Consider the following 57,671-nt stretch of genomic DNA (forward strand, 5'->3'; position numbering starts at 1 on the left):
TTAATTTCAGCCTTTTTAGAAATTAAATCTCCTGCAGAGATTACTGATGAACCTTTTTTTGTTTCCATTTCAAACTCTTCAGTAATTCCTGATAAGTTTGTAGTTGATGATGCATCTGTATGTAATTTTACATCTTTTGTATCAATTTCTGTAAAATCTGCATGCGTACTATTACCTTTTAAATCCAAATGAATTTCGTCATAAAGAGAGTGTAAATTTTGTCCATAAATTTCTCCATCATCATAAACATCAGCATGGAATTTACCATCTTTTGAGTGAATATCATTCAAGTAAACTTTCGCATCTCTATGAATATCTACTTTCTCTAAATTTGGAGTAATAATATGAATATAAACATCATAATCATCATATTCATGACTTAATTTAATATCCCAAGTATCCTTATCTACTTTTCTTGATAATGCATCTTGTACATCATCAGGAGCATCAATATAAACTACTTGTTCAGAACCATATTCAACATAAACTTCACCGTTGATATCAACATCAATCTTCTTAAAATCCTTGATATTTACTTCATCATTGGCATTTGGTTCATAATCGTTATTAGGGTTATAATTTTCATCCTCTGAATCAGAACAAGAAAATGTTAATCCCATAAGTAATACTAAAAGGGAGAAATTAATTAGGTTTTTCATATTTGTAAGTTTAAAAATAAAGTGCAAAAGTAGACTAATTTAATTTAGACGACAAATATGAATAATATATATTGACAACTCTATTTTTCTATTATTCAGTCAAGTAGGGATTTAATATATAACCTGCTTCACCCGTTATCAATTCGTAATTTACTTTTCTCATTCCTCCTGAAGGATTTGCATTACTATCATTCTCCTTATATAATGGAAATGTTCTTTCTATACCGTCTGAGTTAAAAACTATCTCATCATGCCCCATATATCCTTTAGATAAATCATCATTATCAGTGATCGATTGAATATAAATTTTACCATAGCTTTCATCTTCAAATGAAGCTATGCCTAGTAACTTCAAATATCCTCCTGATCCTGCAGATCTCACTGCTATATAACACTCTTCAAATCCATCATCATTAAGATCAATGACATAGAATTGTTCAATAGGATCTACTCCTTGGAAGTTTAGTATCTCATTTGAGTTGGGAAAATTCGTTCCTTGGATAGTAATGTTACTCACACTGTTGGATAACTTTTCTTCAGTTAATGTGAATAACATTCCACTCTTGGTTTCAATGTTATGGTTCACAATTTCTGTAATAGTTCCCTGTTTTGAGTTATCAACATTGCTTTGTTTGTCATTCTTATTTTCAAGATCACAACTCATTGAAATCATGAAAATAATAGGTATTATCAACAGCCTGTACATATATTTTGGAATTGTGGATAAATCGTTTTTCGGTTATTCTATACAATAATAAGAAATTATATGAATTACTACTTATCAACATCTAGTTTATAAACAAAAAAAGAAAGTTACCAACAGTAACTGTTGATAACTTTCTTTATTTTTATTGTCAAATGAATAAATTCTAATCAAGTTGTTCACATTACCAACATCTCTAAATAGAAAAGTGAAATACCACCTAAATAGCCAATAGCTGCAATCCAAGCAATATTCTTTAGATACCAAACAAAACTAATTCTTTCCATACCCATTGCTGCGACACCTGCTGCAGAACCGATGATAAGAATACTACCACCCGTACCAGAACAATATGCTAGCATTTCCCAGAATTTACCATCTACCACAAAATTAGCCATCTCACCTTGTGCTCCAGTTTCGGCAATAGGATACATTCCCATAAATGCGGCAACAATTGGAACGTTATCAACAACTGCTGATAAAATACCGATTAATGTATTTTGTAAATAAATATCAGTGAAATGTTCTTGCATAAAACCAGCCATTACATTTAAATGCCCAGCTGAACTTAATGCACCAACTGCTAATAAAATACCCATTAAAAAGAGTACAGTCGGCATATCAATTTTTGTCAAAATACGCCCTACATTCAATCGTCTTTTATCTTCCATTGTTTTAGAATGCAATTTGAAATCCGTTAGGAACCACATTGCACCTAAACCTAATAACATACCGATAAATGGAGGTAAATGCGTATAAGATTTTATTACTGGTACCGCTAAAAGAGCGACGATACCCATCACTAATACAATAATTCTATCCTTTAATGGAATAAATGCTTTGTGCTCATCCTCTTCCAATTGAGGAGGATCAATTTCTCCTTTTAATCTAAATGAGAGAACAATTAATGGTAAAATCATAGCAACTAATGAAGGCATAAAGATTTCTTCTATAATCTTCAAGGCTGTAATCTGACCACCAATCCATAACATAATTGTTGTTACATCACCAATAGGAGACCATGCTCCTCCAGCATTTGCAGCAATCACTACCATACTTGCAAAATACCATCTTGTTTCATCGTCCTTTATCAGTTTATTTAAAACTGCAACGATTACGATTGTTGTTGTTAGATTGTCTAAAGCCGCAGATAAAAAGAAGGTCAAAAATGACATAATCACTAATAACTTGGCTTTATGAGTTACCGTGATTCTATTGGTAATAATTCGGAAACCTTGGTATTCATCAATTACTTCCACAATTGTCATTGCCCCCATAAGGAAAAAGACGATGGATGCTATTTCTGAAAGATGCTCAGTTAATTCATGATGCACCAAAAAATGGATCATTGATTCTTGTGAACCATCATGATTGTGAGCAATTAACCATTCTTTCCAGGTTTCACTATAACCTAGTGCAAGTATATCTTGGGCTCCAATCGCATAAAGTGCCCAAAGTCCAGCTCCAATTATTAAGGCTGTCGCTGCTTTGTTGATATGAGTATTATGCTCAAGTACGATGAGAAGATAACCGAAGATAAAAACTTCGATCATAAGATAGTACATCATTTGTAATGTCGTTTTAGGTAATGATAGCAACCGTGAAATTAGAGTAAGATTTCAGATTGCTGAAGTTTCACACACAAAAAAATTAATAAATGTAAAAATACAATTAAATAATGCAGATCAATATATTTTTAGTCCAAATTTAAAATTTAGTATTACTCAATTAAGTATAAATAAAGGTATGTATCCTTATTAATCGTTAGACATAAAAAAAACTACAATTAGAAAAATCCAATTGTAGTTTTATGAAATCGTAATCGACAAAAAATTAAACTTCAAAGCCTATTACTAATATATCATCGATCTGATTTACTTTTTTAGAGGAGACATTCATCCAATCATCCAAATTTTCTTTTAGGATTGCTTCCTGTGTTTCCATTGAATTGCCGAATGAAGAATATTTGATTAAATCTCTAAACTTTTTCACCATAAATTTTTTATTTTCTTCACCTCCAATTTGATCTTGATAACCATCTGAAAATAAATAGAACTTCGTATCTACTGTTGATAAAGTATGAGATGTGAAACGAGTATCTGTAATCAAATAATTACCTCCAATTGAAAATTTATCTCCTCTAATTTTATATACTTCTTCATCTCGAACATAAACCAAAGGATTCTTTGCTCCTGCATAAGTCAATTCTTTTTTCTCTGGATCAATACAAACCAATGACAAATCCATACCATCCATATTGGCATTCATTTTTTGATTCAATACATTGGTTATTTTTTCATCAGCTCTTTTTAATATCTCCTTGGGATCCGTAATATTTTCCATGCTGACTATCTCAGTCAATACTTCATTGGCCAACATACTTAAAAATCCACCTGGAACACCATGACCTGTACAATCGCAAGCGGCAAGAAAGAGTAATTCTCCCTTTTGATGAGACCAATAGAAATCACCACTTACAATATCTCTCGGTTGATAGAAAATAAAAATATCTTTCAGCTTATTCCTTAAATTATCTATAGTTGGTAACATCGCATCTTGAATACGCCTAGCATAATTAATACTTGCTTTTGTATTTTCATGTGCTTTCTCAATAATATCAGATTGTAGCTTTACTGTTTCAAGAGTAGTCGATAATTCCTCCGTTAGAGAAGTAAGTTCCGCATTTGTTTCTGATAATTCAATGGTACGTTTGGCAACTCTTCTTTCCAACATAACATTTTGCTCTCTGACTAATTTTTCATTTTTTTGAAGAGCATCCAAGGCTGAAATTTGAGCAACTTCCTTTTCCTCTTTGAGTGTATTTAATTTATCCGCCAAAGCGAAAGAAAGAAACATTACTTCAATCCCAGAACCAATCTGCATTGGATTTAAGAACATACTCACCTCAAGAACATTGACACTTTCTAAAATAGCCGTAATAAAACCTGCATTTAAAGCACCCCATGCTATTAAGTAATACTTTGCAGGTTTATATCCTTTTCGATAAGATATAATTCCTGATGCAAGAAGTAAAAAGCCTAATGTCAATAAACCCACTTGAGAAAGCATTAATGCTTCCACTTTAAAGTCAAAGAGAATTAGTCCGATAATTGCAATTCCCCAATAAATATAGACATTGAGTCCCTTTTGAATAATACGAGGAAGGATATTTACCTTTAAAAAATACTTAGTAAAGTATACTGCAAAAATTTGAGTCAAGGCTGAACTAATCACTACATATTCATTAAGAATAGGTGTATTAGGCCATATATATTCAAAGATATAACCAAAAACTGCCGACATAAAGACAGTAATACTTATCACATAGCTGACATAAATCAAATAGATTTTCTCACGTGTTGAAAACCATACAAAGAAATTATAAAAGAACATCAGTAGCATAAAGCCAAAATAGATTCCCTGTATAAAATCAAAGTCATGTTCAAAAGCGATAAAGTCCGTCAGCGTTCCAGATCTCAATGGAAAAAATAGAGGTTGTAATGCTGAAACTTTTAGATAAACTATTGAATTATGTGGATCAGACATTCGAAAAACAAAATTTCCAATATCTATTTCTCTTGTATCAAAAGGATAAGCATCTCCTGTTTTAATCGTTTTGAGTAATAACCCATTTTTACTTACCTCATAGTAATGTAATGTATCTAAAAAGGCACTTCCAAGTTCTAAGTACTTATGATTGTGATCTAAGTTTTTTGTATTGATCTTAATCCAAATCGCTGATTTCGTCGATTGAAAATTAGGAATCTTTTGATGGTATTTTTTGAACATATGATCCATATTCCCCGAAATAATATCCATTTCAGAGAATAAATGCTCCTCATCTTCTAGATAGTATACTTTGTCACCAATACTTTCAAATGCAAACTGTTTTGCAAAAGTAGACGGAGAGTAAAGTAAATGAGCAAAGCACAAAAAAAGTAAAACTTGAATTGTTTGATTCATGTGTTTATTAAAAAATTAATCTTCAATCATTCCCAATTGAGGGAGTTTTCTTTCTGAAGATTTATTTAGACTATTGCTTAAGATTTTATTAGCTGCTTGAATACCTGAAATTACAGTCCCTTCCATGTAGCCTACATTTAACCCAAAATTAATCCAATCACCTGCAAAGTATAGATTCGAATACTCTGTTTCATCTGTTTTTAATCTAAACTTGTTCGTACCTGGTTGAGCTAAAATATAATGCATCGATGGATCTATATTAGTAACGAAGCATTGGTTATTATATTTTTCAAGTGGTGAAGTTTCTGGATTTTTATCACATAACAATGAGTAATCAAACTTATTATCTTTTCTAGCCAAAGGCCAAAACCAACCCATATAATCATCCATCCAATTCTCTGCAACTTTCTTCAAAAGAGAGATTTGTTCTTTAGGGTATTGAGTGTTATCTCTTGGTGGTTCAGGATAATTTGTAGGCCAAGTTCCACACCAATAACTAATCTGTTTAGCTTCACTTTCTTTTTTCCATTCTTCAAAAGGAGCAATATATGTCATTGAAGTCCAAGAGTATAAAGGATCCTCATAAATTACTGTATTTGCATATGATCCATCTTTCATCCCCCATTCTCCTAAATCCATTCCTAATTCTTCAATATCTTTGTTCATCCAAAATTGAACATTTAAGGTAGCAGTAGCTTTCACTTTTTCTACCATATCTTTCCATTTTGGTTTATGCTCTAAGATCTCTGAAGCAATATATTTTAAAGGTTTTAAAGAAGTAGCAAGGACAACTACATCAAAATCAGCACCTTTTGTCATGGTAATATTTTCTACATTTTTCCAACCTGACCAATGAGATTCTAAATCGATGTTGTTTTCTTTGATTTTTTGAGCTTGCTCCTCATTAATTTGATTTAAATCAGGATGTAATGTCCATTGGAATAAACCTTTCTGTTTTACCAAAGGACTATAATGCGTCAATCCTTCTTTTAGATCTACTTGTTTTCCTACAATAACAGCTTCTATTTCATCTGTTGATGAATATTTTACTTTGTCTAAATGATGGAAAAAATGGAATTTTACTCCTCTATGCTGTAATGCAACATACATTGGCGCTGTAAAAGAACCTCCAGTTCCTCCTCTCAAATTCCAAACAAAACTCCCTTTATAACTTGGTATCATTAACATCATTCGAAGAGAAATATCAGCAGCTACTGTTCCTTTTTCATTATTATATTTATTGGCAAAAGTTCCTTTGTATAAAAACCTTACTATTGCTGAATTTACAACTTGAGAAGTGGCTCCATGTATAGTTAACCAATCTGAAAAATCGTAGATATTTATATTTTCCCAGTCATAGTTACCTGTTTTCACATTATAAACATCAGTAAAAACACCTTTTAAACTTACTAGACCTAGCTGAACAATTTCAGACATTCTTCTCAAATGATTTCCTCCAAAAATCCTTTTGATAATCCATGAGTTTAAAGCTATAAGAATTGCATCAATCACTTTAATCAAATCCTCAATAAACTCTTCTCTATCTTCTTGTTTCTCTAAATTTTCAATCTTCTGCTCAAGCTTTTTGAATTTTCGAGTATAGCTTAATCTTCCTTCCTTTTTACTATTTTCTAAGACTTTTGTAGATGAAATAATCCATTTCTGGAACCATGAATATTTTTTTAATTTCTCATCAGCAATAGGTTGATCAAAAAATATTTTCGCTAATAAATCATTAAAAAATCCTACTTTTCCTGATGTGTTTTCTTGATATGGTGACCCAATAAGAACTTCCAATCCTAGAGCAATAAATTCTTTGATTAATGTAGAAGTATTAATAGGATTACTCTCTCCCGGCTCTCTATCATTGTCAGGAAAAACAAAGGGCCAATCAATCCAATTTCCTTTTTTATCCTGTTCAACCATAGAAGTCACAGGATTGGGAATAAAGGCATCTCTCCAAGTTTGAAATGCACCGTCAGGATTTAAATTGTGATCAGCAATGTATTGATAAGCTTCTTTTACCATTCGAAAAGCATTATCATACCAGCCTTGAAACATGTGAATTCCTCTTTCTTCCACTCTTCCTTCTTCACCTAAACCTGTTGTTGCTTTTCCTCCACATCTCCATCCTGATTGATAAAGATGAATTTCATATTGGTCTTGCCAATTTTCAATACTAGATAGTTCCCAAGCAGTCGTTAATCCAGAGATTCCTCCCCCGAAAATAGCAATTTTCTTTTTTTTCATGATGATTTAATTTGTGGGTAAACCACTGTGTTGTTGTCTAAAAAATTTTCTAGTTCCTCAATTTCTAATAGCTCTGAGATATAAGCGTATATATATTTAATTCTCCTCTTGATAATTAATTTATCCAAGACATAGGAGAGCAATGTTCCAAAGTCAAAACCTATATCCAACACATTTAATATATCCTTAAATTTGAGTGGATAATTATCTGGATACAAGTCTTTTATCTTTACCAAAATATCAACAGCAGGTAATTTTGGATTGGCTAAAATTTTACCCCAAAAACCAAATAGTTGACTTTGTCCCTCAACCATCACTTCAGCATAAAGTAATCTGTCTAATACTTCATTAATAAAATACTGTTCAATGAGAGATTCCTCAAAAGCCAACGCTCTACAATTCATGTAACCATGAATAATACTTGTATTATGAGCTTTATACCAAGTACTTGAAGAAGGGTTTTGCAAATAATTGACCCACCTCTGAACGGGTTGAGGTAGAGGAATATCCTTTAATTTTTCTTCAAAAACATATGCTCCTAAAACGGAATAATAGATAAATTCTAAGTTGACATTATACCACCATTTATCAGCATATTGTTCTGCTAAAACACCTCTTTCGACTTCCCATTTCAAAAAATTAATTTCAGAGTTACCAAATCCATATTCAGTATCCACTCTAAAACCATATTTCAAATAATATTTTTCTCGAGATGCTAATCGTGCTTCCGGTGATTTTTTTATGCTTTCAATATATTCCTTTGCTTTTTGTTCAAGCGCTTCATAGGTAGTTTGATTCTTAACAGTAGCTTTCATTGAGAGTCAGTGTTCATAGTTGGAATTAGTGACAAAATAAGAAAAAAAAATAATATTACAGTTTTTAAAGACGAAGAGTTAAACACTCAAAAACAATTAATTATTAATAGAATTAAAAATGAATACTTGTATCTGTAATAGGGGATAGATCTTCGAAGAAAAAGTTCGTAAATTTGTTTAACTTGTAATGAAATAATAATTAAACCAGAGTCATAGAAATGTTTACAGGAATTATTGAAGCGTTAGGTACAATCATAGATATTGAGAAAGACCAAGAAAACACAATTTTTACTGTTGAATCATCTATATCTCATGAATTAAAAATAGATCAAAGTCTTGCACATAATGGTGTATGTTTAACGGTCACTTCAATTGTTGACAATAAACATCAAGTTGTTGCAATTCATGAGACTTTGCAAAAAACAAATTTAGGAGACTGGAAAGTAGGTGATGTTGTAAATTTGGAGAGAAGTATGCCGTCTCATGGTCGTTTTGATGGTCATATTGTCCAAGGACATGTGGATCAAATCGGTGAATGTATCAGTGTAATTGACGAAAAAGGAAGTTGGAGATTTACTTTCCAATATGATCCTTCTACAAAAAACTTTACTGTTGAAAAAGGTTCTGTTTGCGTAAATGGAGCAAGTTTAACGGTAGTTGATGATGCAAAAGGACAGTTTAGTGTTTGTATTATTCCTTATACATATGAGCATACAAACTTCCATAAAATTGAAAAAGGTACAAAAATCAACTTAGAATTTGATATATTAGGAAAATACATTCAAAAGTTAAAAACATTAGAGCTATAAAATGACCGAACTTAAATGTGTCATAGTGGATGATGAGGAAGTATCTCGTATGGTCGTGAGAGACTTTATCAAAAGAACGAACGGGCTTCAACTTGTTGGTGAATTTGATAATGCTGTTTCTGCCTATGATATGCTAAAAGATACTGCCGTAGATCTTTTATTCTTGGATATTGAAATGCCTCAAATGACAGGAATCGAGTTAGTCCAATCATTGGAAAAGCTGCCTGAGGTAATTCTTATTACAGGAAGGAGGGATTTTGGTGCAGAAGCATATGAGTACAACCTTACCGACTACTTGATTAAACCAATCACCTATCCTCGATTCTTGAAAGCTATCGAAAAAGGAAAAGCTTCCATGGAGGAGAGTGATCAACAATTGGTAGAGAGTAGTAGTGATGATTCATTATATGTAAAGGCAGATAACAAAATCGTAAAATTATCACTCAATGATATTTATTTTGTTGAAGCTTTATCGGATTATATGCTTATTAATACGAAAGACAAAAAGTATGTAGTGCATTCTACTATGAAAGCTTTAGAAAAGAAGTTTCCTGATAATTTTATTCGGGTACACCGATCATATATCGTTAACCTCACCAAAGTAGAAACAATAGAAGATCTTCAAATAGAAATGCCTCAAAAAAGTATTCCTATTGGTAATTCCTATAAGAATAACTTTTTATCAAAATTAAACTTCTTATAAGATTCCTTTTTCAATAGAAAAGCCATCTAAAAATGAAAATTAAGTCATTTTAGGTGGCTTTTTTCTTTATACAATGATTTACACTCAACAGGTAATAACTTTAATAGCAAACAGATTGAGATATAAAAAACGACATCATTTACCTGAATGATGTCGTTTTTTAGTTACAGAATGAATGACTTAATAAGTCACATTAAACTTGTATACTACTTTATCTGTTTGTCCTCTAATATCTGTAGCAACTATCGTAAGTGTGTACAATACATCACCTGACACATCCGCTACAGAAGCTTCAATAGGGAAAGAAGTATCCAAAGTAGTTCCTAAATCAACTGGATAAGAGGTAAATGCTTCCGCTTGGTCTAATCCTCCTCCAAAAGTTGGAATAGCATCATTATCACTTTCAAAAGTATACATAATAGAAGCCAAGCCTACATTTTCTTGTACTTTTCCTTCTACTCTAATTTCTATTCTTGACTGACCTGAAAAACGATTTGTAAAATCTTGTACTTCATTTTCAGGAATATATTCTTTTACACCGTTAATTACTAAATCTGCAACTCGAATATCCGGCGCTAAGTCTTCTCTTGCAACAAGTGAAAATCTAAAGAAAGATGCATTATCCCATGTCTGTTCAGCATCTTTTACTTTAATATTAATAAAAATTGTTTCACCCGCTTGAGTATCTAATAAATCAAATTCAAAACTTAAATGTTCACTCAATAGACTAGCAACATCTGCTTCAGAAACTCCATTAAGAGGTATTGTAATTGGTACCTCTTCAGTTCTTGGTGCTTGACCACCCATTTCTGTAGGAACACCAATACGAGTCACTTCTAATCTAGCAGAATCTAATCCACCATTATCAGAAAATTTTAAACTCGATAATTGGAAAACTTCACCTGGATGTAGCTGAACAATTCTATTGGAAGGGATTTCTATTCCTGATGCTTCTTCATAAGAAACGAATTGAGCTGGTAAATCATCACAATTTACATTGATTCTAACCGTCTCTTGCGTAATATTTCTATATCTGTCTTCAACAAAGATATTAAGATCATATTCACCATTTGCTAAACTATCAGGAATAAACAGTTGCTGTTGTACAATTGATTCTAAAGTCAAAGATGTACCTTCAACATTAAAATATCGTGGTGTTTGATTACCTATTGAAACTCCAATTCTTTTTAAAGCTACATTATCAGTTACAGCTCCATTAACTACAATAATTTCACCTCGGCATAATGCGTCATTTTCCTGATTAGCAGCAATCGCTGAAACTACATTTAAATTATCAATAACAGGTCCTGTAGTATCTGTACTAATATAAAAGTAGGTAGTATCTGTCACTTGATTTTCTCCAGCATCAGTATTACTTACTTCTAAGAAATATTGACCTGTTCTCACAAATGCAGGGATTAAAAATGTGGAATCAAAGTTAATTAATCTTGCATCAACATTTGTATACGTTGTATCGAAACCAAAAACGATTGTATCATTTAAGGTACTTTGGTTATCAACAATTTGAATTTTTACTCTTCCCTCATCGATGAGAACATTATCTCTAAAAGTAACATTGACATGAAGTGAATCTTTATAAAAATAGACGTTCTGCGTTTCTTCATCTAAAGAAACCGTAGGGCTAAATTCATCTTCTAATGTTATACATGAAATAAAAGCTGAAAAAGCAAAAAGATATAAGGTCAGATTCTGAAGTTTCATAAATTTTTCCGTTAGTCAATTGGCAATTTAATAAATGTTAATCACAGATAATAGGTTTTTACGCAAAGAATTAATAAAAGTTCGATAGGTATCTATAAGGTAACACCTCTACATATTTTAAATAATTTTTATATATAAATCTTAAAAAAGTTATAAACTGAGACGTATAAAATTAAAAAGCATAAATACTTACAGATTCTTTATTAGAATCTTCATATTTGTAATGTTCAATAAAGACATTAATGAAGTCGTTGAGCTACTAGAGTAGTTTCAACAAATCATTTAAAGAAAAACTATGTTAAGCAGCATAGAAGTCAGATGAATAGATTGAAGAGAGAGCTTGGAGAACGCTAGTTTTTTTAAAACTAGCGTTCTTTTTTTATAGACACTTCTGAATATTACGATTTGTAAAATTACTCTTCATAATCATAATTTGAATACTCAAAAACAGGAAGAGCATTGAAATTAAAATCAAAATAAGTACAATTTTCCCATGATGATCCGGTACCCCATAAAGTAGGTATTGGTACAGCAACCCAATCAGGCTCCCAATAAGCTACTCCAATAGCTCCTGCATTTTTCATTTTCTGTGTAAGGCTAACCATATAATCATACTGACCTTGTTGTGTATATGGATAACCATTTAATGGAGTTTGATCACCAAATAAATTATTCATATCATCTGCATGTTCAGTAGTCCAAGGGTAAGCTGTTTCAACTATAAAAATATCTTTATTAAATTCTGATTTTAAAGTAGATATCGTGCCTTCTAAGTTATCAAATGAAACAGTTGTATGCCATAATGGATAATAGGAGATTCCAATGATATCAAAATCAACAGAAGGAGAGTTTTGTTGTAAATTAGAAAACCACCAATCTATATTGGCTGGATCGGCAACATGCAAAATCGTTTCTATAGGTTCATTTACTTCAATTAATGCATTAATATCTTTTATAGCTTGTGAAGCACTATTTAATACTTTATTTAATCTATCCCAATGACCATTACACACATTACAATTGGGAAAGTTTTCATTTACTTCTGTATAAAACATACCACAATTGATTTCATTTCCTAATTGAATATACTTTGGAGTCAATCCTTTAGAAACCAATTGAAACAAAGTGTTATAGGTATAATGATAAACAGAGTCTACCAATACATCTATATCGTCAATATTTTCCCAAGCTTCTGGTACATATTGATGCTCAGGGTCTGCCCAAGTATCAGAATAATGTAAATCTAGGAGAATTTCCATTCCATTTGCCTGTCTAATCGAACGCTCAACATCTATAATATCATTGTACATTGTAGTACCAGAAAGATCCTGTGTCCAAGTTGGATTGTGCCAAAGACGTAATCTCATGACGTTTGTTCCCTTCTCTGCAAAAATTTGATAGGGATCTTTTGAAGTATTATCGACCTTAAAGTTTCCACCATTATCAACAATCTGATTTAAGTATGATAAATCAGCACCGTATAGAAAGTTTGTTGTTTCTTCTTCCTCTACTTCTTTTACTTCATCGTCTTTACAACCAAATAATAAAGTAGCGACGACAAATAGGTAAAAGGCTTTTACTATTCTATTTTTTTCTAATTTCATATTTACTTTTTCTCTAAATAATTCTTACCCCAATTATCCATCAATTCTAAGATTCCTTTTAAGGATAAACCTAATTCTGTCAGTTCATTTTCTACCTTTGGTGGAACTTCTGGAAATACTGTTCTTTTAATCAACTGGCACTCTTCTAATTCTCTAACTGTTTGAGCAAACATTTTATTTGAGATCTCAGGTATAGTTTTTTGTAACTCTCCAGAACGCATTTTTCCTTCTAATAAATGAAAAAGAACTAACAGCTTCCATTTACTTCCTATAAAATCCATTGTCAGATGGAGTGAACATTCATAATTTTTATTAATCATTGAATTTTTAATTGACTTAAAATCAGTAATTCTAACCTTTTGGTAACTGTAGAACTAATTTGTAAGATATTGATATACAGATTACTTATCTTTAATATTGTGCAAAATAAATCAAAATAACATGAGTAAAAAACAAAGTTACCCAAGATCTTTTTCCCACATTGGTATTACAGTTCCTGATATACACAAAGCAGTAGAATTTTATGAAAATGTAATGGGTTGGTATGTCATTATGCAACCTTCTGATGTGAAAGAAGAAAATGAAACAGCGATTGGTCAAATGTGTATAGACGTATTTGGTTCAGGTTGGGGATCATTCAAAATTGCACACATGTCAACTTCAGATGGAATTGGTATTGAGTTATTCTCTTTCCCAACTACAAAAGCTGAAAAACCTGCCTTTAATCCATTCAATGCTGGTTTATTCCATTTCTGTGTTCAAGATCCAAATATTGAAGAACTGACTCAAAAAATTGTAGAGGCAGGAGGAAAACAAAGAATGCCTATCCGTGAATATTACCCAGATTCAAAACCTTATAAAATGGTTTATGTTGAAGATCCATTTGGTGTTGTATTCGAAATTTATACACATAGTTATGAGCTTACCTATTCTTCAGGTGCTTATGAAGAATAATACAAAAAGGTCAGTTCTTTTCAGGAACTGACCTTTTGTTTTTATATCTATTCTTTAGATTAGAATCCGATTGCTGCTTCTAACATGAAACCATCAAATTCACCACCTGCATAAGTTGAGTTAGGTGAGATTGTGTTTTCATAAGGCTCATAGTCAAGGTATGTTTGCTTAACATATGAAGCTTTGATTGAAACATTTTTTGTCATAAACCATCCTGCAGAAATTTCGTAACGATTTTGACGAACATCTTGTTCTCCGATGATTAAAGCACCGTCAGTTCCATATTCAGCTGCATTAGTACCCCAAGCTGTGTTGTAACGACCACCAACATTGAATTGCTCCTTACCACCGAAACGGTAGATTAATTCACCTGATAATTGTTCCCAAACTCTGTTATCATAACCTGAGTTATATTCTACATCTGATAAACCTCTTGAGTTTTCATAAGTACCAAAGAACTCTAAACCATGGTATTTGATAAATGTGTTGGCCATAACCGCATCGATATTGTGTGTGAAATTAGGATTCACACGACCTGATCTGAAGTCATCACCTTCTGGAGACATCACATTGTAGAATCTTGAACCAGCTCGATCACCTGCATAAAGGTTTGAGTTATTCAAGTTTGAGTTGTGATAAACTGAACCTGTAACACGAACTCTTAACTCATCATTTACTTGTTTGTCTACACCTAGTTTACCGTATACTGACCAGTTACCTGTAGAAGTTACTGATTGGTTTAAAGCACCATTTGACATACCGAACATACCAATGAATCCATTTTTCTGAGCATAAAATTCCATTGCCATCTCAGTTGCGAATGCATCCATGATTGTGTTACCAATAAATGCATTACCCATAGTGTAAGCATTATTTGTACGACGGAAATGTTGATCACCGTAGTTTACTTCCATTTGACCTACTTTAATAGTCACAACATCCATAACGTTGTCTAACATTTGGTTGTCAAGACCTAAGAAGTTCAAATTATCAATTTGTAAGTAACCACCCATTACCCAAGTATCATTATGGTGACGAGATGAAAGGTATGTGTTTAAGTTAACTCTCACACCATCTGCTAATTGAGCATCGATGTTCAAATTCGCTGTAGGTAAGTTGAAGTTTGTATGTAACTCCGGTAAGTTGTTTAAGTTATTACTTTGACTCAAACTTTGCATTTGAAGTGCGAAATCTGCACCAATACGTACTTTAATTCCGTCAAATCCTACAGTATCAATTTTTGATGTTTCGAATACATTCAATCCGCGTTGATCATTATAGCGGTAGTACTGCATGTCTCTGTTAAAGATACCATGATCACTCTGAGCAAATGCATTGAATGAGAAAATTGTAAGAAGTAAAGCAATTGAAATTTAGTATAAATTTTTCATTTGTAAGAAAGTAACAATATATGATGATAATAAATTAGGTAAGTTCTCAAGAGGAATTAGAGGTAGCAAATCTCTAATTCCTCTTGAAAATATCTTAGTTGAAAGAGGCTTTGTACACGATAGATACTTCATCCCCCGTTGTAATCGTCCCGAACATTGCTGTTGGAGGCTCTACATTGTAAGATGACATATTGAAAGTTGTTTTACCCTCGAAAGTCACTATTCCACCTGAAACAGTTGATTTAGCTACTAAAGTCACATCTTTTGTTGTACCCGCGATAGTCAATTGACCTTTTGCTGTCACTGTACCATCTGCTGCTACTGTAGCTGAAGAAGCTTTGAATGTTATGTTTGGAAATTTCTTTTCATTTAATGCAGAATAAATATTTTTATCCATTGCACTTTTTCCTGAATTAATACCTTTAACAATAAATGTTAGACCTAAAGCATTCACTCCAGTCACCTTATTTCCATCTAATGTAACATCTGCATTTCCTGAAATTTCTTTGACATCACAGTGCCAATCATGAAGAGAAGATGTTCCTTCAATTTTAATTGTACTATTGTCCGCTGAATAATTTTTCGTTTGTGCTATTGATGTTAATGAAGCGAAAATTGAAAGGAATAAAATAAGTAATGATTTTTTCATTTTCCTGATGTATAAAATTAGATAATTAATTAACTGTTAGGTGTTTATCTCTTTATTATAAAGTAGATGATTGTATCAATTTCTCTTTGATTACACTTCAAATGTAGCAGGGTAATTTAGATTTTTTATAAGTATTTTAGTTAGCAACAGTAAATAAAAAACAATAAAATTTAATGAAACTTGCTTTTTTCAAAAGTCTCTTTTCACCGATGACTTACGTCACTTTCTTACAATGACCGCTATTATTAATACCAAATCAAAAGGTGACTTCCATCAAAATTAGATCAATATTAAACATAAAAAATAGTACATAAAAAAAGAGCAGTAATTGTATATTACTGCTCTTTTCATATATATGTAACCTAATTAGTTACTCTCTACTACTGAATCTTCTTCATGAGCTTTCTCAAACTCTGTAAATGTATTCTGAAAAATCAATATGAAAACAACTCCTAGGAAAATTGCTGAATCCGCAATATTAAATACAGGGCTGAAAAATAAGAAATGATCTCCACCTACCATCGGTAACCAAGAGGGGAAATTTCCTTCTACCATCGGGAAATATAACATGTCAATTACCTGACCATGAAACCAAGGTGTCGATGATCCTGGAATTGCATTTCCTTCAATCAATACGCCATAGAAAATACTATCAATTGCATTACCAATAGCACCTCCTAATATCATTGCGATACAAATCAAGAATCCAGGATGAGTGGGTTTCTTGTATAAACTATAAATTGCGTAAACAATACCTCCTGAAGCTATAATTCTGAATAATGTCAATAGTAACTTGCCATATTCATTTCCGAATTGCATTCCAAATGCCATTCCCGGGTTTAATAAGTAATGTAAACGGAACCAATCACCCAAGACATGAACCTCTCCCAAGGTTCCCATTTCCATGTAGTTATGGACAAGAATCTTACTGATTTGATCAATTATAATGACTAATATAGCTACGCCGTAAATGGCGGATAAACTTATTTTCTTTTTATTTTCTTTCACTACTTCAAACTCCACGTTGTATGATAAAAAAATTGTATATGTTGCTAGAATCTACTCCAGAAATATGGTGTGAAGATAATCATTACTGTAAACAATTCTAACCTTCCTAACAACATTAAGAAAGATAATACCCATTTTACAGCATCTGGAAGGTGTGCAAAGTTGTCGACAGGTCCAACAGAACCAATACCAGGGCCAATATTACCAATTGAAGTGGCTACTGCTCCTAGAGATGACATTAAATCTACACCTAATGCAGATAAGACTAAAATTCCAAGGCCATAAATTAATAAATAGGCCATAATAAATGCAAGAACATTGAAAGTAATCCCTTCTTTGATCGCTTTATTATTAAATCTTACTGGAATAATTGCCGTAGGGTGTAACTGTCTTTTTAATTCTAAAAATGTATTTTTAAATAAAATGATATGACGAACGATCTTTACTCCACCTGCAGTTGACCCTGCCATACCTCCACAAAACATCAAAATAAAGATGATCATGGTAGCAAAAGGAGCCCAAGCAGTATAATCCGCTGAAACATATCCGGTAGTTGTTATGATAGAAACGACCTGGAATAAAGCATCTCTAAAGGATTTTTCGACACCTAAATCTGTTGTAAAAGCAACAACACTACCAATTGCTAATGATGCTCCAAAGATAATAATGATATAATAACGATACTCTTCATTAGTCCAGATAGACTTAAACATTCTTTTGAATAGAAAATAATTCAGAGTAAAGTTTGTACCCGCCAAAATCATGAAGAAGATCAATATATATTGGATATAAGGCGTCATTGAAGCGGCACTATCATTATAGGTAGAAAAACCACCTGTAGCCATAGTTGTTAGTGCATGATTTATTGCATCATAAAAACTCATCCCGCCTGTCATTAATAACACAAGCTCGATTAAAGTCAATCCTGCATATACCCACCAAAGTCTTTTGGCTGTTTCTTTGATTCTAGGTTGTAATTTATCTGGAGAAATACCTGGTGCTTCAGCCACAAATAACTGCATTCCGCCAATTCCTAAGAAGGGTAGGACAGCCACAGCCAAAACAATAATACCCATTCCTCCAATCCATTGTGTTAATGATCTCCAGAATAAAATTCCTTTACCAACACTTTCGATATCTGTAAGAATAGATGCTCCTGTCGTAGAATAACCAGAAATTGTTTCAAAATAAGCATCCGCTAATGAAGGAACCTCATGACTAAAGAGATAAGGAAGACTCCCAAAAAATGCCATTACAGCCCATCCAAAGGTCACAATGATGTATCCATCTTTCTTCTTAATCTCTCTTTTATATCCTCTATGTTCTCCATAAAGAACAGTTAGTCCTCCTGCTAAAATACTGACACCACCAGCTTGAATTAATGCCCACCAGTCACCATCTCCAAAATAAAAAGAAAAGGGAAGGCAGGTTAACATGAAAACCCCATTGATAATAATAAGGATTCCCATAATTCTTGAAATAAGTCCAATATTGAATTGACTCTTTCTTTGTCGTAGTTGTTCTCCCATGTTGCTGTTAGTAATTAACGGAAAAAGGCTTCGACTTTTGAGATGCATTCAGGACGAGTAAGTACCACAACACGATCATATGGTTCGAATTGGAAGTCCCCTTTAGGAATATAAGCTTTTCCTTTACGAATAGCTCCTCCAATAATAGCAGATTTAGGAAAACCTAATGCTCTTAATTCCTTTTTCGTCACTGGTGAATTTTCATTGACAACAAATTCCAATACTTCTGCGTCCACACCATGAACGTTGGTCAATGAAATAATTTCACCTCTACGGATATATCTAAAAATAAAACTTGCTGCAATTAGTTTTTTATTGATCAAAGTATCCACGCCCATGTTTTGTGACAAGTGGATGTAATCCATATTCTCTACTAATGCAATTGTTTTTTGAACACCATGTTTTTTAGCCACTAGAGAAGTAATGATGTTTGTTTCAGAATCTCCTGTTACAGCAATAAAAGCATCAGCAGTATCAATTCCTTCTTCTTCTAGTAAATCCACATTACGTCCATCACCATTAATCACCAAAGTATTCGGTAATTCTTCAGCCATTTCAATTGCTTTATCACGATCTTTTTCGATCAAAACAACATTATATTTATGACTCAATGAACGTGCTGCATAAAATCCTACTTTACCACCTCCAAGAATAATAATTCGCTTAATTTTCTTAGAAAGTTTTTTCCTTGTAAGCTGAAGAACACTTTCTACACCTTCAGGTTTAGCAATATAGTAAACGTGGTCTCCTAATTGGAATTTTGTATTACCTCTCGGAATGATGGTTTCATCATTACGTAAAATGGCAACCGTCAAAAATTTAAAATCAGGATTTAGATAGGCTGTTTCCTCTAATGTTTTTCCACACAGAGGCTTTTCTTCATCGATAGTAATACCAATAAGCGATAATAATCCTTTCTCGAATTCAAAAGTATCTGTAATTGCAGCCTCTTTTAATAGACGTTTGATCTCTTTTGTTGCCAAAAGTTGAGGTGAAATCATTTCATCCACACCCATTCTTCTCATGTCTAAAACATCTCGGTTGTGCAAATACTCACTATTGTTTACTCTAGCAATAGTCCTTTTTGTACCTAATCGTTTAGCCACCATAGCGGTAATTAGGTTGGTTTCTTCCGAAGAAGTTACCGCTATTAACATATCCGATTTACTAACTCTTGCATCTTGCAAAGTCTCGAATGATGTTGATGAACCCTTGATTGTGGCCACATCAATATGATTAGCCGCATGATTCAAGCTTTCCTCATCGGTATCGATAAGGGTAATATCGTGATCTTCGTGTGCCAGTAGTTTTCCTAAATGAAATCCTACATCTCCAGCACCTGCGATAATGATTTTCACAAGTTAAATCTCTTTATTGATAGTACTATTTCTATAAACATAGAAACCTAAGACAAATATAAGTTGATTTTTTGGATAGCTGTAATTTTTAAGATTTAATGAAACAAAAGAGAAAAAGGAGATTTCTAACCTTCTGCCCAACTTTCTCTATCCAAACTTCTATATTGAATGGCTTCTGCTATATGTTCTGCTTTAATATTTTCACTTTCTGCTAAGTCCGCAATCGTTCTACTTACCTTAAGAATACGATCATAAGCACGTGCAGAAAGGCCTAATCTATCCATGGCCGCTTTTAATAGGTTTTTACCTAAAGCATCCAAAGTACAAACTCTTTTCACCAATTGAGAAGGCATCATTGCATTACAATGTACTGCTTCTGAAAATTCTTTAAACCTCTCTTTCTGAAGTTCTCTTGCTGCAAGTACACGTTTTCTTATCTCTTCACTACTTTCTGCGGGTTTTACTTCTGTCATTTCTTCAAAAGAAACTGGCGTTACTTCAACATGAAGATCTATTCGGTCCAATAATGGTCCACTCACTTTATTTAAGTAACGTTGTACAGCCCCTGGAGGACAAGAACAATCCTTTTCTGGATGATTATGATATCCACACGGGCAAGGATTCATACTTGCTATAAGCATAAAATTAGCAGGGAAATCTACGGACATTTTTGCCCTAGAGATTGTCACTCTTCTTTCTTCTAAAGGCTGACGCATTACTTCCAGAACTGTTCTTTTATATTCTGGTAATTCATCCAAAAACAAAACACCATTGTGAGATAAAGAAATTTCACCAGGTTGTGGAATTCCGCCACCTCCCACTAAAGCAGCATCACTAATAGTATGATGTGGAGCTCTAAATGGACGAGTTGAAATTAATTGTCCATTTGCACCCAATTTCCCGGCAACTGAATGAATTTTAGTGGTTTCTAATGCTTCAGGAAGGCTCAATGATGGTAAAATAGTGGGTAATCTTTTTGCGAGCATCGTTTTCCCTGCACCAGGAGGGCCTACCATAATCACATTATGACCGCCAGCTGCAGCAATTTCCATTGCTCTTTTCATATTTTCCTGCCCTTGTACTTGAGAAAAATCCACCTCATATTCATCAAGCGTATCCGTAAATAATTCTCTAGTATCAATTTTAAGGGGTAGGATCGCTTTATCACCTTGAATAAATTCTATAGCTTCCAATAAATTAGATACTCCAATGACATCTAGATTATTCACTATAGCGGCTTCTTTTGCATTTTCTTTTGGTAAAATAAAACCTTTGAACCCCATTTTACGAGCTTCAATTGCAATAGGTAAAGCACCTTTAATAGGTCTAAGGTTTCCATCCAATGATAATTCACCAAGAATTACATATTGATCAAAGTCTCTCGCTCCAATTTGACCAGAAGCTTGTAAAATTGAAAGTGCAATAGGCAAATCAAATGCTGCTCCTTCTTTTTTTGCAGCAGCAGGAGCAAGGTTTACCAATACTTTTTGACGAGGAATAGCATAGCCAAAATGCTTTACAGCAGACTCTACACGGTGTTCACTTTCTTTGATTGCACTATCAGGAAGACCTACAACGTAAAGATTTTTTCCATTGAGTACATTTACCTCCACTTCAATCAAAGTAGCATCTACGCCATAGACAGAACTGCCAAAAGTTTTTGAAATCATAGTTTACTATTAGTTTATGAATCGTTGAAAATATAGTTAGATTTTATGATTGTGTCTCCTCACTGCTTGTTGTTGTTTCTTCCGTTTCAACAGGAGGAGCATATAATTGTCTTAATGTTGCTCTTAATTTACGTAAAGCTAATCGAGCATCTTGATAAGTTGGGTCTAATTGTAATGCTTTATCATAATTAGTTCTTGCTTCTGCATAATTTCTTAGTACATAATGGTTCGTCAGTCCTAATTCATACCAAAGTTCTTTTCGATCAGGATCAAACTTTAAACCTTCCAAAAATACTTTATTTGCTTCTAATGGCTGTCTTTTCCTTCTATAAAGTTTTCCTAATTGTCTGGATGATTTCCAATGTGTAGGATTTTCTTCAAGTACTTTGGCAAATACAACTATTGCACTATCATAATTATCTTGCTCATTGAGAATTAAACCTTGAGCATATTTCAATTCACTTGAAGAAATTCTTGCATCTCTTGCATTCTGATATGTTAAAATTGCATTATCTAAGTCTCCTAGAATAATATAACTATCGATTAAGCCTGCATATGCTATTGTATCCAAGGGATAAAAATCTATCGCTTTTTGATAGTTCGGAATAGCAAGATCATATTTATTCATTAATGAATAAGTATTTCCTAGAGCTAAAAAGGTTTTACTATTTTGAGGTACTTCAGTTAATGAATTTTCTAAAAATAGTAAAGCACTATCATATTGATTTAGTGAAGAATAAGCAGAGCCAATAAAAGTTTTTAGTTGTGGGTGTCTAAAACCTAATCCTAAAGCTTTTTTTCCATTAGTGATAGCTTCTCTCATATTACCTAAGAAATAATGACTTGTTGCAATTGAAAAAAAGTATTCCCCATTTGTAGAATCCAATTTAATTGCGATTTCTAAATCATCCATCGCTCCAGCATAATCTTTTTTTCTAAGTTTTGCTACTCCTCGTTTGGAATATAAAGTGGCATCTGAAGATTTTTTTGCAATAACATTATCCAAAAAAGAAATTTGCTTGTCATAAAATTCTTTTTCATGTGAAGAAGCGTCTACTAGTCCCTCTAAAGTGTCCTGCTTTTCTTGACAACTTATTAGACCTATAAAAAGAAGTAATACAACTATATATTTATTACTAAACATCATTAATCTGCTATTCGTAAAGGCGAACTTTTATTTCAGATTGCAAAATGCAAAAAAAAAGCTCACTTTGAGGGAAAGTGAGCTTTAAATATATTTTTTAGGTAACTAAACTACTATAATTTATTCTCTCTTTTACGAAGAGAGCTTAATTCTTTCTGTAATTCTTCACCTTTATTTCTTTCTGTAACTAATTCTCTACGTACTTGCATTTCTCTTTCTTGAGCTCTAGTTCTGAACTCATTAAATTCTGCTTGTAGTGAATCATGATCTTTTTTAATAATGCTTACCGCTTGATTATTCGATTTAAAACGAATCAATAGTACTACAACAATAATGACTAAAACACCTACAATTGTAAATGCTGTATACATTACTGAATACTTAGGCATATCAATTCCCATCAGGTTAATGTAATCACCCAAATCAATTAACCTATCTTTCTCTCCAAGGCGTGATTGCATTTCTTTCACTTCTTGTTGAGCTAATACTGTTTCTTTACGTGCATCAATTGCATCTGAATAGGCTGTTTGAAGGGAATCTTCTACTCTCAACCAATATTGGTCTAACCAATTTTGTTTGATCATTCTATATTCTTTCCAACGACCACCTCTTTTTGACATATATTTGTAACCTGACAATAATGTGTCATCAGCCGGACCTGTAGGTTTAGCAGGTTTTGGCTTAACAGTTGTTGTTGATTTTTTAGCTGTACTAGTAGAAGTACTTGAACCTGCAGTCTCTTGCGCGTAAACACTTGATAAACTGACTGTTAACGCAAGTGTTGTTACTAATTTTACAATTCTTTTTAACATGCTAGTAATTTTTTTATCTATCTATATTACAAATATAGAAATAGCGGGGAAAAAAAAAGCCTTACAGTGTAAAACTATAAGGCTTTTTGTTGTCCGACCAGGTCTCGAACCTGGACTCTTCTGAACCAAAATCAGACGTGTTGCCAATTACACCATCGGACAGTTTTCAAAGAAAGGATTCTGAATAATTCGGTTGTTGTCCGACCAGGTCTCGAACCTGGACTCTTCTGAACCAAAATCAGACGTGTTGCCAATTACACCATCGGACAATCTTTGAATCCGTTTCTCTGAAATGCGATGCAAAAGTAGAAGAATAGTTCTTACTATCCAAATTATTTATTAAAATAATCTACAAATAAATGTAAATTTAAAATTTTAAAATCTTGAATTACTCCTATTTCCCATATATACTTCTGCTTGCACTTGATCAATAAAATATTGTATATCAGAACTTTCCACATCAATAAAGAATTGATTTTCTGTTCCGTTAAAAAATTTTACTTGGAGTTGAAAATTTCCAATAAATCCAAAATAAAATAAGAGAGATGAACCTACAAATAAGGACAAACCAGTAAACATTGAGATATTCCCAAGATTAGCTGCTACCAATGATAATGGGCCTAATATTCCTCCAACTAATAAAGGAAGAATTAATTTTTTCTTTTGTAAAGAAATAGACTGTATCGTTTTTCTTTCAAACTTTCTATGAGTAGATGGTAGATTTATTTCAAAAAACATAGTCGTAAGTTTTAAAAAAAAGCTTTCATCCAACTGATAGACCTGACCTTCGTTATCTTCCATATTAATCCATTTATATAGATAACTATAAGAATAATAATATTTATCCTTTTTTGAAGGTAAGGTACTTTGAGTATACTCTTTCTCGACTGAAAAATATTTTTTCTTATCTGGCAAACTATTCATTTTTAAAATTCTACTCTAAAATAAGATCTTTCTTTTTATTTTTACTTTAAATTAGATTCAATGCAAGATTTAAACTTACCAAAGTATAATGTCCGACTTGAAAAGAAAGATGGAAAGACTTACATTTTTGATCCTATACGAAAAAAAATGCTTCAGCTTACACCGGAAGAATGGGTAAGGCAGCAATTCTTACAAATGCTTTTATCAATGGGAGTATCCAAAGGGTTAATAGGAATTGAAAATGGTTTAAAGGTAAATAAAAAAGCAAAGCGTTCTGATCTTCTTTTATACGATAGAAGTGGAGCTCCACATTTATTGATTGAATGCAAAGCACCTACTGTAAAACTTACAAATGAGACTTTTAAGCAAGTCGCTGCTTATAATGCGACCATTAAGGCTCCTTATATTGGTATCACCAATGGTTTACAGCATTATTTTTGTCAAATTGATTTTAAAAATGCATCCTATACTTTTTTAAAAGAAATTCCACTTCCTCCATATGTCAAAAAATAAGTTATTCATGCGAAAGAAATATCTAAAATATATACTTTTACTTTTTATCTCTGTAGGTTGTGTAGATGAAATTACCGGGCCAAGATTAGAAGTTACAATTGTTTCTCCTGAAATAAACCCCGTTTCGGCACAAGCAATTATAATAAGCGGCGATGAAGTGGTATATGAAGCTAAAGCGCTTAATGCAGATACTAGTTCTTATGAATGGTTGATTGATGGTACTGTTGTTTCCAACACTTTAAAAACAGCACCTATTAATTATCCTATAGGTGGACAACATATCGCACGTTTTTCAGCTTCAAATGAGGATTATGATTCTTATGCTCAAATTATAGTTAACGTGGTAGATTTTGCTTCTACTTTTGAAGATTTGACACTTGAAAACAATTCTTTTTGGATAGGAGAGGATGGTTCTGGATTTTTTGAGTCAGGTAGTATTACTTTTCCGAATACTCCTCCTACGGAAGATGAAGATTATTCAAATTTTGGCTATTCAAATATAAACTCAGTTATCAATGAGGCTACAACCGTGGAGTCTACAAATTATGAGAACTATGGAGCTTACATATTAACACCTTCTAATAATCAGTTTGGAATCGCTAGAATGAATCTTGATCAAGAAGCAATTAGAATGACTTTTGATACTTTATTATACCCAATGAGTATTTCATTTGCTAATAATCCAGGTGTTCTACAACATGCAAGAGGTGATAATGATATTACGGATGCTTTTGGTTCAGGAGACTTTTACGATGTAGAAGTCAGAGGTATTAATGAAGATGGAAGTCTTACCGAAACATTTGTTAGCCTAAGATTGTTAGAAGGGTCGGCCACATCTTTCTATGCTTTAGAAGAATGGACTTCTCTAGATCTTTCACCATTAGGACAAGTATTAGGTCTTCAATATTCTATCAATACAACTGCAAAAGATCCAGATACTGACATACTAACAATTGAAAAACGCTTTTGTATTGATAATTTAATATTAGTCCGTGATGCAGAAGCATTTGTCAACTAAATCAAAATACTATGCTCAAAGTTGTAGAACTCAAAAAATCATTCAAAACAAGTAATTCCCCTCTTGAAGTAATCAAAGGTGTTTCATTTGAAATCAATAAAGGAGAAATCGTTGCTATTGTTGGTACTTCTGGCTCTGGTAAAACTACATTATTAGGTTTAACCGCTGGACTAGATACACCTACTTCAGGACAAATTATTCTTGATGATATAGATATTACTCATCTCTCTGAAGATAAAAAAGCAGATATCCGAAATCAAAAAATTGGATTTATCTTCCAAAATTTCCAATTATTACCTTCTCTAACTGCATTAGAAAATGTCTTAACTCCACTTGAATTAAGGGGAGAAAAAAATGCTGCTTCAAAAGCAAAAGAAATTCTTGATGAGGTAGGATTAAAAGGACGTGAAACTCATTATCCCAATCAATTGTCAGGAGGTGAACAACAAAGAGTTGCTTTAGCGAGAGCTTTTGTGAATAAACCAAAGATTCTTTTCGCTGATGAGCCAACGGGAAATTTGGATGAGGAAACAAGTCAACATGTTGAAAAGCTCCTTTTTGAATTAAATAAAGAAAAAGGTACTACTCTAATTATCGTAACTCATGACCCTGAATTAGCAAAAAAAGCAGATCGTATCATTAAAATAAAAGATGGAGTCCTAGTTGATTAATCTTTCTTTTTAGAAATTAAAAATACACCTGTAAAAATAAAAATTGCTGCGACTACCTGTGTCCATTTGATGGCTTCTGAAAAAAAAATACAGAGATAAATCCCGCAATCAAGGGCTGGAAGTAAATATAAAAACTAGTGGTACTGGCATTCACTTTTTGAAGTGCTAGTGCATTAAATAAATAGGCTAAAAACGTAGTCCCTATGACAACATAAACCATCGAAAAGATGACATTTCCAGGTAATATAGTCCATTGCACCTCTTGAATTTGGTAGAAACTAAACGGTAATACCATTGGAATTGCAAATAGAAATACCCATTTCATAATAGTAAATGGATGATACTTTGCAACTAAAGGTTTTATTATAATCAGATAGATACTGTAAGAGGTTGCATTAAGAATAATAAATATATCTCCAATAATAGAACCTGCACCAACTTCTAACCCATGCAATCCTATCATCATTAAAGCACCAATTACTCCTAATGTAATACCAAATATTTTCTTGATTGTAAGTTTTTCTTTGAGGAAAATGGCTGAAAGAATCAAAACAATAATAGGAGCTGAGACCATAATCACAGCTGCATTTACTGGGCTTGTTCTTGATAAGCCTTCAAAAAAGATAATTTGATTGAAAAATGCTCCAAATATTGAAGCAATAAAGAGCTTTTTAAAATCACCTTTATCTGTGATCTTTTCATTGATCATCAATCGATGAAGTATCCCAAACATTAATGCTCCACCAACCACTCTCATCAAAATGAAAGCTCGGGGAGCAATGAATTCAGGCATTGCAATTTTTGCAATATTATAGTTGGCACCATAAATCAAAGCTGCACCAAATAAAAATAGATGTGCTCCGATTCTAGAGACTTGTTTCATGGTTAATCTTCTAATTCTCCGATAGGATCAAATTTATCAAATACAAAAGCGGTATGCGGCGCATCTTTCATTTCTTCAGTCAGATCCTGTCCAGACCAATGTTGATAATGACGTCCATCTCTCCATAACCTAGAATTGGTCATATCATAGACTTTTCCTTTGAAGGCTACCCATATCTCTTCTCGGTCATTTCCATTCCTTAAAGCTAATTGTTGTTTTGTGTACTTTTGCATAGGTGAAAAATAAAATGGCTTTGTTAAAAATACTATAACAAAGCCATTTTAAAAAAGTTTATAAAAATCGATTAAATCGGCACATTTACGTGACGTTCAGCATGGTAAGATGAACGTACTAATGGGCTTGATTCAACGTACTTGATACCTCTTTTCAATCCTTCTTCTTTGAATAACTCAAATTTATCAGGGTGAATATATTCGATTACCTCATGATGCATCTTAGTTGGTTGTAAGTACTGACCTAATGTCATTACGTGTAAACCTCTTTCTGCAAGGTCATCCATAATTCTGAATACCATTTCGTCCGTTTCTCCTAAACCAAGCATAATACCTGTTTTAGCACGACGACCAGCATCTACAATTCTTTTAATATGCTCAAGAGAACGATCATATTTAGCTTGAGGACGTACGGCTCTATAAAGTTCTTTCACAGTTTCCATGTTGTGAGAAATCACTTCTTGACCGCCTTCCATCATTCTATACAAAGCGTCCCAGTTTTTTCTAGTATCAGGGATTAATGTTTCAATAGTTGTTTCAGGACAAAGTTTCTTTGTTTCTACTACCGTTTGGTACCAGATTTCTGCACCTCTATCTTTTAATTCATCTCTGTTTACAGAAGTAATTACGGCATGCTTCACTTGCATCTTGTGGATGGCATCGGCTACACGCTTAGGCTCTTCTGCATCGTATTCAGTCGGTCTACCTGTTGCTACTGCACAGAAAGAACATCCACGAGTACATATATTTCCTAAAATCATGAAAGTTGCTGTACCTTCACCCCAGCATTCACCCATGTTAGGGCAATTACCACTTTGGCAAATAGTGTTCAACTTATGCTGATCTACCAATTTACGCACTTTAGCATATTCTTTTCCGATAGGTAATTTAACACGCAACCAATCGGGTCTACGTTGAGGCTTCTCTTTTTTCTCCGAAGAAATTACTGGTAGTTCTATCATTTAATTTTTCGTTTTCGTTTTCGAATACATGAATAACACGTAATCACTCACAAAGTTACGAACTTGTTTCAGAATAAAGAAATCATGTACTTAAAACCCTATATTTCTCTATTTTATAGGTCAATTTGTTAATTTTGATTGAAAAATCTGTTAGTTTTCTCTATTTCTTTTGATAAGAATTCGTGAAATGTTTGTTTTGCCAAATATTGTGATTACACACAAAAAATATTTTATCAAAAAAAATTCAATCACGATGGATAATTCAACACAAGCAGGACGTCCGAAACAAAATATAACAATATATACAGAGGCTAATCCTAACCCTAATTCAATGAAATTCATGTTGAGTTTCATGTTATTAAAGGGTGGTGAAAGCTATGATTTTCCAAGTATCGAAGAAGCAAGTGTTTCTCCATTAGCCAAAGAGCTTTTTGAAAACTTTGCTGAAGTAGAGCGTATCTTTTATATGAGTAATTTCATTACAATTACAAAAAAAGAAGGTACTACTGACTGGATTGAAATCATTCCTAAATTCAAAGAATTCTTATTAGCTTATTTCGAAGCTGAAAAGCCAATCTTTGAAAATATTTCTGAGACGATTATTGAAACAGAAGAATCAGAAGCAATCAAAAAAATTAAAGGAGTTTTAGATGAGTACATCAAGCCAGCTGTAGAAATGGATGGTGGTGCAATCAAATTCCATTCTTTTGATGAAGAATCAGGTATTGTGAAAGTATTATTACAAGGTGCTTGTTCTGGTTGTCCTTCTTCTACTTTCACTTTAAAAATGAGTATCGAAAACCTACTGAAAAGAATGGTTCCTCAAGTGAAAGAAGTAGTAGCGGAAGGCGTATAATTAGAAATTTAATTTCAAATAGAAAAAGGAAGAGGTATCATTATATCTCTTCCTTTTTCTATTCTAAGCGATAATCATTCAAAATGATAAAATCAGCTCTACTTTTAGGGTCATTCTTTTTAAAATGAATTTGTTGAGCTGGGAAATAGGTATTATAATAATCTTCATTAAGCTGATCTTCTGTTTGACCTTCTTGATTTCTGAGTAAAGCTCTCTCAAAAGCAGTATCAAAACTACATTCTACCCAAATCCTATAATCAAATGTGAATTGTTCTTGAAACAGAAAAATTCCTTCCACCAAAATAATATCAACTCCTTCAATCAAGTAATGATGATCAATCATACTCTCTGAATGATCAGATGAAGAATGTTTCACATATACATCAATTCTCCCTTCTTCTTTTAAAGACTCTAAAAGTTTTTGCTTTAGCATCTGAAATCGAAAGCCATAATTATAGAAATGCTAAGCAGGTTCATTTTTAGAAAAACGCTTCGAGGGTGGATTAAGCCAACCATCAATACCAATAACTTTACATTTTACACCTTTATCCCTAAACTCTTTTAAAATCACTTATATATCCTTTTCTAGAACCATCAACACCTAATAATGCTACCATAATAGGAGAGGAATACTTTTTTGACTTTTCAATCAATGTGTAAACTAAATTTTTCATTAATTTCTAATTCATATAAGTAGAGATATAAAAATAACCTCTAGCTTCCGAAAAAACTAGAGGTTAGAATTTATATAACAATCCTAATTTTGAATTAAGCTATACCTTCTGATTAGAAGTATAAGTTAAGGCCAACTAAGAATCCGTTTGCATTACCATTTTCCATTCCAACGAAATCGTTAGTCATATCTTGGTTGAAGTAAGTAGCTTTCATTAAGATACCTTTTGTCATTTCGTAACCAGCACCGAACTCGATTTTTTGACCTTCATAAGCACCATCAGTTTCAGATTCTAAATCAGAACCTACTGAGTTATAACGACCTGCTAAGTAAATTTTCTCGTTTAATTGGTACGTTAAATCGAACGTGAATTGGTTTACTGTACCTTCTAACCATTGACCACTCATGTTGTGCTCACCAGTTAAGATTTGTTGTGAAGCTCTAGCTTGTAAACCTTTCCAGTTGAAAGTCGCATCGATTGAGAAGTTATTCTCATTTCTTTGTTGAAGACCCATATCACCACCGAAGTCACCTTGGTTGAATAATCCTGATAATTCAGAACCAGCTCTGTTGTTTTTGAACTGTTGAGATGAAGTACCATCTTCTAATGAAGTAACATAAGCACCTTGTAAAGCTAATTTAGTTTCCTCATTGAATCTAAATACTTTGTTACCTACGATTGAGATTCTTGGAAGTCTACCTGCATCTGTAGTTGTTGCTGGATCATACTCTTTAACACCCATAGATGATTTGAAATCCGAAAGACCAATCATTAAGAATGATTCTTTGTCTTTTGCGAACATGTAAATTTCACCAAATAATGCTGTACCGAAATCATCAATCATTGTATTAGAGATGAATGGGTTGTTTTTAGCATCACCGTTTGTTGTTCTGTAGTATTGGTTAGTTGAGAACAATGAGTTACCAACACCGGCTTTAATCATTAAGTGATTGTTTAAGAAATTAGTTGCATTGCTACCTAATCCTAAAACATCAAATTTCTGAACCTCTAAGTAACCATAACCAAAGTAAGTATCAATATGGTGAGCTGAAGATAACCAAACTGAAGTATGTAAGTTAACACCATCAGCGATCCTAACTTTCAAGTCTAAATCTGCAGCTGGAACTCTGAACCACTCAGTAACGTCTGATTGGTATGCTTCTCCTGCTTCATTATAAGCAGTAACACCTGTTTGGTGTAAACCTTGATAAATCAGGTTTAATCCACCATGAATTTCAATTCTTTTTGTAGAATCTGGCTCAGTAACTTTAACTGGAGCCTGAGCTAATGATAATAATGAAGCTAAAAGGAAGCTAAATAAAAGTATAGGTTTTTTCATTTTTATAAGAAGTTATAAATGAACATTCTAAGTTTGCAAATTCTGTAACCAGAGATAGATAGATAAAATGATTTTGTTCCCTGATGACACTACAAATGTTCTCTGATTATGAAAATAATCCAAAACACTTTAAACTCATTAACGGCGGTTTTGAAACTTTTTTTTGGTTAATTAAAAAAAATGACAGTAGTCACTAAAAAAGGTGACACAGGTCTATTTTTTATGTCATTAAAGGTTATTCCCATCACTTTTTTAGCTTAAAATTTCATAGCAACAAAAATGATTTTTTTTAAATCACCTTAGAAAATCACTCATTTCACTACAGTTCTTTTTAAGAATTATATAAAAAAAATCCATTTTCTAAAAAGTAGAAAATGGACTCCAACACTATTATTTCTATCTTCTATTTAATTAGTATTTTCTTCAGGTTAATAGTAGTCCCTTGTTTAACTTTCATGATATATAAACCTGATTTCAATTTATCTGTATTAATAGATAAAGATGTATTCGATTCAAATTCATTTTTGAACGTAATATTACCACTCATATCTATTAATTCTATTTCTAAATTATCATCTGATACATCTAATATTCTAACTTTTAGAGGCTGTCCTTGTAATTGTGGATTTGGATATACTGCAATACTTGAGTTGATATTGTTATTATTTATTTCAATCCAATCAAAATAAGAAGTACTTCCATCAAAGTCTACTTGCTTCAGGCGATACAAAACACGACCACCTTGCACAGATAAGTCTGTATATGAATATTCAATTGCTGTTAATGAATTACCATATCCTTCTATTTTTGCTATGGTTTCAATAGATTTTAGTCCATCTACACTTCTTTCAACTTCAAAGTAAGCATTGTTAATTTCTGTAGCTGTTTTCCAATTTAATACTACATCATTGCCATTTAAATAACCAGAAAAATAGACCAACTCAACTGGAAGATCCACAGGCTCGTTTACTTGAGAGACTTGATATACCCCTAAATCAGGAGCGCTATCTCTTGTATGCCCTAAAATATCACTGTCGTTACTACCTGGATCACCACCAGCATCAACCGCAGGGCTTAAAGGGTCTAATTCTAATATTAAAATTTCCCCTCCAACATCTGTCAGTTCATTTGCTATCATCACATTTGTCGCTGTTCTCCCTACTGCAACATTAACATCATTGAAATCTGCCGCTTTATTTACTGTTCCCCCTACAATATTATTAATCACATTAGTTGCTTCTGTATCCCGAAAATTGACACTTTTATAAGCTACATCATCACCATTTATTAAGATAGAATTAGTCATAGTAAATGGTATTTCTTTACCATCTCCAGCATTATTTTTGAAATGTAACCCAGAATTGTTAAGCTCTAATTGAGTGGGTGAAAGTGAAGAAATCGTATTGTAAGCAATAGTCATATGGTCCATGGTCAATGAGACATTATTGTCTCCTACAACTCTACCTGCATTAGCTACTAAATCATCTCCTTTTACATAACCTACACTTCCTGTAAGTGCCTTATTATCAAAAATGACAGAGTTTTTTAATATAACATCAACAGAATAGTTATCGCCAAATCCATTTAAACCATCAATATAAAAGCCTCCTCCTTGTAAAATTGAAGTATTTGCATTTAATAGACATCGGTTAAATTGAACGGTCACATTATCCCCTCCGTCAAAATTTAATGGTGTAATAAAAGCTCCTCCACCTTCTTTTTCAGAAGTATTGTTTTGAATCGTCACTCCGGTAAGTGAAACATCCGCTCCACGCATTGCAATACCACCACCTCTTGCAGTAGAATAATTATCTTCAATAACCATTCTTTCTAATTGAACTGAACCTAAGGATTGTTCTATATGAATTCCTCCACCTTGTCCCGTAGTATTACCATATCGAATCGTTAAATCTGATAATTTAACGTTAGAAACCCCTGAAATACCTATTACTCTTGAGGATGCAGTATTTGGTAATTTATCTGCTTGAATAATATCTTTAGTTGCATCAATTCCTACCAATGAAATATTTTTATTTATAGAAATTACTTCTGTGTGTATACCTGTCACTTTAATAATATCTCCATCAGAAGCTGCTGTAATTGCAGCTGATATTGTTTTATATCTAGTGCCATCAAGTACTGTTTCGGGATATTCATACGCTCCGATATCAGGCATATCACTTCTATATGTACCAATTACATCTTCTCCATTTATTGTAGAGTAAGTAGATGTACCTTGATCCATTAGATTACTATTCCAACTATGCGTTAATACCTTTACTTTTCCTCCTTCATCTGTTAATTCTGTAGATAACCCAGACTGCGAAACTAATTTTCCTGTACGGTTATCAACATTAGTTCCCACACTTACAAGGTTAGTTACGCCACCAATAAAGTTATTATATAAAGTTGCATTATAAGTGTTAGAAAAATTGACCGCTTTATAATCAAGATCTTCATCCATTAAGATAACAGAATTGTAAATGCTTAAATTAGCTCCATTAGTTACTTCAGCGTCTTTTAGAAAGTAAAGACCTGTTTTTGATTTATTATTAATGTCTTCTCCAATATTTTTTATCGCTGTAAGGTGATTTAGAGTAAGGGTAATATTATTCTCATCAACAATATTCCCAACTGAATTAGCTACAATCTTACTACTTTTTACATACCCAATACTTCCTAGATTTGCATTATTCGCAAAGATCGTTGTATTCTCTATTGATAGATCAACTTTAAATTGATCACCATAATCTTTATTTCCGGTTACATAAAATCCACCACCGTTGTTAGTCGCTGTATTACCAGTTAGAAGCACTTTTGAGAGAACAACTTCTGTATTTTTCGACATATCATTATTGGGTGCTATTCCAATTCCTCCACCTCTTCCTCCAGTGGTATTATTTTGTATAGTAACATTCGTCAATGTTGCAGATGTACCAACCAAGAAAATTCCACCACCATCATTGTCCGCTTCATTATCTTCTATAATCACATTTGAAAGCGTAAGATCATCAGCTTTGTTTGAATATATTCCTCCGCCTTTATTTGAATTAGCATCTCCATGTCTAATAGTAAGATTCTCAATGATTACGTTGGAAGCTTGATTATTAATTGTGATTACTCTTTGTGTCGCTGATCCTTTTGTTTCATGTCCTTGAAGAATAGCTGTAGCTGGATCATTACCTCTAAGTGTAATATTTTTATTAATCGTAATCGTCTCTGTAAATGTTCCTGATATATCTAAAATATCACCATTTTCAGCGGCATTAATTGCAGCTGAAACTGTTCCATATTCTACATCTCCGATAAAAATGGTTTGCCCATAAGTCAGCGAACAGACGAATAGTAGGATAAAAAGTAGTAATGTTCTCATATTCATTTCTATAATAAAAAGTAGTAAGGGCAATTTATAAAAAACGTTACGAGATGAGATTCACATTTTTGCCAAATTATTCTAATATCTGGTCATGATTGTATATTAAACACTTATTTTGATAGTAAAAAGGCTGTTTTATAGAAAAAGCCGTTGCGAAATGAATCACAACGGCTTCTTGTTATAGGAATATATTTTTTTGAATTAATACTTCTTAGGCATCAACTCTTCATAAGGTTTCCCTTTAGGTTTCTTACCTCCAACGATTGTCATTTCATCTACAATATTTTTGGCTCCATATACTTGATCAATAGTCCAAAGTACATAGCGAACATCTACGTTGATACAACGTTGTAATTCTGGTTCAAATGAAATGTCACCACTCATTGCTTCCCAGTTGCCGTCGAATGCCAAGCCAATTAATTCTCCATTACCATTGATAACAGGAGAACCAGAGTTACCTCCAGTAATATCATTATTCGTAATGAATGCAATTCTTAATTGACCATTTTGATCAGCATATCTTCCGAAGTCTTTATTCACAACCTTCTCCTTAATCTCTTTTGGTAAAACAAACTCAGGGTTTTTAGGATCTTCTTTTTCTAATAAACCTTTAGAAGTAGTGTAATATGCATAGAACATTGCATCACCTGGTATATAATCTTGAACTGTTCCGTATGTCAAACGCATTGTTGAGTTTGCATTTGGGTAGTAAGATTTATCTGGGTTCATTTGACGAATACCTTTTACATATAACCTGTTTCCATCTTCTACTTTCATTTCTGCAGGTTGTTCTTTCTGAGCAACTACTATATAAGATTGGAAAAATTCGTTATGCAATTGTGTTAGCATATCACTTTCATACGCCTCAGTTGAAGGGTTATTAATGAAAGCTTCCATACGTCCCATATCAGAGAACACTGAAGTTGTGAATGCTTTTTCTATATAAGCCTCGTAATCTCCATTAAATTCTCTATCAATCAATTCATAGACTGATGGAACAGGCAAATTTTTATTTTCAGGACGCTCTAAGACTTCTTTATATTTCTTCAATAGAACTACTGCTAATTCTTTATCTGTACTATAATCATAGTCCTTAAAGAAACCTTTTGCTTGGTCTAATGCAGCTTCTTTTGCGGCTTTAATTGTAGCATCAGAAGCATCTTTACTTGCTGTTTCTCCTACAAAACGAGCTGCTCTTCTTGCTTGCATTACAGCTTCAATTCTGAAACCTCCTTGCGTTAACAACACATAGGCTACTCTGCCATCTCTCTTGCCATCATAACCTTCTTTTAGCATTTCAGTTACTTGACCATATTCTTTTTTACGATTAGCATCTTGAGCAACCCAACTATTAAATTTACTTTCTTCAGCTTGTTTCTTTTCTATTACATGCTGACGTTTCAATCCTTTTGTTTGTCCAATAAAGTATTTCCAATAATTGGCAGTACTTGCATATTTAGAAGCATATTGAAGTCTTACTTTTGGATCTGCATCCATATGCTTTCTCCATGTCTTTAGGATTGCATCACGCATCTCAACAAACAAAGGGTTAAATACCTCAATTTGTTGCTTCACACCTTCCGATGTTAAATAACGATCTGTAGATCCTGGATAGCCCATGATCATTGCAAAATCATCTTTTTGAACACCATTGATTGAAACAGGTAAGTGGTGTTTTGGTTTATAAGGTACATTATCCTCAGAATACTTTGCTGGTTTGTTGTCTTTGCCAGCATATACTCTAAAAATAGAGAAATCACCAGTATGTCTTGGCCACATCCAGTTATCAGTATCTCCACCAAATTTACCTACTGCTTCTGGAGGGTTTCCCACTAAACGGATATCATCGAAGCGTTCATAAACAAACATGTAGAATTCGTTTCCTTCAAAGAAAGATTTAACGACAACCTCATAGCTATCATTATTTAATTCTCCTTCTTTTTCAGCTTTGATTCCTGCCATTACCTCTTGTGCTTTTTTAGCTCTTTCAGCTCCTGACAAACCTTCTAACTCTTTGTTTACTTTTTCTGACACATCATCCATTCTTTGTAAGAATCGAACAAAAAGACCCTCAATTGGTTTTTCTTCATCATGACTCTTAGCGAAGAAACCATTTGTCAGATAATCATTTTCTACTGTACTTACAGATTGAATTCCACCGTATCCACAATGATGGTTTGTAAAAATCAATCCTTGATCAGAAACAATTTCACCTGTACAAAAGCCACCAAAATGCACGATTGCATCCTTGAGAGAGCTATTATTGACACTGTAAATTTCTTCAGCAGTTAGCTTTAAGCCTTCTTTTTTCATGTCAGTGTAGTTCAGACGTGAAACAAACATAGGCAACCACATTCCTTCATCTAGTTGTTTTTCTGGACCTAGATCAGTGGCAAATGCTTGTGATGACATCATCAAAACAAGCAAAATTTGAATCCATTTTTTCATTATACTCGTATGGTTAGTAAATAATATTAATTATTTCATTACAATTCTACCAAAATCATTTCACTTATCACATTAGGACCAAGATTTGCATTATGATAAATTATGCTTAATCACTATGTTTAAGATAGATTAACTAATTCATAATTATAAATCATGCATTTAGGCATGGATAGAGCAAATTTTAAATTGTAGTTCTTTATTATGACCAAATATATCAACTTCTTTTTATCTAGTATAATTTTTCTGCTAGTCTTCTCCATAAATAGTTTCGCTCAAAATTTCAATACTTACTTTGCAGATGGAAAAACAGCATACGATCAAAAAAATTATAATAAAGCCATTCAAAAATTTCAGACTGCTAGAAATATTGGCAAAGAGTCAGTAGGGGACACTCATCCCGACTATATTATGACGATAGAATATTTAGCAAAATCTTACGAGGCTCAAAAAGATTTGGGTAATGCTAATATATATTATATCTCTTTAGAAAAACTTTTATTAAAATCTGGTAATGCTGTCTCTAAGAAAATGGGTGATACACAAGAAGTCATCGCAGACAATAGTCTAAAGATGAAAAATTTTGCCCAAGCAGATGTGTATTATCAAAAAGCATTAGATACAAGAGCAAAATCTGGAGGTAAAGATTCTAAAGCATACACCATTACATTCCATAAGTATGCTCGACTTTATTTAAGAGGTAGAAAATACAAAGAAGCAGAAGGTATGTATCGTACTCTAGAACCTCTCTCTGAAAAACATCTAAAAGGAACACAAGAATTTGCTGAGATTTTATCTGAGCAAGCTGAAGTTTCTATGGGGTTAAAAAGAATTGATGAGGCTTCTATTCAATTAAGTATGGCCATTTCAGCTTATGAAAAAACAAGTACGCCTAAATCAGAATATGTTCAACTGTACCTTCAAGAAGCTTCTCTCTTAGAAAAAACAGGGCAGGCAAAAGCAGCTATCACTGCATACTATAAGTACATTGATAATTTAGGTAAAGCTATATCAGTTAAAAACCCGAGATATAATGAAGAATTGGATCGTTTAACTATTCATTTTGATGAAAAATTAAACTCTCCTAAAGATGCATACAATCTTGTAAAGAAAAAGTTAGAAGCTAATAAAGTCACTTATACTGAAAAAAGTATGCAAGTAGCAGTGACTTATATTGAACTAGCTGAATTGGAAATAGAACAAAATAATATTCCATTAGCTGAAACACATACTAAAAAAGCTATTGAAATTTATTCTGGATTAGGTAAGTCTAAGTCTCCTGAAGGAATTACAGCTTCGATCACCTTAGCACGTGTTTATAGCGTGATGAAAAAGGATAAAGAAGCAGAAGCTTTATACAAGAAGTCAATTTCTGAAACAGAAAAAAGTTTAACTGATAAGCATACAACTTACGGAAAAGCTTTAGATAGTTTAGCCTTCTTCTATATCGAGAGAAAAAGATTTGAGGAAGCTGAGAAAGAAATTATGAAAGGTTTATCTACTAGAGAAAAAAATGTAGGTAAGCAACATATTGATTATGGTAATTCATTATACAGTTTAGCTGTTTTATATACATCTCAAGATAGTTTGGCTAAAGCTGAAAAGGTATTAAAGGATGTAGCTAAAGTAAGAGAAGCATATTACGGAGCTCTAACACTAGAGCATGTTACATGTATTAAGGAGTTAGGAGACCTTTATGCAGATATGGGTGATGAGAAGAAAAATGATGCTCTGAAAACGTACAGACGTGCAATATCATTGTATGAAGGAATTGGAATGAAAGACAGTCCAGTAGTAAAAGAAATTTACACTAAAATTGACGAGATAAACGCTCGATAGTTTCAGTAAAAAATAATTTAAAATTGCATCAATCATGAAATTTTGATTGATGCATTTTTTTTAATAAAAAAGGTCAGTTAACTTAATAACTGACCTTTTTTATATTGTTACATTAAAATATTCTTACTTCTGTTTATCCTAAGTAAGGTTTTAATGCTTTACTTCTTGAAGTATGACGAAGACGTCTGATGGCTTTTTCTTTAATTTGACGCACACGCTCACGCGTTAAATTAAATTTTTCTCCAATTTCTTCTAGTGTCATTGAATGCTCTCCGTTTAATCCGAAGTATAAAGTAATTACATCTGCCTCACGTTTAGTTAACGTAGAAAGGGCACGTTGCACTTCTTTACGTAAAGAGTCATTCATAAGCTCTGTATCAGGCTTTTCCTCCATGTCATTTTCTAACACGTCGTAAAGGTTATTTTCTTCACCTTGTACGAAAGGAGCATCCATAGATACGTGGCGACCTGAAATTTTCATAGTATCTACAACTTCGTTTGTAGTTACATCTAAAACTTCAGCAAGTTCGTCTGGAGAAGGTTCACGCTCATAACGTTGCTCTAACTCAGAGAAAGTCTTTGAAATTTTGTTCAATGAACCTACTCTGTTTAATGGTAAACGTACGATACGTGATTGCTCTGCTAATGCTTGAAGGATTGATTGTCTAATCCACCATACTGCATAAGAGATAAACTTAAAACCACGAGTTTCGTCGAAACGTTGGGCTGCTTTAATCAGACCCAAATTACCCTCGTTAATCAAGTCACCAAGGGACAATCCCTGATTTTGGTACTGCTTAGCTACCGATACTACGAAACGTAGATTGGCTTTCGTCAATTTTTCTAATGCGATTTGATCGCCTTCACGAATTTGCTTTGCAAGCGTTACTTCTTCATCAGGTGTTAGCAGGTCAACCTTACCAATTTCTTGTAAGTATTTGTCCAGCGATTGTGACTCCCTGTTCGTGATCTGTTTACTGATCTTGAGTTGTCTCATCCGTTCTTTTTTGCCATTGTTAAGATTCTCTCAAAAAGATTACTATATAATATAACGATTTTATTGAGAAAATATTTATAATCAGATTTAGAAAACCGCAAAAAGTGTGCAGTTCCTTGATCCTCTACATATTTGACTAAAAAAAGACATAAAAAGTTTAGTAAATGCTCAAAATAATTCTTAAGCACCTACTAAATTGTCTTTCAATAGGTTAGATTATCTTCTATTGTAACCTCCGCGGTCTCCGCGATCACCTCTGTCTCTACGGTCTCCGCGATCTCCACGGTCACCTCTGAAACCACCTCTTCTGTCGCCGCCACGATCGCTACGCTCTTTTCTCTCACGTGGAGGGGGAGGAGTATAACCTTCAGGCATTGGAAGTAAGGCCTTACGAGATAATTTGAATTTACCAGTCTTAGGATCGATTTCAAGAAGTTTAATCTCTACTTTGTCACCTACTTTTAAGATGCTCTCTACATTATCAGTACGCTCCCAAGCGATTTCTGAGATATGAAGAAGACCTTCTTTACCAGGCATAAATTCAACGAAAGCACCGAATGGTTGTAAAGATTTTACTGTACCTTCATATTTTTCACCTACTTCAGGTTGAGCTACGATAGCTTTTACTCTATCAACAGCACCGTCCATAGCTACTTTGTCTACTGCAAAGAAACTTACTTGACCTTGGTTATCTACTTCTTCGATTACGATAGTAGCACCAGTATCTTTCTGAATCTCTTGGATAACTTTACCGCCAGGTCCAATTACAGCTCCGATTAAATCTTGAGGGATCATCATCATGAAGCTACGAGGAGCGTGAGGTTTTAAATCATCTCTTGAAGAAGAAATCACGTCATCCATAATACCACGGATATGTGCTCTACCTCTATTTGCTTGCTCTAATGCTTGCTTTAACACATCATATGGAAGACCATCTACTTTGATATCCATTTGACATGCTGTAATACCTTTTTCAGTACCTGTTACTTTGAAGTCCATATCACCTAAGTGATCCTCATCGCCTAAGATATCTGATAAAATAGCATATTTAAGTTCGCCTGTTTCAGGATCATTCTCTGAGATCATACCCATTGCAATACCTGATACAGAACCTGTAATTTCAACACCTGCATCCATTAACGCTAATGAACCTGCACAAACTGTTGCCATAGATGACGAACCATTTGATTCTAAGATATCAGAAACGATACGGATAGTATAAGGGTTTTTGTCAGCTGGAGGTAGAACTCTTTCTAACGCTCTGTGACCTAAGTTACCATGACCTACTTCTCTACGTCCAGGACCTCTGTTTGGTCTTACCTCACCAGTTGAGAAACCAGGGAAGTTGTAGTGAAGGATAAATTTACTAGTACCTGAACCCATTGCAGAATCCAACATTTGCTCGTCCATTTTAGTACCAAGCGTAACTGTTGTCAATGATTGAGTTTCACCACGAGTAAATAAAGCAGAACCGTGTGCTGAAGGTAGAACGTCTACTTCAGGAACGATAGGTCTTACTTCTTCTAAATCACGACCGTCTAAACGGTTTTTAGTGTTCAATACTAAATCACGAGAAGCTTTTTTCTCACATTTAGCAATGTAACGTTTGATAAGCGGTAACTTCTCTTCAGTTTCTTCACCTTCAGGTAAAGCTTCTAAGTAAGCTTTTTTCACTTCAGTGAAAGCGGCTTTACGCTCAGATTTACCTTTGATACCTTGAGATGCTACAGCATATAATTTATCATAAAGAGCAGTGAAAACTTCTTCTTTTAATTCTTCATCTTCAACGTCGCCTACGAATTCTCTGTATCCTTCAACGCCTACTGCTTCTCTTAATTCTACTTGAATTGCACATTGAGTTTTGATCGCTTCATGACCTACTTTAATCGCTTCGATCATTTCGTCTTCACCCACTTCTTGCATTTCACCTTCTACCATTGTGATGTTTTCAGCAGTTGCACCGATCATAAGATCAAGTGTACAACCTTCCATCTGTGCTGGAGTAGGGTTTACGATGTACTCACCGTTTGTATCTTTGATTACTCTTACCTCAGAGATAGGTCCGTCAAATGGAATATCTGTGATAGATAATGCTGCTGATGCTGCTAAAGCTACTAATGCATCTGGTAATGCATCTTGATCTGCTGAGATCATTGAGATCATGATTTGTGTATCATGATAGTAGTCAGAAGGGAATAATGGACGAATAGCTCTATCCACTAAACGAGAAATTAAGATCTCGCGGTCGCTCAAACGACCTTCACGCTTCAAGAAACCACCAGGAATTTTACCTGCTGAGGCAAATTTTTCTTGGTAATCTACTGAAAGTGGCAAAAAGTCAGCACCCTCTCTTTTCTCTGGGTTAGAAACAACAGTTGCTAAAAGCATTGTATTTCCCATGCGCAAAACGATCGACCCGTCTGCTTGTCTTGCCATCCTTCCTGTTTCTAATGAGATCTCACGACCATCAGGAAGGGCAACTGTTTTTTTAATCACGTTTTCAAACATCGTAATTGTGTTGTATTTTAATTTTTCTTCAAACAAAACAGATATTTAAGGACCAAGTCCTATCTGCATAAATTTAGGCCAGTAAAAGCTAACTTTTGCTAACCCCAAAAATTAGTGATTTTTTATGGATAAATCACTTCTTGCCAGTCTTTTATTTCAATATTAAAGCAAAATAAAAGGCAGTGTATAATACGCAAAAAGGGAATTCCAGATTTTGGAATCCCCTGAGTGGTATTTTCACACCAGAAAGAATTACTTTCTGATACCAAGTTCTTTGATAATCGCTCTGTAACGGTTGATATCTTTTTTAGCTACATAGTCAAGCATAGAACGACGCTTACCTACTAACTTCATCAAACCACGACGTGAAGAGTGATCTTTTTTATTCGACTTTAAGTGCTCCGTTAAGTGTTGGATACGCTTAGTGAATAATGCGATTTGAGCTTCTGGTGAACCAGTGTCTCCTTCTCCACCTTTGCTATGTGATGCAAAGATGTCTTTTTTGTACTCAGGGCTTAAATAATCCATAAAACCACAAATTAGTTTTGCGAAAAACTTGAATTTCACGTTACTATACCCTTTTAGCAGCGATTACGCGTGCCGAATATAGCTCCCCTCAATTCGTAGTTACTTCGAGTGTTACATAAAATTTTCAGGGTGCAAAACTAAGGATATTTTGCATAAATTCCGAATAATCTTCAACATAACAGTATTCATTAACGAAAAATCACAATATTCGTAGCTGAGACTGAAGTCATTACTTTAAAATAACGTAAAATCCATGGGAAATAGATCTGAAAATCTTCCAAAAAAATTTACTGAGCGTCTTCAAGGACAAATTACTGCTGAAGATTTCGAAGCTTTTAAAGAAGCTATCGATGGTCAGGTTCCTGTATCTTACAGGACTAATCCATTTAAACCAGCTGAAATTACATTTGAAGATACAACGCCAGTGCCATGGTGTGACGAAGCTCGATACATTGCCAAAAGGCCTTCATTCGCTGAAGATCCTTTGATTTTCGCTGGTGCTTATTATGTACAAGAGGCATCATCTATGTTCTTGTGGAAAGCACTAAAACAACATGCCCCCTTAGATCAGGACATTAAAGTTTTAGATTTATGTGCTGCCCCAGGTGGTAAGAGTACTTTAATTAATTCTTTATTGACGCCTAAAAGTATATTAGTCTCTAATGAAATTGTGGGTAAAAGATCACTTCCATTAATTGATAACCTAGTGAGATGGGGAAACCCTAACACTCTTGTTACTGGAAACTATGCCGAAAGTTTTGCTCCACTGAGAGAGTATTTTGATGTAGTTGTTACAGATGCTCCTTGTTCAGGGGAAGGGATGTTTAGAAAAGACCCTAAAGCTTCTGAACTTTGGTCCACTTCATTAGTTGATTCTTGTGCTTCCATTCAAGAAAGTATTGTTGATCATATTCCAGAAGCCTTGAAAGCTGGTGGCTTATATATTTATAGTACTTGTACTTTTGCTCCTAAAGAAAATGAAGAGCGTTTAGTACAAATATTAGAATCTGAAGAATTTGAACCTCTAGAAATAGATATCGATCCATCATGGGGTATTACTACAGTTGAAGTAGAAAGAAATGGAGAGAAAGCCATTGGATATCGTTTCATTTTCCATAAAACAAAAGGGGAGGGACTTTTCTTAACTGCTTTCAGAAAGAAAGGAGAACCATCAAGACATCAAAAATTCAGTGTTTCTCCTAAAAAGATGAAATCTGTCTTTATGGTGAAGAAAAGAGAGTCAGAAGAGTTGAGAAAATGGTTGGAAAATGGTAGTGATTTTGATTTCTATCAAGATGGAGAAGATGTATACGCAATCCCTGCCCATATGGTACAGGATTTCAAAATTATGAAAGTGACACAAAAACTTCGTCATCAAGGTATCAAAATGGGTCGTTTCAATAAAAAGAATGGACAATTAATTCCTGACCATGAATTGGCTGTATCTAACATTATCTCATCCAAAATTCCATCTTTGGATGTTGAATATAGAGATGCTATTGATTTCTTAAAAAAGAAGGAAATGAGCGTTAAAACCATCCCTGGTGTAAAAGGATGGGCTACTATAAAATATAAAGGTTTAGCGTTAGGATGGGTAAAAGTACTTCCTAATCGATTAAACAATTACTATCCTTCTGAATTGAGACTTCGTAAAGATGTTTAAATAAATAGAAAGTATAAAAACATATATCTTTCTAAAAAGTAAGGGTGAATAGTCTATAAAATGACTGTTCACCCTTTTTATGTGTAGTTTTTCAACCTCTTTAATGATCTAAAAAGTAATGTCAAAAAACACAAAATCCTATAAAAACAAAAAAAGCTAGCTGAAGCAGCGAGCTCTTTCCTGTTAAACCTAATTTTATTAACCCATTATCAATCAAAAATCTTTATGTTTTTAATCTTTAATGTCTTATCTGATGTAAATGTAATAAAAAGTTTATTAATACAAACAGTTTCTTTAAAATTTTATTTACAATTATTAAATAAATCCCATTTTAAACCCTAAAATGATGTTAAAATGTTAACTAAGCCATGTGTCAAATGTTTAAAAAAGTGATTTTTAGAAATAAAAAAGAGCACTACCAATCGAGGTAATACTCTTTTCAAGGAAGTAGAAGGGAACTTTTTAGGCTACCACTTCTTCTTCTTTTGTAGAAAGTCGCTTAATCTTGATCTTTAAAGCTGCGAACAATACTGTCATGATTGGACTTAATAAGTTAAAGAAACAGTAAGGTAGATATGCATATGTTGCTACTCCGAGTACAGTAGACTGAGCTACACCACATGTATTCCATGGTACCAATACTGAAGTTACTGTTGCTGTATCTTCTAATGTTCTACTTAAGTTTTCAGGAGCTAACCCTTTTTCCTTAAACGCTTCTGCATACATTTTCCCAGGTACTACGATAGATAAATATTGATCTGACGCAGTAATATTAAAGAATATACAAGTAGATGCTGCAGAGGCAAACAAACCTGTTTCACTTGTTACTTTAGAGATAATAGTTTCAGTAATCTTAGTCAACATACCACTAATCTCCATCGCACCGCCAAATGCCATAGCAACTAAGATTAACCAAATTGTATTCAACATTCCTACCATACCACTTGATGAAAGTAGTTCTGATACGATTGTATTGTCTGATGAAATCGACACACCTTCGTACATTGCTTTCATTAAGACTAAATAAGAACGCTCCCAAGTACCTGCTGTATCACCTGCTAATAAATCTACAATTTGAGGTTGTGCAACCAATCCAACAATTGCACCTGCAAGTGAACCTACTAACAATGCTGGCAATGCTGGTACTTTCTTTACAATTAAGAAAACAACTATTGCCGGTACGATAAATAAGAATGGAGAAATATTAAAAGAAACTTCTAAGGCTGATAATACTTCTTGTACATCTGCTTCAGAAACTGTTGATTCATAACCAAACCCAATAATCAAGAATAAAATTGATGCAATTGCAAAAGAAGGCACTGTAGTAATTGTCATATACTTGATATGCGTAAATAAATCAGTACCAGCCACTGCAGGGGCTAAGTTAGTTGTATCTGATAATGGGGACATCTTATCACCAAAATATGCACCACTGATAATTGCACCAGCAACCAAACCTTCTGACATTCCTAAGGTTTTACCAATCCCTAGTAATGCTAGACCCACTGTTGCAATTGTTGACCAAGAACTACCTGTTGCTACAGATACAATGGCACAAATAATAATTGTTGCAAATAAGAAAATGGATGGGTTTAAAATTTTTAATCCGTAATAAACCATTGCGGGAACAATCCCTCCTAAAAGCCACGTTCCAGCTAATGCTCCAATCATCAATAAAATCAATATTGATGGCATGGCAGAACCAATACTATCAACAATACCATCTTGTAACACGTCCCAAGATACTTTTAACCTGAATATGGCAACTAAACCAACGACAGCAGTAGCAAGCATCAATACAACTTGATTGGAACCTGATAATCCATCATCCTTGAAGATCAAGACATTGACGGTAAGCATAATAATTAAAAAAAGAATTGGTATGATAGATTCTAAAAATGACGGTTTCCTTTGTTCATTCATAGTATTATAGTTTCGAAAATAAAGACGGAAATTTGTCTAAAATTCAAGTTTATATGTTAATGTTTATGGTAAAACTAATAAAAAGGGATGCAAATACAACAGACTATGGCAATTGTATTGACAACCCTTAAGTATTAATTGTAAAACTTATGTTATTTCAATGTAAAATATCTTAATTGTTTACATTTTCAGCTACTATTGCTTCAAGATCACGGATACGTTCTTTTTGCTCTTCGATCCTATCTCTTAATCTAACTACAACTCTCGAGATATCCATATCTGCAATTGATGATGCAATAATTTCTGACAATTTCTTCAAGAAATCAATTTGGTATTCGTCAAAAACTTTGAAAGAAGAAATTTCTAAAATGCCATAAATCATATCACCATAAATCAAAGGTAAAATAATTAAGCACTTTGGAGTTGCCTCACCCATACCAGAAGTAATACTTATATAATCATCAGGTACATCTTCAATATAGACATATTCTCTCTCTTTATACACTTGACCTAATAACCCATTGTCAAGATCATATTCCCTTTCCTCATATCGTTTTTTATCATATGCATATAAGGCCATCAATTGAAGGTTATGTTTACCTTCCTCATTCTCATTTAAAAGAATAAAAGTACCTTGGCTTGCATCAATATAGTTGATTACATTTCGAAGAATATTGTCATACCATTCTTCTTGCTTACTTGTCTTTTGTCTTAACAGCTGATTGAATTTAGCCATACCATTAATGACCCAATTCCTTTTTTGTTCTTCATCTTGAACATCTCTAAACTTATCTCTCATCTGAATTAAGTCATTTGCTAGAGGAGTTTCTTTGAATTTTTCTTCATATTCAAAATCTACCTCTCCATCACTTACTTTTTGAGAGAAAATATTTGCAGAAATCAATTGATCATCCAAAGAGAATAAGTTACTCGTAATTTCAGAGATTTCATCCGTCTTTAAAGTTTCACTTGATTTATAAGTATCCAATGAAGCACCTTCAGCTAATTTTGAAGATACTTTAAATAATAATTCAAATCTTTTTCCAATACCTCTTGAAAATCTGAAGACAAACCAGCTTAGAATTAAGGCTTGTAAGATAAAAATCACTAAAAATGTAATGGTCATCCAACGGATAAATTGCTCACTATTGGTCAGTACATTTTCAGATAAACTAATTAAACGAGTATTGATTTTATCTTGAAGTTCAGATACTCTCTTCATAAGTCCAGAACCTTGGCCTTTTCCGATAATATTCATCAAGTCAACAACTTTGTGCATACCAAATTGATAGGCTGCAAGATTAGCTCTCAGTGTTCTAACTTCTTGTTCTGTTAGATCTTGTGTGGTTCTATCCTGGTACATTTTGACAATTTCTAATTCGAAATTCTCAACACTACGGTCAAAAGACTTTAAATACTTCTGTTCTCCTCTTAATAAATAGTCTTTTTCATTTCTACGCATTGTGAGGAGCATTCCTAGATCTAATTCAATATCTGATTTTTCAATTTTATGTATTTTTGAACGCATATTTCCAATCATCCCCCAATCCTTAAAACCTAGATCTAGATATTTTCTCATCAAGAAATCTTGTTCCGCTTTTAACTGCTCCATATCAGAACGTAAAAATTCCATTTCTTTCGCTCTTGGATCATTCAGTCGATCCATATGCTTACGTACTTCTTCTACGGTATGAAGAGCTGAATCCAATAAATTAATAGAACGAATAGTATTTGTACTCTTTCTATTTTTATAAAAATCAGGAGAAATAAGATCCTCTAGTAAAAAGTTTTTATAATAAATTTCTGACTCAGTATATAAAGTATTACACTGTTTGAATTGATCAGCTAAAATATTGGCTTCATTCATGGATTGGGTACCAAAATACACAATACCCAAAGTCGTCAGTAATAACATACTGTTGACTATGAATAAAATCCCTAAGCGAAAACGAATGGTTTTACGAATATTCATATATGTTGCTTTATCAGTAATTCTAAGTTCAGCTCCTTGAGATAAAAAAATAAGGACTGCTAAAAGCTTTGCTTTTAAAACAGTCCTTACTTCAAAAATATTGCCTCAAAAGGTTATTTTCTAAAATTTACCTTTTGTTTATTTACTTTTTTCTAAAATGCTTGATGTTGATTTAACTACAGTCGAAATTTTCATTACTTGATCGAAGATTCCATCATGATCAAAACCAGCTTCTTTTTGTAGTTCGATTTGTTCTCCCTGTTCGATAATTTTATCAGGAATACCCATTCTTACTACTTGCTTGTTCGTATAACCGCTGTCCATCATCCATTCCAATACAGCACTACCGAAACCACCCATGATAGACCCGTCTTCAACAGTGATGACTTTGTCATATTTGTTGAAAACTTCTATCAATAATTCCTCATCGATAGGTTTTACAAAACGCATATCATAATGTCCAGGATTTACACCAGCAGCTTGGAAACGATCACGTAATTGGACTACATAATTACCAATATGGCCAAAAGTAAGTATTGCCACTTCTTCGCCTTCTTGGATCACACGTCCTTTACCAACTTTGATTTCTTCCATTGGCACTCTCCATTCTGGCATTACACCTTGACCACGAGGATAACGAATAGAGAAAGGAGAAGTTCTATGATTCACAGCTGTTTTCATCATGTGACGAAGTTCTGCTTCATTCATAGGTGCTGCAACCACTAGGTTAGGGATACAACGCATGTATGAAATATCGTATGCTCCATGGTGAGTTGCTCCATCTGCACCTGCAAAACCTGCTCTATCTAAACAGAAAATTACTGGTAAGTTTTGAATACAAACATCATGTACTACTTGATCGTATGCTCTTTGCATGAAAGATGAATAGATATTACAGAAAGGAATCATTCCCTCTGCTGCTAAACCTGCTGCAAATGTTACGGCATGTTGTTCAGCAATTCCTACATCTATTGCTCTATCAGGCATTTCTTTCATCATTATATTTAATGAACAACCTGAAGGCATTGCAGGAGTAACACCCATTATTTTCTCATTTTCACGAGCCATCTCAAGGATTGTCTCACCAAAAACCGTTTGATATTTAGGAGCTTGAGGAGTTTTGAAAACCTTTTTCTTGATTTCACCTGTTACTTTATCAAACTTACCCGGCGCGTGCCAGAGCGTTTGATCTTTTTCTGCTAAGGCATAACCTTTACCTTTTACAGTAACAGCGTGAAGAATTTTTGGTCCTGGAATTTTCTTCAAATCTTCGAATACATGTACCAAATGATTGATATCATGACCATCGACTGGACCAAAATAACGAAGACCTAAGGCTTCGAATAAGTTACTTTGCTCTAACAAAGCTGATTTTAATGCATTTTCAGCAGCTGATACCGCCTGTTGTGCATGAGGACCGATCTTTTTGACCTTCCCTAACATATTCCAAACTTCATCTTTAATTTTATTGTAAAAAGGTGAAGTCGTGATATCTGTTAAATAATCTTTTAAGGCACCTTGGTTAGGATCAATCGCCATTCTGTTATCATTTAAGATAATAAGAATGTTGGCATCTGAAGCACCTGCATGATTCATTGCTTCGAAGGCCATACCTGCCGTCATTGAACCATCACCAATTACTGCAATGTGTTGGCGGTCGTGTTCTCCTTTTTCTTTAGAGGCGATTGCCATACCTAATGCAGCACTGATAGAAGTGGAAGAATGGCCTACACCAAAAGTATCGTATTCACTTTCGTCACGCTTGGGGAAACCGGATAATCCACCGTATTGACGATTCGTGTGAAATTGATCTCTTCTACCTGTAAGTATTTTATGATTATATGCTTGATGTCCTACATCCCATACGATTCTGTCATATGGTGTATTGTAAACATAATGGAGTGCTGTTGTTAATTCAGTCACGCCTAAACTTGCACCAAAATGTCCTCCATAGATAGAAACATTATCAATGATGAATTGTCTTAATTCTTCATTAACTTGATAAAGTTTCTCCAAAGGAAGCTTACGCAAATCACTTGGTGAATTTATTTCTGCAAGAAGTTTACCCGGTTCTATTAGCATAACATGTGTCTTTTATTCCTAAAATTCGCAGTCTGAAATCGTAATTATAAATCAGAACGAATTTTAATTAGATCTATAGGTAATTAAATTTGTCCCTTAATAGATGTAGTATTTCAGTTAATCAACAATTTGTATAATGAAAAACGCGAAACATTAAGAATTGTTTTCATTAAACAAAGATTTACGAATTTAGGCAAAAATACAATAAAGATATTCGGTCTAACAAAAAGGAAATAAAATACTTCTAAATTTTAGCATATTTCTCCGATTTTCTTGTGTTATATTAAGATTCAATCTTAATTCACGGTTTTTAAAAGGGGATAACCAAGTAAGAAAAGACAAAACAACAAATACATGAGCAACAACAAACCGAGAACATTGTTCGACAAAGTATGGGATAACCATGTCGTTCAAAGAAAAGAAGGATTTCCTGATGTTTTATACATCGATACGCATTTTATTCATGAGGTAACAAGTCCTCAAGCATTCAATGGACTTCGTAGTAGAGGAATTCAACTCGCTCGTGTAGATCAAACTTGGGGAACTGCGGATCACAACGTTCCAACAAAAGATCAACACCTTCCAATTAAAGAAGCTTTATCAAGACACCAAGTAGAGACTTTAACGAAAAACTGTGATGAATTTGGCGTGAAACTTTACGGTTTAGGTCACCCATTCCAAGGTATCGTTCACGTTATCGGACCAGAATTGGGCGTAACTCAACCTGGCAAAACGATTGTTTGTGGTGATAGCCATACTTCTACACACGGTGCTTTTGGTTCTATTGCTTTCGGTATTGGAACATCTCAAGTAGAACAAGTTATGTCTTCTCAATGTACACTTCAAAACAAGCCTAAGGCGATGAGAATCGTAGTAGATGGCGAATTACAAGAAGGTGTTACTGCAAAAGACATTGTATTATATGTAATTTCTAAATTGTCAGCTTCAGGAGGTACAGGCTACTTCGTGGAATTTGCTGGATCTGCTATCCGTAACTTATCAATGGAAGGTAGAATGACGGTATGTAACATGAGTATCGAAATGGGTGCTCGTGGTGGTATCATCGCTCCAGATCAAACTACTTTTGATTATTTAGAAGGTAGAGAATTTGCTCCAAAAGGAGAGAAGTGGGAGGAATCTCTTGCTTACTGGAAATCTCTTCCAACAGACGAAGGTGCTGAATTTGATGCTGAATTCGTATATGACGCAGCTGATATTGCTCCTATGGTTACTTATGGAACTAACCCAGGTATGGGTGTTGGTGTAGATAGTGCTGTACCAACTCCAGAAAGTGAATCAGACAAAAAAGCTTTAGAATACATGGGCTTAAAACAAGGTGAAGCTTTAATCGGCAAGCCAATTGACTATGTATTTATTGGTAGCTGTACTAATGCTCGTATCGAGGATTTAAGAGCAGTTGCTGAGTTTGTAAAAGGTAAAAAGAAAGCAGATGGCGTAAATGTTTGGATCGTTCCTGGTTCTAAGCAAGTTGAAAAACAAGCTATCGCTGAAGGTTTAGATAAAGTGTATGCAGAAGCAGGTTTCGAATTAAGAGAGCCAGGTTGTTCAGCATGTTTAGGTATGAACGAAGATAAAGTACCTGAAGGAATGTACTGTATCTCTACTTCAAACAGAAATTTTGAAGGTCGTCAAGGTCCTGGAGCTAGAACATTATTAGCTTCTCCACTTACTGCCGCTGCTGCTGCCGTAAACGGACATATCGTTGACGTAAGAGAAGAATTAGCAACAGTATAATCACTATTTAAAGAGAATATCAACATGAAATATACAAAATCAACTTGCGTTCCTTTAAATATTGAGAACGTAGATACAGACCAAATTATCCCAGCTCGTTTCTTAAAAGCAACGACAAAAGAAGGATTCGGTGATAACCTTTTCAGAGATTGGAGATACGACAAACAAGATCAACCAATTCCTGATTTCGTATTAAACCAAGATACTTACAAAGGTGAAATCTTAGTTGCTGGCAAGAACTTTGGTTGTGGTTCATCACGTGAACATGCCGCTTGGTCGATTGATGATTATGGTTTTAAAATCGTAGTATCAAGCTTCTTTGCAGACATCTTCAAAGGAAACGCATTAAACAATGGTTTACTTCCTCTAGTAGTTTCTGAAGAATTCTTAGCTGAGCTTTTTGCAGATATTGAAGCTGATCCTTCTACTACTTTAGAAGTAGATTTGGAATCTCAAACTGCTTGGATTTCAGGTAAAGAAGATAACAAGCAATCTTTCGAAATTGATGATTACAAGAAAATGTGTTTGATTAATGGATATGACGATATCGACTATCTATTAAGCTTAAAAGAAGATATTGCTAAATACGAGAAAGAGCGTGTTTATGCTTTCAATGTATAATTCAGATTCTAACAACAAACAAATATCATGAATAAGAAAATCACAGTACTTGCAGGTGACGGTATCGGATTAGAAGTTACAGGCATTACTCAAAATATATTAGAAATTATTGGAGAGCGTTTCGGTCATAACTTCGAATTTTCTCCTGCATTAATTGGTCACTCTGCAATTGAAGCAACTGGCGAACCATGTCCACAAGCTACAATTGATGCATGTAGAGCATCAGATGCTGTTCTTTTAGGTGCTGTAGGTATGCCGATGTATGACAACAACCCTAATTTAAAAGTACGTCCTGAGCAAGGTCTACTTAAAATCCGTAAGGAGTTAGGCTTATTCTCAAACATTCGTCCTATCAAACTTTTTGATGAGTTATTGTATACTTCATCAATCAAACCTGAAATTCTTCAAGGTTCTGACATCATTTTCTTCCGTGAGTTAACAGGTGGTATCTACTTCGGTACTCCTCGTGAGCGTAACGAAGACGGTACTGAAGCTATTGATACTTTACGCTACTCTAAAATGGAAGTAGAGCGTATTGCTCGTCAAGCTTTTGAATCAGCAATGACACGCCGTAAGAAATTATGTTCTGTAGATAAAGCTAACGTATTAGAATCTTCTCGTTTATGGAGAGAAACAGTACAAGCACTTTCTGCTGAATATCCTGAAGTAGAAGTAACACACATGTTCATTGACAATGCAGCAATGCAATTGATCCGTGATCCTAAGCAATTCGATGTAATTGTAACTGGTAACATGTTTGGTGATATCCTTACGGATGAAGCTTCTCAAATTGCAGGTTCTATGGGTATGTTACCTTCTGCTTCTGTTGGTTCAGAAATCGGATTGTATGAGCCAATTCACGGTTCTGCTCCTGATATTGCAGGTAAAGGTATTGCTAACCCTATCGCTTCTGTACTTTCAGGTGCATTATTATTAGACATCTCTTTCGGATTAAAAGAAGAAAGCGATGCGATCATCAGTGCAGTTGATCAATTCTTAAAAGATGGCTACAGAACATTAGATATCGCTACTGAGGAAACTCCTGAGGATAAGCGTATGAATACGGAGCAAACAGGTAAAAAATTAGCAGAGTTACTTTCAGTAGTGACAGCATAATTTTTCCTTAGCCTATATAATTAATAGTAAAGCTGATAGTGGTGTAAACTGCTGTCAGCTTTTTTTATTTTATACCTTAGTAAATGAAATAAAAAGAATATGAAAATAGATAGAACACTTATTTGGTTTTATGATGGAAAGGATAAATCTAAAGACCTACTTTATGATTATTTTGGGCTTTCATTTTTATTAAATTCAATGATAAATGATAATTATGATGGAGTAAAAATAGGACTAATAAATATTCATTTTTACAATAAAAAATCTACTGAATTTAGCTCGACTTTTTCTGAAAATAAACCAAGGTTAGCTAAAGGGCATGCACTACATTGTTATATTGAATACAACTCAGACGAATTTTTGTCATTATCTTCATCACAAAGGAAAACTTATGTTTGGGATAAAGTATGTGAATCTTTAAAGTTTGCTGCTAAAAAATTTAATAATGAACTTTTATTTCAGGCTGTTGAAAAAGCAAAAGAAGAAGGAGTAAAAACAAATTACAATACAAATTTCACCTCCAAAGTAAAGGAAGTACTAATTAATGATGTTCCTCATACTGTATCTATTATTATTTCTTTTAAAGAAGATGGTTTGTATTCTAAATGTGTCATAATTAATAATGAGACGAAGAAAAAATTATCAGTAGATCTTATTAGGGAGCCTAAAAGAGCAGATGAATATTTTTTAGTGATGGTTAGATCTATCGTCGTTCAGAAAAAGAATTTGGTAATAAAAGGAGATAGACAAGAAACAAGGCTACCAATTAAAGTTCCTATGGAAGATATTCTACGACTTTCATGAGATTTCAATATTATCCACTGTTCGATGTGTTAAGCTAACAGGCACCACTACGAACCTGCTCATTATCAAATTTATTCGGATGATTTTCTTACTTTATTTTAAAAGTAAAAGTGTTACAAATTAATAATTCAATAAAGTGTTATCAAATGGTATTTGGTGTTAAAAAAAACACAATCAAATAGTTACTATTCTTTTATTGTAATAATTTTATAAAACTATAACTACCTACTAATAATAAATTAAACCTAACAATTTGAAAGCTTTATTATTTTACTTTACTACTGTACTGATTACTGTTTCTTGCACTATTTCTTTATTTGCTAGTCAATCAATTGATAGTTTAGAACAGAAGTTATCTGAAACTTTTGAGCCCTTAGAAAGAGGAAAATTAATGTATTCTTTAGGTAAAAAGTATCTAGGTATAGATATGAATCGCTCTATGGATTATACTCTTGAGGGGGTCTTACTTTTTGAAGAAAATAGAGATCAGAAGCTTCTTGGTAAACTTTTACATCTCAAAGGAAATATACTTCTTCTAAAAGGGAATTCTCTTGAAGCTAGAAATGCCTATTTTAAAGCAATTCAAACCTTCAGAAAAATTCATGAAAAAGAGCTCGAAATAAGGTCTCTTATTAACCTTTGTCAGATTTATCAACAAGAAAATAATTATGAAAAAGCATTGTTTGAATACGATAAGGTAATTATTAAAGTCAAAAATCTTAGCCAAAAAACACAACGTGAATTATTACCTCATGTACTACTTAATAAAGGCACTTTGTATGACGAAATGAAGGAAGGTGAAAAGGCGATTCATCTTTTTAATGAAGTAATCCGAATGTGTGAAGGAGAGGATTTGTTGTCGATGAAAGGAAAAGCTCTACATAATTTATCCAATCAGTATGCAAATCAAAAAAGATATGAAGATGCACTATCTGTCTTAGAAGCATCTTATAAGATTAAACAGTCAACAGGCGATACAAAAGGAGAAATTAACTCACTTATGGCATTTGCACATATCGCTTGGCAACAAGGAAAAGTCAAAGAAGCGGAGAACTTTTATCTATCAGCTTTATTTAAAAGTAAAGCATTAAACTCTCCAGTCGATTTAAAAAATACCTATCATAATTTGTATTTACTTTTTGAGGAAAATGATCAAATTGAGAAAGCTTTTGACTATTTCAAAGAGTATAAAAGAGTATCTGATGAATTATGGCAACAGAAGTATTTTAAAGGAATTAATGACCTTGAAAAAAATCACCTTAAGGCATTAGAAAATATTCAATTGATCAATGATAAAGAAGAACAGCAAAAAATTACATTATTGTTATCCTGCATTTTCATTGGTATCATCTTTATCATTTTGATGATTCTTAGAGTACAGCGTCTCAAGACTATTAATGCCAAACAGAATGAAGAAAAAGCCACTATTGAAAAAGAATTAACCATTGTCGAACATCAATTTACTCGAGAGCAAAATAATGCTTTAAAGAATCAAGTCGAATTCAAGGATAAAGAATTGACGACAAACATCATGCATCTTATGCAACAAAACGAATTGATTAATAATGTCTCTGAAGAACTTCTAACATTAGATTCTGAACTAGATCCAAAGAATAAGAAAAAGATCCGTTCTATAGTTTATAACTTACAAAATTCTAATCAAGGTGAGGTTTGGAAAGAATTGGAATTCCGTTTTGAACAAGTTAATGCTGATTTTTTTGATTTGCTTCATCAGAAGTTTCCGGCACTTACACCCAATGAAAAAAAGCTTTGTGCCTTTTTAAAATTAAATTTAAGTACTAAAGATATTTCTAACATTACCCATCAAAGTATTAAATCTATACAGATTGCACGCTATAGGTTACGTAAAAAATTAGAAATCAATAATACTGATCTCGATTTCCAAACCTTTTTCGATGAAATACTTTATCAAAATAAATAACTAAAAATCAACACTTTACAAATAGATGTAGTCATAATGTAGTAGTACTACAGCTTCATTACACACCTTCATGTAGACAAGATATAGACTTCGTTGTAGCAGTTTAATAGGTCTCCCTTTTTACCCTCTTATTAGATCAAGTATTTACTATTGTAAATGCTGTTGGCCATTTTTTATAGAACGTTTATGCCAGCTAATAAGAAAAACTCTTCTTCCTCCAACGACAAGGAAGAACTATTCAAATTAATAGAAGTACGAAAGAAGGAGACTGACGTACTCAAGAA

Annotated in this window: 46 protein-coding genes and 2 tRNA genes (1 of these 48 only partly in view); 14 read left to right on the forward strand and 34 right to left on the reverse strand. The window is 33.5% G+C overall.

Features of this window, described 5'->3' with window-relative positions; genetic code table 11:
* The 6 genes from ACXAHM_RS11330 to ACXAHM_RS11355 all read right to left on the reverse strand — a co-directional run.
* Nucleotides 1–659, reverse strand: partial view of a GIN domain-containing protein gene (locus tag ACXAHM_RS11330; RefSeq protein ID WP_474960554.1) — the 5' portion only. It extends 157 nt beyond the left edge of the window; the window shows 659 of its 816 coding nt (coding positions 1–659); it begins with the start codon at nt 657–659; its stop codon lies off the left edge, out of view.
* A 91-nt stretch (nt 660–750) separates the two neighbouring features.
* A complete protein-coding gene (locus tag ACXAHM_RS11335) occupies nt 751–1,323 on the reverse strand; it encodes a hypothetical protein (RefSeq protein ID WP_474960555.1) in 573 nt (190 codons plus the stop codon).
* Between the two features lie 218 nt (nt 1,324–1,541).
* Nucleotides 1,542–2,930 (reverse strand): sodium:proton antiporter NhaD, encoded by a 1,389-nt coding sequence (nhaD, locus tag ACXAHM_RS11340; protein ID WP_474960556.1) that lies wholly within the window; start codon nt 2,928–2,930, stop codon nt 1,542–1,544.
* 265 nt (nt 2,931–3,195) lie between these two features.
* On the reverse strand, nt 3,196–5,325 hold the full coding sequence (locus ACXAHM_RS11345) for a 7TM diverse intracellular signaling domain-containing protein (protein WP_474960557.1): 2,130 nt from the start codon (nt 5,323–5,325) through the stop codon (nt 3,196–3,198).
* Nucleotides 5,326–5,340: 15 nt separating this feature from the next.
* A complete protein-coding gene (locus ACXAHM_RS11350) occupies nt 5,341–7,575 on the reverse strand; it encodes an NAD(P)-binding protein (protein WP_474960558.1) in 2,235 nt (744 codons plus the stop codon).
* A complete protein-coding gene (locus ACXAHM_RS11355; protein ID WP_474960559.1) occupies nt 7,572–8,390 on the reverse strand; it encodes a hypothetical protein in 819 nt (272 codons plus the stop codon). Before ACXAHM_RS11355 ends, ACXAHM_RS11350 begins: the two co-directional genes overlap by 4 nt.
* Before the next feature lie 218 nt (nt 8,391–8,608).
* Here ACXAHM_RS11355 and ACXAHM_RS11360 point away from each other — a divergent pair, with 218 nt between their 5' ends.
* Nucleotides 8,609–9,199 (forward strand): riboflavin synthase, encoded by a 591-nt coding sequence (locus ACXAHM_RS11360; protein ID WP_474960560.1) that lies wholly within the window; start codon nt 8,609–8,611, stop codon nt 9,197–9,199.
* 1 nt (nt 9,200) lies between these two features.
* The gene (locus tag ACXAHM_RS11365; protein ID WP_474960561.1) at nt 9,201–9,902 is read left to right on the forward strand and encodes a LytR/AlgR family response regulator transcription factor; all 702 of its coding nucleotides are present in this window, start codon (nt 9,201–9,203) and stop codon (nt 9,900–9,902) included.
* Nucleotides 9,903–10,082: 180 nt separating this feature from the next.
* On the opposite strand, the gene ACXAHM_RS11370 is transcribed toward ACXAHM_RS11365, so the two are convergent.
* The 3 genes from ACXAHM_RS11370 to ACXAHM_RS11380 form a co-directional block, all read right to left on the reverse strand.
* A complete protein-coding gene (locus ACXAHM_RS11370) occupies nt 10,083–11,624 on the reverse strand; it encodes a DUF4625 domain-containing protein (protein WP_474960562.1) in 1,542 nt (513 codons plus the stop codon).
* 413 nt (nt 11,625–12,037) lie between these two features.
* Nucleotides 12,038–13,228 (reverse strand): glycoside hydrolase family 53 protein, encoded by a 1,191-nt coding sequence (locus ACXAHM_RS11375; RefSeq protein WP_474960563.1) that lies wholly within the window; start codon nt 13,226–13,228, stop codon nt 12,038–12,040.
* Between the two features lie 2 nt (nt 13,229–13,230).
* Nucleotides 13,231–13,509 (reverse strand): winged helix-turn-helix transcriptional regulator, encoded by a 279-nt coding sequence (locus tag ACXAHM_RS11380; protein ID WP_474960564.1) that lies wholly within the window; start codon nt 13,507–13,509, stop codon nt 13,231–13,233.
* 160 nt (nt 13,510–13,669) lie between these two features.
* On the opposite strand from ACXAHM_RS11380, the gene ACXAHM_RS11385 reads away from it, so the two are divergent.
* Entirely contained in the window at nt 13,670–14,182 is a 513-nt protein-coding gene (locus tag ACXAHM_RS11385) for a lactoylglutathione lyase family protein (protein ID WP_474960565.1), read from the forward strand.
* A 59-nt stretch (nt 14,183–14,241) separates the two neighbouring features.
* Here ACXAHM_RS11385 and ACXAHM_RS11390 read toward each other — a convergent pair whose 3' ends face one another.
* From ACXAHM_RS11390 to ACXAHM_RS11440, 11 genes are all read right to left on the reverse strand, one after another.
* Nucleotides 14,242–15,477, reverse strand: a complete 1,236-nt coding sequence (locus ACXAHM_RS11390; protein ID WP_474960566.1) for a hypothetical protein — start codon at nt 15,475–15,477, stop codon at nt 14,242–14,244.
* Nucleotides 15,478–15,667: 190 nt separating this feature from the next.
* Complete coding sequence (locus ACXAHM_RS11395) at nt 15,668–16,222, reverse strand: YceI family protein (protein WP_474960567.1); 555 nt, start codon at nt 16,220–16,222, stop codon at nt 15,668–15,670.
* Nucleotides 16,223–16,588: 366 nt separating this feature from the next.
* Nucleotides 16,589–17,245 (reverse strand): lipoprotein signal peptidase, encoded by a 657-nt coding sequence (locus ACXAHM_RS11400; RefSeq protein WP_474960568.1) that lies wholly within the window; start codon nt 17,243–17,245, stop codon nt 16,589–16,591.
* Between the two features lie 29 nt (nt 17,246–17,274).
* Nucleotides 17,275–18,759, reverse strand: a complete 1,485-nt coding sequence (locus tag ACXAHM_RS11405) for a TrkH family potassium uptake protein (RefSeq protein ID WP_474960569.1) — start codon at nt 18,757–18,759, stop codon at nt 17,275–17,277.
* 14 nt (nt 18,760–18,773) lie between these two features.
* Nucleotides 18,774–20,117, reverse strand: coding sequence for a Trk system potassium transporter TrkA (trkA, locus tag ACXAHM_RS11410; protein ID WP_474960570.1), 1,344 nt, complete (start codon nt 20,115–20,117; stop codon nt 18,774–18,776).
* Nucleotides 20,118–20,242: 125 nt separating this feature from the next.
* On the reverse strand, nt 20,243–21,787 hold the full coding sequence (locus tag ACXAHM_RS11415; protein ID WP_474960571.1) for a YifB family Mg chelatase-like AAA ATPase: 1,545 nt from the start codon (nt 21,785–21,787) through the stop codon (nt 20,243–20,245).
* A gap of 43 nt (nt 21,788–21,830) precedes the next feature.
* Entirely contained in the window at nt 21,831–22,934 is a 1,104-nt protein-coding gene (locus ACXAHM_RS11420; RefSeq protein ID WP_474960572.1) for a tetratricopeptide repeat protein, read from the reverse strand.
* Nucleotides 22,935–23,044: 110 nt separating this feature from the next.
* Nucleotides 23,045–23,743: a hypothetical protein gene (locus tag ACXAHM_RS11425; protein ID WP_474960573.1), complete on the reverse strand. Its 699-nt coding sequence runs from the start codon at nt 23,741–23,743 to the stop codon at nt 23,045–23,047.
* A gap of 89 nt (nt 23,744–23,832) precedes the next feature.
* Nucleotides 23,833–23,905 (reverse strand) — tRNA-Gln (locus tag ACXAHM_RS11430).
* Between the two features lie 34 nt (nt 23,906–23,939).
* A tRNA-Gln gene (locus ACXAHM_RS11435) sits at nt 23,940–24,012 on the reverse strand.
* A 106-nt stretch (nt 24,013–24,118) separates the two neighbouring features.
* Nucleotides 24,119–24,667 (reverse strand): hypothetical protein, encoded by a 549-nt coding sequence (locus tag ACXAHM_RS11440; protein WP_474960574.1) that lies wholly within the window; start codon nt 24,665–24,667, stop codon nt 24,119–24,121.
* 60 nt (nt 24,668–24,727) lie between these two features.
* Between ACXAHM_RS11440 and ACXAHM_RS11445 the strand changes: the two genes are divergently transcribed.
* The 3 genes from ACXAHM_RS11445 to ACXAHM_RS11455 are packed head-to-tail and all read left to right on the forward strand — an operon-like array spanning nt 24,728 to nt 26,869.
* Nucleotides 24,728–25,180, forward strand: a complete 453-nt coding sequence (locus tag ACXAHM_RS11445; protein WP_474960575.1) for a type I restriction enzyme HsdR N-terminal domain-containing protein — start codon at nt 24,728–24,730, stop codon at nt 25,178–25,180.
* Between the two features lie 7 nt (nt 25,181–25,187).
* Nucleotides 25,188–26,198 carry a DUF4465 domain-containing protein gene (locus tag ACXAHM_RS11450; protein ID WP_474960576.1) on the forward strand — a complete coding sequence of 337 codons (1,011 nt, stop codon included), beginning with the start codon at nt 25,188–25,190 and terminating at the stop codon, nt 26,196–26,198.
* An 11-nt stretch (nt 26,199–26,209) separates the two neighbouring features.
* Nucleotides 26,210–26,869, forward strand: a complete 660-nt coding sequence (locus ACXAHM_RS11455) for an ABC transporter ATP-binding protein (protein WP_474960577.1) — start codon at nt 26,210–26,212, stop codon at nt 26,867–26,869.
* 52 nt (nt 26,870–26,921) lie between these two features.
* On the opposite strand, the gene ACXAHM_RS11460 is transcribed toward ACXAHM_RS11455, so the two are convergent.
* From ACXAHM_RS11460 to lipA, 3 genes are all read right to left on the reverse strand, one after another.
* Nucleotides 26,922–27,752 (reverse strand): DMT family transporter, encoded by an 831-nt coding sequence (locus ACXAHM_RS11460; RefSeq protein WP_474960578.1) that lies wholly within the window; start codon nt 27,750–27,752, stop codon nt 26,922–26,924.
* Between the two features lie 2 nt (nt 27,753–27,754).
* Entirely contained in the window at nt 27,755–27,985 is a 231-nt protein-coding gene (locus ACXAHM_RS11465) for a cytochrome b5 domain-containing protein (protein ID WP_474960579.1), read from the reverse strand.
* A 71-nt stretch (nt 27,986–28,056) separates the two neighbouring features.
* The gene (gene lipA, locus ACXAHM_RS11470; protein ID WP_474960580.1) at nt 28,057–28,947 is read right to left on the reverse strand and encodes a lipoyl synthase; all 891 of its coding nucleotides are present in this window, start codon (nt 28,945–28,947) and stop codon (nt 28,057–28,059) included.
* A 253-nt stretch (nt 28,948–29,200) separates the two neighbouring features.
* On the opposite strand from lipA, the gene ACXAHM_RS11475 reads away from it, so the two are divergent.
* Entirely contained in the window at nt 29,201–29,803 is a 603-nt protein-coding gene (locus ACXAHM_RS11475; RefSeq protein WP_474960581.1) for a NifU family protein, read from the forward strand.
* Between the two features lie 58 nt (nt 29,804–29,861).
* Here the strand turns inward: ACXAHM_RS11475 and ACXAHM_RS11480 are convergent, their stop codons facing one another.
* The 5 genes from ACXAHM_RS11480 to ACXAHM_RS11500 form a co-directional block, all read right to left on the reverse strand.
* Nucleotides 29,862–30,236 (reverse strand): uridine kinase family protein, encoded by a 375-nt coding sequence (locus ACXAHM_RS11480; protein ID WP_474960582.1) that lies wholly within the window; start codon nt 30,234–30,236, stop codon nt 29,862–29,864.
* A gap of 118 nt (nt 30,237–30,354) precedes the next feature.
* Complete coding sequence (locus ACXAHM_RS11485; RefSeq protein ID WP_474960583.1) at nt 30,355–30,477, reverse strand: hypothetical protein; 123 nt, start codon at nt 30,475–30,477, stop codon at nt 30,355–30,357.
* 112 nt (nt 30,478–30,589) lie between these two features.
* Complete coding sequence (locus tag ACXAHM_RS11490; RefSeq protein ID WP_474960584.1) at nt 30,590–31,816, reverse strand: hypothetical protein; 1,227 nt, start codon at nt 31,814–31,816, stop codon at nt 30,590–30,592.
* A 403-nt stretch (nt 31,817–32,219) separates the two neighbouring features.
* The gene (locus tag ACXAHM_RS11495; protein WP_474960585.1) at nt 32,220–35,189 is read right to left on the reverse strand and encodes a choice-of-anchor Q domain-containing protein; all 2,970 of its coding nucleotides are present in this window, start codon (nt 35,187–35,189) and stop codon (nt 32,220–32,222) included.
* Nucleotides 35,190–35,393: 204 nt separating this feature from the next.
* Complete coding sequence (locus ACXAHM_RS11500; protein WP_474960586.1) at nt 35,394–37,640, reverse strand: S46 family peptidase; 2,247 nt, start codon at nt 37,638–37,640, stop codon at nt 35,394–35,396.
* 201 nt (nt 37,641–37,841) lie between these two features.
* Here ACXAHM_RS11500 and ACXAHM_RS11505 point away from each other — a divergent pair, with 201 nt between their 5' ends.
* Nucleotides 37,842–39,476, forward strand: a complete 1,635-nt coding sequence (locus tag ACXAHM_RS11505) for a tetratricopeptide repeat protein (protein WP_474960587.1) — start codon at nt 37,842–37,844, stop codon at nt 39,474–39,476.
* A 133-nt stretch (nt 39,477–39,609) separates the two neighbouring features.
* On the opposite strand, the gene ACXAHM_RS11510 is transcribed toward ACXAHM_RS11505, so the two are convergent.
* The 3 genes from ACXAHM_RS11510 to rpsO form a co-directional block, all read right to left on the reverse strand.
* Nucleotides 39,610–40,473: a sigma-70 family RNA polymerase sigma factor gene (locus ACXAHM_RS11510; RefSeq protein ID WP_044207596.1), complete on the reverse strand. Its 864-nt coding sequence runs from the start codon at nt 40,471–40,473 to the stop codon at nt 39,610–39,612.
* 216 nt (nt 40,474–40,689) lie between these two features.
* On the reverse strand, nt 40,690–42,981 hold the full coding sequence (pnp, locus tag ACXAHM_RS11515; protein WP_474960588.1) for a polyribonucleotide nucleotidyltransferase: 2,292 nt from the start codon (nt 42,979–42,981) through the stop codon (nt 40,690–40,692).
* Between the two features lie 252 nt (nt 42,982–43,233).
* Nucleotides 43,234–43,509 carry a 30S ribosomal protein S15 gene (gene rpsO, locus ACXAHM_RS11520; RefSeq protein ID WP_474960589.1) on the reverse strand — a complete coding sequence of 92 codons (276 nt, stop codon included), beginning with the start codon at nt 43,507–43,509 and terminating at the stop codon, nt 43,234–43,236.
* 253 nt (nt 43,510–43,762) lie between these two features.
* Here rpsO and ACXAHM_RS11525 point away from each other — a divergent pair, with 253 nt between their 5' ends.
* A complete protein-coding gene (locus ACXAHM_RS11525) occupies nt 43,763–45,172 on the forward strand; it encodes a methyltransferase RsmF C-terminal domain-like protein (protein ID WP_474960590.1) in 1,410 nt (469 codons plus the stop codon).
* Nucleotides 45,173–45,634: 462 nt separating this feature from the next.
* Here ACXAHM_RS11525 and nhaC read toward each other — a convergent pair whose 3' ends face one another.
* From nhaC to dxs, 3 genes are all read right to left on the reverse strand, one after another.
* Entirely contained in the window at nt 45,635–47,095 is a 1,461-nt protein-coding gene (gene nhaC / locus ACXAHM_RS11530) for a Na+/H+ antiporter NhaC (RefSeq protein WP_474960591.1), read from the reverse strand.
* A gap of 172 nt (nt 47,096–47,267) precedes the next feature.
* Nucleotides 47,268–49,067, reverse strand: coding sequence for a GAF domain-containing protein (locus ACXAHM_RS11535; RefSeq protein ID WP_474960592.1), 1,800 nt, complete (start codon nt 49,065–49,067; stop codon nt 47,268–47,270).
* 138 nt (nt 49,068–49,205) lie between these two features.
* A complete protein-coding gene (gene dxs, locus ACXAHM_RS11540; protein WP_474960593.1) occupies nt 49,206–51,149 on the reverse strand; it encodes a 1-deoxy-D-xylulose-5-phosphate synthase in 1,944 nt (647 codons plus the stop codon).
* 354 nt (nt 51,150–51,503) lie between these two features.
* On the opposite strand from dxs, the gene leuC reads away from it, so the two are divergent.
* The 5 genes from leuC to ACXAHM_RS11565 all read left to right on the forward strand — a co-directional run bounded on the left by leuC (nt 51,504) and on the right by ACXAHM_RS11565 (nt 57,387).
* Complete coding sequence (gene leuC / locus ACXAHM_RS11545; RefSeq protein WP_474960594.1) at nt 51,504–52,904, forward strand: 3-isopropylmalate dehydratase large subunit; 1,401 nt, start codon at nt 51,504–51,506, stop codon at nt 52,902–52,904.
* 24 nt (nt 52,905–52,928) lie between these two features.
* Nucleotides 52,929–53,525, forward strand: a complete 597-nt coding sequence (gene leuD / locus ACXAHM_RS11550; RefSeq protein ID WP_474960595.1) for a 3-isopropylmalate dehydratase small subunit — start codon at nt 52,929–52,931, stop codon at nt 53,523–53,525.
* A gap of 27 nt (nt 53,526–53,552) precedes the next feature.
* Nucleotides 53,553–54,641: a 3-isopropylmalate dehydrogenase gene (leuB, locus tag ACXAHM_RS11555; protein WP_474960596.1), complete on the forward strand. Its 1,089-nt coding sequence runs from the start codon at nt 53,553–53,555 to the stop codon at nt 54,639–54,641.
* 99 nt (nt 54,642–54,740) lie between these two features.
* Complete coding sequence (locus ACXAHM_RS11560; RefSeq protein ID WP_474960597.1) at nt 54,741–55,445, forward strand: hypothetical protein; 705 nt, start codon at nt 54,741–54,743, stop codon at nt 55,443–55,445.
* Nucleotides 55,446–55,698: 253 nt separating this feature from the next.
* Nucleotides 55,699–57,387, forward strand: a complete 1,689-nt coding sequence (locus tag ACXAHM_RS11565) for a tetratricopeptide repeat protein (protein ID WP_474960598.1) — start codon at nt 55,699–55,701, stop codon at nt 57,385–57,387.
* Nucleotides 57,388–57,671: the final 284 nt, after the last annotated feature.

The sequence above is a fragment of the Flammeovirga sp. AWQ4_249 genome, assembly GCF_056161045.1.

What these genes read in the sequence shown, in the direction of transcription:
- ACXAHM_RS11335 (WP_474960555.1), bottom strand. Translation starts at nt 1,323, where the DNA reads ATGAGTTGTGATCTTGAAAATAAGAATGACAAACAAAGCAATGTTGAT.
- nhaD (WP_474960556.1), bottom strand. Translation starts at nt 2,930, where the DNA reads ATGATGTACTATCTTATGATCGAAGTTTTTATCTTCGGTTATCTTCTC.
- ACXAHM_RS11345 (WP_474960557.1), bottom strand. Translation starts at nt 5,325, where the DNA reads ATGAATCAAACAATTCAAGTTTTACTTTTTTTGTGCTTTGCTCATTTA.
- ACXAHM_RS11350 (WP_474960558.1), bottom strand. Translation starts at nt 7,575, where the DNA reads ATGAAAAAAAAGAAAATTGCTATTTTCGGGGGAGGAATCTCTGGATTA.
- ACXAHM_RS11355 (WP_474960559.1), bottom strand. Translation starts at nt 8,390, where the DNA reads ATGAAAGCTACTGTTAAGAATCAAACTACCTATGAAGCGCTTGAACAA.
- ACXAHM_RS11360 (WP_474960560.1), top strand. Translation starts at nt 8,609, where the DNA reads ATGTTTACAGGAATTATTGAAGCGTTAGGTACAATCATAGATATTGAG.
- ACXAHM_RS11365 (WP_474960561.1), top strand. Translation starts at nt 9,201, where the DNA reads ATGACCGAACTTAAATGTGTCATAGTGGATGATGAGGAAGTATCTCGT.
- ACXAHM_RS11370 (WP_474960562.1), bottom strand. Translation starts at nt 11,624, where the DNA reads ATGAAACTTCAGAATCTGACCTTATATCTTTTTGCTTTTTCAGCTTTT.
- ACXAHM_RS11375 (WP_474960563.1), bottom strand. Translation starts at nt 13,228, where the DNA reads ATGAAATTAGAAAAAAATAGAATAGTAAAAGCCTTTTACCTATTTGTC.
- ACXAHM_RS11380 (WP_474960564.1), bottom strand. Translation starts at nt 13,509, where the DNA reads ATGGATTTTATAGGAAGTAAATGGAAGCTGTTAGTTCTTTTTCATTTA.
- ACXAHM_RS11385 (WP_474960565.1), top strand. Translation starts at nt 13,670, where the DNA reads ATGAGTAAAAAACAAAGTTACCCAAGATCTTTTTCCCACATTGGTATT.
- ACXAHM_RS11390 (WP_474960566.1), bottom strand. Translation starts at nt 15,477, where the DNA reads ATGCAGTACTACCGCTATAATGATCAACGCGGATTGAATGTATTCGAA.
- ACXAHM_RS11395 (WP_474960567.1), bottom strand. Translation starts at nt 16,222, where the DNA reads ATGAAAAAATCATTACTTATTTTATTCCTTTCAATTTTCGCTTCATTA.
- ACXAHM_RS11405 (WP_474960569.1), bottom strand. Translation starts at nt 18,759, where the DNA reads ATGGGAGAACAACTACGACAAAGAAAGAGTCAATTCAATATTGGACTT.
- ACXAHM_RS11415 (WP_474960571.1), bottom strand. Translation starts at nt 21,787, where the DNA reads ATGATTTCAAAAACTTTTGGCAGTTCTGTCTATGGCGTAGATGCTACT.
- ACXAHM_RS11420 (WP_474960572.1), bottom strand. Translation starts at nt 22,934, where the DNA reads ATGATGTTTAGTAATAAATATATAGTTGTATTACTTCTTTTTATAGGT.
- ACXAHM_RS11425 (WP_474960573.1), bottom strand. Translation starts at nt 23,743, where the DNA reads ATGTTAAAAAGAATTGTAAAATTAGTAACAACACTTGCGTTAACAGTC.
- ACXAHM_RS11440 (WP_474960574.1), bottom strand. Translation starts at nt 24,667, where the DNA reads ATGAATAGTTTGCCAGATAAGAAAAAATATTTTTCAGTCGAGAAAGAG.
- ACXAHM_RS11445 (WP_474960575.1), top strand. Translation starts at nt 24,728, where the DNA reads ATGCAAGATTTAAACTTACCAAAGTATAATGTCCGACTTGAAAAGAAA.
- ACXAHM_RS11450 (WP_474960576.1), top strand. Translation starts at nt 25,188, where the DNA reads ATGCGAAAGAAATATCTAAAATATATACTTTTACTTTTTATCTCTGTA.
- ACXAHM_RS11455 (WP_474960577.1), top strand. Translation starts at nt 26,210, where the DNA reads ATGCTCAAAGTTGTAGAACTCAAAAAATCATTCAAAACAAGTAATTCC.
- ACXAHM_RS11460 (WP_474960578.1), bottom strand. Translation starts at nt 27,752, where the DNA reads ATGAAACAAGTCTCTAGAATCGGAGCACATCTATTTTTATTTGGTGCA.
- ACXAHM_RS11465 (WP_474960579.1), bottom strand. Translation starts at nt 27,985, where the DNA reads ATGCAAAAGTACACAAAACAACAATTAGCTTTAAGGAATGGAAATGAC.
- lipA (WP_474960580.1), bottom strand. Translation starts at nt 28,947, where the DNA reads ATGATAGAACTACCAGTAATTTCTTCGGAGAAAAAAGAGAAGCCTCAA.
- ACXAHM_RS11475 (WP_474960581.1), top strand. Translation starts at nt 29,201, where the DNA reads ATGGATAATTCAACACAAGCAGGACGTCCGAAACAAAATATAACAATA.
- ACXAHM_RS11480 (WP_474960582.1), bottom strand. Translation starts at nt 30,236, where the DNA reads ATGCTAAAGCAAAAACTTTTAGAGTCTTTAAAAGAAGAAGGGAGAATT.
- ACXAHM_RS11485 (WP_474960583.1), bottom strand. Translation starts at nt 30,477, where the DNA reads ATGAAAAATTTAGTTTACACATTGATTGAAAAGTCAAAAAAGTATTCC.
- ACXAHM_RS11490 (WP_474960584.1), bottom strand. Translation starts at nt 31,816, where the DNA reads ATGAAAAAACCTATACTTTTATTTAGCTTCCTTTTAGCTTCATTATTA.
- ACXAHM_RS11495 (WP_474960585.1), bottom strand. Translation starts at nt 35,189, where the DNA reads ATGAGAACATTACTACTTTTTATCCTACTATTCGTCTGTTCGCTGACT.
- ACXAHM_RS11500 (WP_474960586.1), bottom strand. Translation starts at nt 37,640, where the DNA reads ATGAAAAAATGGATTCAAATTTTGCTTGTTTTGATGATGTCATCACAA.
- ACXAHM_RS11505 (WP_474960587.1), top strand. Translation starts at nt 37,842, where the DNA reads ATGACCAAATATATCAACTTCTTTTTATCTAGTATAATTTTTCTGCTA.
- ACXAHM_RS11510 (WP_044207596.1), bottom strand. Translation starts at nt 40,473, where the DNA reads ATGAGACAACTCAAGATCAGTAAACAGATCACGAACAGGGAGTCACAA.
- pnp (WP_474960588.1), bottom strand. Translation starts at nt 42,981, where the DNA reads ATGTTTGAAAACGTGATTAAAAAAACAGTTGCCCTTCCTGATGGTCGT.
- rpsO (WP_474960589.1), bottom strand. Translation starts at nt 43,509, where the DNA reads ATGGATTATTTAAGCCCTGAGTACAAAAAAGACATCTTTGCATCACAT.
- ACXAHM_RS11525 (WP_474960590.1), top strand. Translation starts at nt 43,763, where the DNA reads ATGGGAAATAGATCTGAAAATCTTCCAAAAAAATTTACTGAGCGTCTT.
- nhaC (WP_474960591.1), bottom strand. Translation starts at nt 47,095, where the DNA reads ATGAATGAACAAAGGAAACCGTCATTTTTAGAATCTATCATACCAATT.
- ACXAHM_RS11535 (WP_474960592.1), bottom strand. Translation starts at nt 49,067, where the DNA reads ATGAATATTCGTAAAACCATTCGTTTTCGCTTAGGGATTTTATTCATA.
- dxs (WP_474960593.1), bottom strand. Translation starts at nt 51,149, where the DNA reads ATGCTAATAGAACCGGGTAAACTTCTTGCAGAAATAAATTCACCAAGT.
- leuC (WP_474960594.1), top strand. Translation starts at nt 51,504, where the DNA reads ATGAGCAACAACAAACCGAGAACATTGTTCGACAAAGTATGGGATAAC.
- leuD (WP_474960595.1), top strand. Translation starts at nt 52,929, where the DNA reads ATGAAATATACAAAATCAACTTGCGTTCCTTTAAATATTGAGAACGTA.
- leuB (WP_474960596.1), top strand. Translation starts at nt 53,553, where the DNA reads ATGAATAAGAAAATCACAGTACTTGCAGGTGACGGTATCGGATTAGAA.
- ACXAHM_RS11560 (WP_474960597.1), top strand. Translation starts at nt 54,741, where the DNA reads ATGAAAATAGATAGAACACTTATTTGGTTTTATGATGGAAAGGATAAA.